Origin of the sequence: Gluconobacter potus, from assembly GCF_015244705.1 — a bacterium.
Lineage (GTDB): Bacteria > Pseudomonadota > Alphaproteobacteria > Acetobacterales > Acetobacteraceae > Gluconobacter > Gluconobacter potus.
Map to the genome: position 1 here is coordinate 1 of NZ_JABCQF010000004.1, position 56951 is coordinate 56951.

Below are 56951 nucleotides of genomic sequence, written 5' to 3' on the forward strand. Positions count from 1 at the left end.
CAGATGCGCCGTATTGCAACCCGATACGACAAAACCGCCTTATCATTCATAAGCTTCCTCAATCTCGCCGCCGCGAGGCTTTGGATTGAATCTTTTGTCAACGCGACCTAGATCTTCAATCAGATAGCCCTTACGGCGTTGCGTTAATCTAATGACGCGAATGTGGGGTTGAACGACTGTTCGGAACGAAGAGACAGACAAAGCCAAATAGGTAGCAGCATCCTGTTCGCTTAGTATGCGCGGGCGGACTTGAATGACTGCCTCTCGCGTTCCTGGCTTGTTTTCAGACGGTCTCGGCTCATGGCATTTCATGGCGCGTGATGCTCCACTGTGGTCTTGCTTCTTTCATAGATAATTAAGGGACAGATACGGGAGGATTTTTAATCTGCAACTATTGATGCAAGGTCGGCAGATTTTCGAGCTTCCATCTCAATAAAACGTTGAATTTCAGTATCAGTTTCAGCCTTCGGGCAAAACTGAATAATTTTCCCCTTCAAATCATCAATTTCAATGATATATTTAGGTTCTTTAATTTCTTTTCTAGCGTAAGGAAACAAATATTCTACTCTCTGATATAGAGAAATATTGTCAATTATAATATTTAATAAATCAAAATATGAATATTCTATATTTTTATTTGTTTTTATATTTTTACTCCTGACCTCGTAAATTTGCAATTGTCGTATTAGAATTTCCACAGCCTTTAGGGGAGCATCATCTGCATATCTAGAAAACTCTCGCAAATTATCAAAAATACTACGGTCGAATTTAATATTCCCTTGAAAGAAACCAGCAGAGAAGTGCCGCTCAAATGGGGCAGGAGAGCTATAAAAATGTAATTCATTATAAATTTTATAATAGTAATTTAAGTCAGCCTGCAAAGACAAGGAGACATCAGATAAAAATGAAACCATATAAATACGTGAACTATTTAACATTCTATTTCTTTGTTTCATTTCCTTTTCTTTTTCTGACCAAATTTGCCATAGGATGCCAGAACTCCCCGCAAGGGCAATAAGTACCTCTATCCAAGCTTGATATACTGTTTGCCAACGGAAAAGAGATTTCCAAATATAATTATCATCGACGGTCTTATGCCATTCGACTAAAAACTTCCCTCCTGGCAAGACCAAAGAAACCCCGATTAGAATGCCCGTCACCCACAAAATAAAAAAAGCCCACTTTCTCTCATACATATTTTTTTAACCTAACCCCCGCCCCGCCGCCATTCTCCGGCACAAACTCAACGCCAGCAGTTTCTAGGGCCGTTCGGATTGCTTCAAGAGTGGCGGTGCGTGGCGTGCCTTCTCCCATCTCAAAGCGCACTATCGTTCGTTTCGGGATACCGCTTTCTGCGGCAAGCCGATCTTGGGACCATCCGATAAACGCCCGTGCGGCACGACCCTGCCCAGCCGTTATGGCAACTTTAGTGCCGTTTTCTCTTGTGCTCATGATATTAAAGTGGCACTAAATTTGCCGCACGGCAATGATTGTGCAGCCGGGTGCAGAGGATTGCGCCCTCCAAACCCGGCCTAACCACAAACCGAAAAGGGATTTCGGCAATGGCTAACCTCGACTTTATCACAAAAGCACTCCACCGGCTTCTACCTGTCCGAGAGGTCGAAGTGCCGACGCTTGGCGAAGACTTAGACTGCGTGATTGAAGTAGCATTGCGTGACCTTGGCGCGATCACATTTGCGCTTGAACGCGTAGCAGAGACCCCAGAAGATCGCCGGGCGGTCGCCGCTTATGCCTCTCACTGCGTGGAAGAAATTTCCATCAGGCTAAAACGCGCTTGGCGTGACGAGCGCGGGCGATGCGGCATGGACACTGACGTAGACATAGGATGGCTAGGCGACTTTTGAGGCCAGCAGCACCAGTTTTCGGAATTGGTGTTTTTTTGCTGTTGCCACCTCTGCCACCGTTGCCACTTGGCAGGAATAGCTGAAAACAGCCATTTTTTATATCAGAAAATGAGCCTCTCACCATTGCCCGCGGCAATAGCGGCAATGGTGCCTACAGAACAACGCCCCAAAAACGCCGGGCCACACCCACAAATGCTCATGTGGCTGTGGAGCGTAGATTTTTTGCCTCCTAGATAAATGACCCGTAGCGGTCAGGACCGTTCCTGACCCACCCAACACGAAGCCAGCATGAAATTTCCCGCCCGGCGAAAGCCCGCATTAGAAAAAAACGCCCGGCCCATGAATTATTCCACGGATGAAGTGGAACCGAAGGCCAGACCGGCGCACGGTTGCCAATATCGAGCATGGAACTTCCAGAACCGATACGGGCAGTGACGAAACTATCCCGAAATCCAGTGGAGAAGTCACAAGCTGCCTGCCAAAAAACCGTGGCGCGATCACCGCGTCTTTAATCAGACCATAAGAGTATTCTACCTTGAACAACCATAACCGCTACGCTTCCATCAAGAAGATCGGGGAAGACTTTGGCATGAGCCGGAGCACGATTTACCGCGCCCTTCACGCCGGGCGCTTCAAAGCCGTCAAATGCGGCAGACTGACCCGCATCTGTGTGGCAAGCGTGGAACAGTATTTTGCCAGCCTTCCTGCGGTGGGTGCGGCCTGATGCTTCTGTCTCAACGCGACCTCACAGCCATGCGCCGATATGTCCAGCAACGTATGAGCAGCATGACGCTCGACCAGCACGCCGCAGACCTGTCGTTTATCGAGCACGCCACCGACTGGAACCACCGACCGGAACGGCACCTGTTCCCGGAACTGTCCATCGCTCTCGATGCCTTCCACAACATTGCCGCGATCTTTGGCCGGGAAACAGCCGACAAGCTGGCGGCACTCATGCCGCAGCTTACAGCCGAATATCTGAACGCACAGGAGATTGTGCGATGAAACTCCATCTGGACCGTGAATACGAAACGGAAAATTACGATCCGTCAGTAAGGGCCGCGTTCGAACCACTGCTTTATGAAGGTAATGCAGAGCGTACTCAAAAACGGGACCGTTACGCCCGGCAGTGTTTCGCCTTTCTCCTATCCGGGAGACATGACGCAAAAGCCATGTTCAAGCGTATGGCAGGAGATTGGAGCCCCCCCATGCAGGCGGTGCTGATTGGTTTTGCCATGGCATTGGATAGCGTGGACCGACTAACCGGGAGTGATGACCTCGCACTTGCGGAACGGTTCCTCTCCATCCTCACAAATAAAGTTGCGGACCATCAAGAGGGAAGATCATGCTCTTCCCCCGCATAAACGACACCGCACGCGCCGCGTTGCCGTCGATCCTCTCCCGCTGGCTCCCTGATGGTGTGAGAGAAGGCCCCGAATGGGTGGCACTGAACCCCACACGAGCCGACAGCAAGCGCGGGTCATTTAAGGTGAATGTAAGGACAGGCCGTTGGTCTGATTTCGCAACCGGCGACCGGGGCGGCGACCCCGTATCGCTGGCGGCGTATCTCTTCAATCTCAAACAGCATGAGGCGGCAAAGCAGATGGCCGTCATGCTCGGAATTTCCGATACCTGATGAACAAACTTAATAAAGCATTTGCCCCATTAGGGGAAGAGGTGACGCTTGCCCCCATGCCTTCCGAGTTATCGGACGGTGTGGAAATCCTGCCCGCTCCTACGGAACCGGCGCGCCCTGCACATGCCACCGCCATGTGGGTTTACAGAACGCCAGAAGGCCAGCCCTTCCATGCCAAATACCGGAGCGAGAAGCCCGGCGGTGGCAAGACATACTCGCAGAAAACCTATGGAATGCTGGACGGCTTAAAGCAGTGGCACCCCAAGGCCACCGCCGGGCGTCCTCCGCTCTACAATCTCGACAGGTTGGCCGCTTCTCCTGATGCGCCTGTTCTGTTGGTCGAAGGTGAAAAGGCCGCAGACGCTGCCGGGCTCCTGTTCCACGGTCAGGTCGCCACCACCGCAGGAAGCGCGGTTAGCATGGGAAGGGCAGACTATGCGCCGCTGGCTGGTCGAGACGTGGTGATTTGGCCCGACCATGACGAACCGGGACAGAAAGCTGCACAGCAAGCGACGAAGCGACTCCACGAAGCGGGAGTAGCATCCCTCCGCATCGTCAGCGTGCCTGGGACATTTCCGAAAGCGTGGGACCTTGCCGATGATGCGCCAGACGGAACCGATCTTCGGGCGTTACTGGATGAAGCGCCGACCGTTGCCCGCGTGCAGATGCCCGGCGGTTTCGCCATGAAGGCAGACGGCCTGTTCTATACGCCGCCCGGTGACAGCGACAAGCCGCCCGTACGCGTTTCGGCACCTTTTGAGATTGTGGCCCAGACACGGGACACCAATGGCGAGAACTGGGGGTTGCTCCTGCAATGGAAGGACCATGACGGCAAGCCGCATGAATGGGCTATCCCCTATAGCAAGATGCACGGAGATGCCCGCGAGATCAGCGGCGTTCTGCACGAACAGGGGTTGCGTTGTCTCCCGAACGCCGCCCGCTTGCTGCAAACCTTCCTTGCGACCGTCGAGACAGACGCGCGGCTTGCGTGCGTGCGTCAGCCGGGCTGGCACGCGACAGATCGCGGGCCTGTGTTCGTTCTGGCAAACGGCGCGAAGATCGGACCCGGAGCCGGATCAGTGACACTCCAAGCAGGGCGCGCCTCATCAGGCGACAAGTTTGCGGTGTCCGGCACACTGGACGGCTGGAAAGACGACGTGGCGCGATATGCCATCGGGAACAGCCGCCTTGCTTTCTATATCTCCGCAGCCTTGGCCGGGCCATTGCTCGACATTGCTACGGAACAGAGCGGCGGCTTTCATCTGGTAGGCGGCGCGCGTTCCGGCAAAAGCACGGCGGCCTATGCGGCGGGAAGCGTATGGGGGCCGACAGGTCAGGTTCGTGCATGGCGTGCGACAGCCAACGGGCTTGAGGGCATCGCGGCGGAAATCTCCGATACCGTGCTGATCCTCGACGAGATCGGACAGGCCAGCGATTTTGAAGTTGGCAACATCGTCTATTCCCTTAGCAATGAAGCCGGGAAGCAGCGGGCCAACCAGCGCGGCGGCGCACGAAGCGCGTTCACATGGCGCACCCTGTTCCTCTCCACGGGCGAGTGCACGCTTGAAGACAAGCAGAATGAGGCGGGCAAGAAAACGATGGCCGGGCAGAAGACACGGCTTGCGAACATTCCTGCAGCACCGGAAGGCGGGCACGGACTGTTTGAGACGCTGCATGGTTTCTCCGATGGCGCGGCACTTTCAAACCATCTCCGCCGGGCGGTCCATCGGCAACACGGCACGGCATCGCGTGCGTTCCTTGCGAGACTGACCAGCGCACGGGCACTCGATGAAGCCGAGGTGCGGCAGTGGATCGACGGCAGGCGCAAGGCGTTTGTGGCAGAGCACGCCAAAGATGCCGGAAGTCAGGCGCAGAGCGTGGCGGGCCGGTTCGCACTCGTGGCCTGTGCCGGAGAACTCGCCGCACGCTTTAATGTGGTGCCGTGGCCCGAAGACGAAGCGACGAACGCGGCGGCGGTATGCTTCAAAGCGTGGCTTGCCGAGAATGGCAGCGGTGATGCGTTCGAGGAACAGGCCGCAATAGAGCAGGTGCGGGCGTTCATCGCCGCGCATGGAGATAGCCGATTTCAGGCGATTGGCTCTGACGGCGGTGTCGATATGAACGCCGACAGCCGCGTTGCAGTAGCGAACCGGGCGGGTTTCCGTTGGCTCTGTGGCGGCAGCGTAGAATGTTTCGGCATCCTTCCCACGGCGTTCGTCAATGAGGTGTGCAGGGGGATTAACGCCCGGCGGGCGGCTGATATTCTCGCCAAGGCAGGCCATCTCATTTTATCGCGGAGCGGAAAAACGAAGTCATTCCGCCGCGTGCCGGGATACAGTAGCGGCATGCCCTTTTATCTGATACGCCCTTCTATTCTCGCCTGATATTCTTCCGGCATTGCCCGGCAGAGGTGGCGGCAACGGGTAATGCCGCCGCTGGAAGGCGGATAAAGCGGCGGTTTTGAGCCGTTTTCTATGAAGCGGCAATGGTGGCAACAGCGGCAACGGCAACGGCAACGGCAACGGCACTTTTGACCCCTTTCCGAAAAAGCCGAGAAGAAAACAAAAAGTGTCCAAATTTTAGGCACGCACAACACGCAAGCCGGGGTGTCGGGGCAGCCGCAAGCGGAAAGGTCTAGGAAGGACCCAAAGCATCAGGCCAACGTCAGCAAAGAGAGCGACGCCCGCATCCAGTGACGGGCCCGTCGGCAAAACCATCTCCCTTAGAGACCATTCGCTAGATAGGCATCACACTGTCGCATAGCATGTCAGGCAAGCGCATGTTTTAAGGGGGATTTTAAGAGGGGTACGGCTAGACTGGAAACGACTAACCTTTTGATTTTATTGAGTTTTTTAGAGCGCGCTGGCGGAGGGGATGGGATTCGAACCCACGATACGACTTGAAATCGTATAACGGATTAGCAATCCGCCGCCTTCAGCCTCTCGGCCACCCCTCCGCTTTTTTACGCGGTTCGCACGGCGTATGCAGGAGTGTTCTTAGGGGGTAACCGCGTCGTGGTCAAACCCCCCGAGAACATTTTTTTCGCCTTACTCTGAAAGAAGTTTCTTCAGGGTTTCATTGACGAGGGCAGGGTTGCCCTTGCCCTTCATGGCCTTCATCGTCTGACCGACAAAGAAGCCGAAAAGCTTGTCCTTGCCACCCTTGTATTCCTCGACCTTGTCGCTGTTTGCGGCCAGGATTTCACGGATGGCGCTCTCGATTGCTCCGGTGTCAGTCACCTGACGCAGGCCCTTGCGCTCGACGATGGCAGAAGCGGAATCACCCGTCTCGACCATGTCTTCGAGAACTTCCTTGGCGATCTTTCCATTGATTGTTGAGTCGGAAATCAGACCCAGCAGTTCCCGCAGACCTTCCGCACTGACCGGGCTGTCCTCAATCGAACGCCCCGTGCGGTTCAGTGCCGCGAAAAAATCGCCCAGCATCCAGTTGGCTGCCAGACGGGCATCCGCACCATGCGCCACGGTCTCGTAGAAATCCGCGATCGCCTGCTCTACGCAGAGCACGGACGACTCATAACGGCTGACACCGTATTCCTGTTCCAGACGAGTCCGCTTGGCTTCCGGCAGTTCCGGCAGAGCTGCCTTGAGTTCATCAACCCAGGACTGCTCGATCACCAGCGGCAGCAGGTCCGGATCGGGGAAATAGCGATAATCATGCGCATCTTCCTTGCTCCGCAGGGAGCGGGTTTCGCCACGCACATGGTCGAACAGGCGCGTTTCCTGATCGACGGTTCCACCAGCTTCCCAGACCTCGATCTGACGCTGCGCTTCGACCTCGATCGCCATCATCACGAAACGGATGGAATTGACGTTCTTGATCTCGCAACGCGTGCGATACTCGGTCTCACCCGGCTTGCGAACCGACACGTTCACGTCGGCACGCATGGAACCTTCTTCCATGTTGCCATCACAGGTGCCGATATAACGCAGAATCTGGCGCAGCTTGCGCAGATAGGCTCCTGCTTCCTCAGGCGAACGGATATCCGGCTCACTGACGATTTCCATCAGCGCCACACCGGCACGGTTCAGGTCGATGAAGGAGCGCGTCGGGTCCTGATCATGGATCGACTTTCCCGCATCCTGCTCCAGATGCAGACGCGTCACACCGATTTCGCGCGTGCTGCCATCCGCCAGATCAACCAGGACCTTGCCCTGGCCGATGATCGGATGGGCAAACTGGCTGATCTGATACCCGGTGGGCAGATCCGCGTAGAAATAGTTCTTACGATCAAAGCGGCTGAACAGGTTGATCTCGGCCTCAAGCCCCAGACCCGTCCTCACAGCCTGCGCCACGCATTCCCGGTTCAGAACCGGAAGCATGCCCGGAAAACCGGCATCGACGAGACTGACATGCGTGTTCGGTTCGCCGCCATATTCCGCCGAAGCGCCGGAAAAGAGCTTGGCCTCGCTGACGACCTGGGCATGAACTTCAAGACCGACAACGATTTCCCATTCGCCGGTGCTGCCGGTGATACGATAGCTCATGCCGACACTCCTGCATGAATGGTGGGTCTGTGATGGAATGCCGCAGCCTGCTCAATGGCATGACCGGCCGCAATCAGCGTCTCTTCATCGAAGAACTTGCCGATAAGCTGTAATCCAAGCGGCACGCCACGCGCATCCAGACCAGCCGGGACGGACAGGGCAGGGACACCCGCCATGCTGGCCGGAACCGTAAAGACGTCATTGAGATACATCTGCACCGGATCACTCGGCTTTTCGTCCTGTGCAAAAGCGCCGGAAGGAGCGGTCGGCGTCAGAAGCACGTCAACGTTCTCGAATGCCTTGAGGAAGTCCTGCTGGATCAGCGTCCGGACCTTTTGTGCGCGCAGGTAATAGGCATCGTAATAGCCTGACGACAGCACATGCGTCCCGATCAGGATGCGGCGCTTGACCTCATCACCGAAACCAGCGGCACGGCTGGCCTCGTACAGACCATCCAGCGACGGCGCGCTCACGCGTTCACCGAACCGGACGCCGTCATAACGGGCGAGGTTGGACGAAGCTTCCGCCAAAGCAGCAATATAGTAGGTCGGAAGACCATACTTCGTGTGGGGCAGGGAGACCTCGACGATCTCAGCCCCGGCGTCACGCAGCCAGTTCATGCCCTGCTGCCAGAGCGCTTCGATTTCCGCAGGCATACCATCGACGTGATATTCCTTGGGAATACCAACGCGCAGACCTTTAACGCCACGCTTCAGGGAAGCTTCGTAGTTCGGAACAGGGGTATCAACGCTTGTGGAATCACGCGGATCGAAACCCGCCATCGATTCGAGCAGAATGGCGCAATCCTGAAGATTACGGGCCATCGGGCCAGCCTGATCGAGCGAGCTTGCGAAAGCGATCGTCCCGAAACGTGAGCAGCGACCATAGGTCGGCTTGATGCCAGCAATGCCCGTAAAGGCCGCTGGCTGACGGATGGAGCCGCCCGTATCCGTGCCAGTGGCGCCCAGAACAAGACCGGCCGCCACAGCCGCCGCGGAACCGCCCGAAGAGCCGCCCGGAACCAGCTTTGCGTCAGAGTCCTTACGCTTCCAGGGATTGACGGCCGGACCGAATGCCGAGTTCAGGTTGGCCGAGCCCATGGCGAATTCATCAAGGTTCAGCTTGCCAAGGAAAACCGCGCCATCCTTGAGCAGATTGGCCGTCACCGTGCTCTCGTAAGGCGGCACGAAATTGCCGAGGATCTTGCTGGCAGCCGTGGTGCGGACACCATTCGTGCAGAACAGATCCTTGATGCCCAACGGAATACCGCAAAGGCTACCGCCTTCATCCTTGGCCAAAGCCTCGTCGGAAGCCTTCGCAGCCTCGCGGGCCTGATCGGGGGTGCGGGTAATGAAGCTGTTGAGCTGACCGTCCAGACGCTCGATCGCGTCAATATGGGCGTTCGTCAGCTCGACCGCAGAAATCTTGCGGGCCTTGAGCGCGTCCCGGGCCGAAGCCAGCGTAAAATCGTGAATGCCGGACATTATTCGACCACCTTCGGAACCGTATAGAACGGGCCTTCCCGCTCGGGAGCGTTGGAAAGAACCTTGTCACGGCAGTTGCCATCCGTAACGCGGTCTTCGCGCAGACGGGGCTTTGCGAGACCCGTGCCGATCATGGGGTCGACGCCCGTGACGTCCACTTCCTTGAGCTGCTCCACCCAGTCGATGATGGAGCCCATGTCTTTGCCGAGAGTTTCGACCTCTTCGGGCTGAAGACCAATCCTCGCCAGTCTGGCGATGCGCGTAACCGTTTTCGCGTCGAGCGACATGAATATTCCTGAACAAGAGGAAATTTTATGGTGGCTTTTCAGCCGTCAGGGGGATCATAACGCCGTGCTATGCCCCTGTTCAATCCACATGATCTCCGTAATCTTCTTCAGTCCGGTCAGCGCGTCCTCGGTCTCGACCCCGGATCGAAGACTATCGGCGTCGCCCTGACAGATGTCTCACTCATGCTCGCATCTCCCCTGATCGCCCTCAAACGCCGGAAACTGGGCGAAAATGCGCAGGAACTGGCCAAAATCGTCCGCGCCCAAGACGTAGGAGCGCTGGTCGTCGGATTACCGTTATCGCTGGATGGATCTTTTGGTCCGGCAGCACGCGCCGCATCGGACTGGACACAGGCCCTGTCGGAAAAACTCGCGATTCCCGCAGGACTGTGGGACGAGCGCCTGTCCTCAAGCGCCATCAACCGTTTCCTGATCAAGGATGCCGACATGACGCGAGGACGAAGGGCCGAGGTCGTGGACAAGATGGCCGCAGCTTATATGCTGCAGGGCTGGCTCGATGCATCCCGTCCGGAAACACCAGAAATTTTCTGACCCAGCAAAAATATTTCCCCAAATCAGACGCTTCTGTTTCCAATCAGGGCGGAGCGTGACGATGTATTGGCCAGGACGCGGAACCATATTCGGGCCGTCATGGCGCCCATAAGCAGACAGAACAGGAACTTCATGATCTTTCTCCAGTCATGAAGTCAAAACGAACCATATTAGTCCGGGTTTTTCGACGGACAATTTCAAATTGTAAAGAGGACTGTACCGTGATGTTTCGCGTGTTGATCGTGACGCTTTTTCTGGGATTGTCGGCCTGCGTCCACGAGCCTGAGGACGGGAGCGCCACCCTCAGCCGACATCATCCGCCATCTCACGGTGCTTATACGGGTGCTGGTGGGGGCTGGTCCGGATACTGATCAGCGCTGTCGCCAGGCCAGCCGCACCGGCATGGCGCGATAGGACGCAAGATCCCGCCCACCCCGTGCAGGCAAAGCACTCCCCGCCTGACCGACTGCATGGTGAATGATACGGGGCGGAGGCGCATAGGACACCATGTGAACGGATGGCATCGTTTCCATACGCGGTGCGGGACGCTCGGAAAATCCGGACTGTCTGTTCAGAGCGAAATAAGGTGCGGACCTGGTACTTGGAAGCATGGCCTGCAGACCTGACGCGGTCATGACCACCTGTGGAAGAAAATCAGGCGGCCGGTAGCTGTCAGGCTGCCCGTTCCAGATGGCCAGAACATGACGGGCATAATCGGCGCCAAGAGCCGGGGTGAGGGAATGATAGGCGGCCGTCGCGGCTGGCCAGCCCTGAAGCTGGTTGTGCAGTCCGGACAGGAAACGGGCCCCATATCGGGCATTGCTGTAGGGATCGAAAGCGTCTTCGAGCGAGAAAAATGCATCGGGGTGATGGTGCAGATTGATCTGCATGCAGCCCACATCGATCGAGACGATCCCGTGCGCCTGAAAATCCCGGACCGCCGCGACGGCTTCATCCCTGCTTTCGTAGAAATAGCCTTTTCCGGCCGCATTGACGGTCCAGGGCCATGCCACGGTCGCCGTACCATTCGGATCCCGCCGTCCGCTCTCCACACGGCTGATGGCATCCAGAAGGCGGGGTGGAATCCCGGCCTGCTGCTCGGCAGCCTGCACCGCCACCTTACAGACAGAAGACGCATCATAAGCACGCGCAACCGGTACGCCAGAGAGCGTCAGGGCAGCGGCAAGGCGAAGGACTTTCCCGATCATTGTCCTGTATATGATCGGGAAAGGTAAAAAAACGGTTATGCCTGCAACTTTACCGAACGAGCGGTTTGCAGACCTCCGACAGCCACGCGGCTACATCCGGCTCGACATGTGGTGAGACGCGTGTCTGAACTTCGGCATGATAGGCATTCAGCCAGTTCAGCTCCGCATCATTGAAAAGGGCGACATCGATCAGTCTGTAATCGATGGGCGTATAGCTCAGGATCTCGAACTCCAGGAACGTGCCCTTGCTCCCCTTGAAAGAAGAGGGTCGCACCAGCATCAGGTTCTCGATCCGGATTCCATACTGTCCCGGTTCATAATAGCCAGGCTCGTTGGATACGATCATGCCGGCTTCGAGTGCCACGGGACGTGGGGCAGGGGAAATGTTCTGCGGGCCTTCATGGACCGACAGATAGCTTCCGATGCCATGTCCGGTACCATGATCGTAGTCCATGCCGACCTGCCACAACGCCGCACGCGCCAGCACGTCCAGCCGATGACCGGTCGTCCCGGGCGGGAAGCGGATGCGGGAGAGGGCAATATTGCCCTTCAGAACCCGCGTGAACGCTTCACGAATATGAGCTGGCGGTTCCTGATCGCCTACCCAGAGCGTGCGGGTAATGTCGGTCGTACCGAACGGATACTGGCCGCCGCTGTCGATCAGATACACACTTCCGGCTTCAAGAACCCGATCATGACCAACCTGTGCCCGGTAATGCGGAAAGGCACCGTTCGGGCCGATGGCGGAAATGGCGTCGAAGCTCTGTTCCCGGTAATCGGCGGACCGGGCACGCAGACCATCCAGCCGGGTGACGAGATCCGTCTCGTGCTGACCGATCCCCGACACCGTCAGGGAATGCAGGAAACGGGCCATCGCCACGCCATCAAGGGCATGAGCTTTCCGTGCCCCGTCCTGCTCTGTGGTGTTCTTGATGGCTTTGGGCAGCGTGCAGGGATCGGTTCCATCCACAACCGTCGCACCGGCAGCGGCAAGCGTGGTGTCGAACCATACAGCCGTCGTAACCGGATCCACCCGCACGGCCCTGCCCTTGAGGGCCTCAAGCCGCTTCGCCATATCCGCAGGCGAACAGACTGTCACCCCAGGACCGCAGACCTCCAGCACACCCTCCGACAGACGATCGGATGAGACGAACCATTCTGCAGACCCGTCCGCGTGCAGGATCGCATAACCATGCGCGACGGGGGTGAGGGGGACGTCACTGCCACGGATGTTCAGCAACCAGGCCAGGGAGGTGCAATCCGCAATAACAGCCGCATCCTGTCCCGCCTTGCGCAGAGCATCGCCAAGACGCCTGCGCTTGTCCGCGCTGCTTTCTCCCGAAAATTCCAGCTTCTGCGGCACTACCGGACCGGCTGGTGCCGCAGGACGATCCGTCCAGGCCTGATCAATGGGATTGCGCGGCAGCGGGACAAGCTCCACCCCAGCCGCCTGCCATGATGCCAGCATGGAGCGGCTGACCAGACGCGGATCATAACCGATTTTCAGCCCCTTCGCGTGTTCCGCCAGCCAGTCGGAAAGCGGTTCCAGTGCGACATGGCGACGCTCCCACAGATCATGGGGAACCTGCTCTTCCATTTGCACCGTATAACGCCCGTCGGAGAACACAGCGGCTGCTTCCGGCAGGATCGCCGCCAGACCCGCACTTCCCGTAAAGCCCGTCAGCCAGGCCAGACGCTCGGCGCAGGGGGCAACATATTCGCCGAGATATTCGTCACCACGCGGGATGATGAAACCGTCAACGCCCAGCGCCTTGCAGGCTTTGCGGACGAGGGCAGGGCGCTCGTTGAGCGGGATGGAGGACAGGGTCATGAAAAGTCCTTTTCCACAGTTGGAAGATCGTCGAGACGAAGTGTCATGAATAGCAGATCCAGCCAGCGGCCACGCTTGCGACCGACCTGCGGAAGCGTGCCACAGTTCCGGAAACCAAACTCACGGTGCATCGCAACGGAAGCGGCATTGTCAGCCGTAATCCCGGCCACCATGACATGAAAGCCCGCGTCCTTGGCATGGTTGATCAGGGCATGCAGGAGGCTACGCCCGACGCCCCGACGCTGGTGTGAGGGGGCGACATAAACCGAATGCTCAACAGTCCGTGCATAGCCTTCATAGGCTCGGAAAGAGCCATAGGAGCCATACCCCGCAACCTCACCAGCCATATCAACAGCGACAAGCACCGGGTAGTCCTTTGCCAGCCTGTCCTCGAACCACTGACGCCGCTGGTCCAGCGTAAAAGGCGTCGTAATCCAGAGCGCATCAGTGTTTTCGATGGCATCATTGGTGATCCGCAGGATAGCCGGCAGATCGTCAGGACCGGCGTCCCGGATCAATGGCAATGATCCCGGCACACCCATCAGCCGCGACGGCGCAGAATCAGCGTGGCCCAGTCGCCTTCACGCAGGATACGCTCCAGCACGAGGCCCTGACGCTGATGCGCTGCCAGCACCATCCGCGCTTGACTGTAAAGCAGACCAGCGAGAATGGCCGTCCCGTTCGGCGCAAGGTTCAGCGCCAGAGACTGCGCCATCCGGCACAGCGGGCGGGCGAGAATGTTGGCGAAGACCAGATCATACGGCGCCTTGGCGCGCACGGCCTCGGTCTGCCAGCCATTGCCGAAACGGCAGTCCAGCAGATTGCCTTGACCATTCAGCCGCGCATTGAGCTTGGCCGTCCGCACAGACCAGGGTTCGATATCAACGGCCAGAACCGGACGGTGCAGCAGCTTCGCCGCCGCCATCGCCAGAATACCGGACCCGCACCCCATATCCAGAATACGCTGCGGCTTGCGATACGCGACCATTTCCAGCGCCCGCAGACAACCACGCGTCGAGCCATGCTCGCCGGAGCCGAAGGCAATTCCCGCATCCAGCGTGATCGTCAGACGGGACTGATCCGGCGCGCCATGCAGATGGGTGCCGCGGATGGCAAAGCGCTTGCCCACATTCTGCTGCGGGAAGGATTCATACGTCCGAGCCAGCCAGCCCTCGGACTCGGTCGGAGTCCGCTCGAGTTCCGCCTCACAACCAGTCAGCATCCGAGCCACGGCCAGAGCGTTTTCGAGCTCGTCTTCCTTAAAGCCCGTATCTTTCACGCCTTCCACGCGCCAGTATTTCTGCGCGTCGTCGGCCTCGAAAATGCCAACCGTCTCGCAGGCGCACATCAGGGCCTGTTCAAACAGGGGAACAAAGGGCTCTTCCACCGTGATGGACAGGGTTTCGAGCGCACTGGCATGGCGACGGCCAATGCTGCGGGGTGCCATCACGATCTGATCTCCACGAAATTTGCCATGACGCGTTTAACGCCACCGTTTTCAAAATTGATGTGCAACTGCGGCCCGTCAGCGCCGATGACGGTGCCTTCGCCGAACCTGTGATGAAAGACCGTCGCCCCGATTGCGACGGTCGGCTCCGGTTTTACATCATGGATTTTCGGACGCGGAGCGCGGAAACCTGACGGGCGCGTACTCGTCAGCGGACCAGACGCGAACATGGACGGCGCCGCCGCAGCCTGCCGGCGCGTCTCGAACGCCTGTCCCGTCAGCTGCACATATTCGGACGGGATTTCCTCGATAAAGCGGCTGGGCATCGAGAACTGCCAGTTGGCATAGATCCGCCGGCTTGCTGCATGCAGCACGATTGCCCGACGCCGCGCGCGCGTCAGCCCCACATAGGCCAGCCGCCGCTCTTCCTCGAGTGCCCGGTTCCCGCCTTCGTCAAGCGAGCGCTGGGACGGGAACACACCTTCCTCCCAGCCCGGCAGGAACACGGTGTCGAACTCCAGTCCCTTGGCGCCATGCAGCGTCATCAGACTGACCTTGTCATCGGACGTCTCGCTCTCGGTATCCATGACGAGTGCCACATGCTCCAGAAAGCCCTGAAGTGTGCCGAACTCTCCGAGCGCCCGCAAAAGCTCACGGATATTGTCCAGACGGCCGGGCGCCTCGACGGAACGGTCATCCCGCCACATTTGAAGATAGCCACTGTCCTCGAGAAGCTGCTCGGCGGCCACCACATGACCTTCCGTCTCAAGCGTCACCTTGGCCCGCTGGAACGCCGCCATCAGCCCGTCCAGAGCGTCCTTCGACTTGCCCTTGAGCAGCCCTTCCTGAAGCTGCCAGATCACCGCCGCTGTCAGCGGGCCGGGCAGGGCGCGCGCCTGGGCATGCAGCTTCTGCACCGCCACGGCACCCACGCCACGCTTGGGAACATTGATGATCCGCTCAAACGCCAGATCATCCGCAGGCTGTGACAGCACCCGCAGATATGCCAGACAGTCCCGGATTTCAGAGCGCTCGTAGAACCGTAGACCACCAACAACCCGATACGGGATGCCGATCATCATCAGCCGTTCTTCAAACGGCCGCGTCTGGAAGCCCGCGCGCATCAGGATGGCGATTTCCGACAGCGGATGCCCGTCACCGCGCAGACGCTCGATGGCGCCGCCCACAATCCGCGCTTCCTCATCCGAATCGCGTACCCCGATGATCTGAACCTTCTCGCCCTGCGCATCATCACGGCCGGGCCGCAGCGTCTTGCCAAGCCGCCCCTCGTTATGCGCGATCAGCCCGGCAGCAGCGGCCAAGATCTGTGCCGTCGAGCGGTAATTCCGCTCCAGACGCACGACTTCCGCCCCTGGAAAATCCTTCTCGAAGCGCAAAATGTTCTCAACTTCCGCCCCGCGCCAGGAATAGATGGACTGATCGTCATCACCCACGCAGGCAATATTGGATGGTCCGTGCTCGCGCTTAGCCAGCAGACGCAGCCACAGATACTGAACCGTATTCGTGTCCTGATACTCGTCCACGAGAATGTAGCGGAAAATCCGGTGATACTGTGCCAGTACATTGGGCTGGTTGCGTAGGATCTCCGTCATGTGCAGCATCAGATCGCCGAAATCGCACGTATTAAGCGCGATCAGACGCTCCTGATACGCCCGGTAAATCGCCAGCGCATGACCGTTCGCAAAATCGGAATCTTCGGCCGGTGTCACCCGGTCAGGCGTCAGTCCGCGATCTTTCCAGCGCTGGATGATCCCCATGAGCTGGTTCGGCGGCCAGCGTTTGGTGTCGATCTTCCACGGTTCCATAACCTGCTTGAGAAGCCGGATCTGGTCATCCGTGTCGAGGATGTTGAAGCTGCTCGTCAACCCGACATATTCCGCATGGCGGCGCAGCATCCGCGCGCAGATCGCGTGGAACGTCCCGAGCCACAGACCTTCGGCCGGCTCGCCCAGAATCGCACTGACACGCTCGCGCATCTCGCGCGCGGCCTTGTTCGTGAAAGTCACGGCAAGGATCTGGCTTGGATAGGCGCGGCCGGTGAGGAGAATATGCGCAAACCGCGTCGTCAGGACGCGCGTCTTGCCCGTTCCCGCACCTGCCAGAATGAGGAGCGGGCCTTCGGTTGTCTCGATGGCACGTCTCTGCTCCGGATTGAGGCGGGAGAGATACTCGGGGGTAGGGGAAGGTAGGTCTTGCGGCACCCTCCCGATATAGAGTGAGATACCGTCATGGCCAACACCTATCCCCGGATCGATCTGACACGCGGCACAGGACCTCAGGGACACCGCGCCAGAATGCGCGCACGCGTGCTGGCAAATGGCGCCCACACACTCGCCGATTATGAAATCCTCGAAATGCTGCTCTTCGCAGGTGTGCCACGCAAGGACACGAAACCGCTCGCCAAGGGACTGATCGCCCATTTTGGCAGTCTGGTGGATGTTTTCCGCGCTCCTACACACGCCCTGCGCGCTGCGGGACTGAAAGATGATGCCATCAGAGTCCTGCGCCTTCCAGGAGTAGCCGCTGAACGTCTGGCCTCTTCGGAACAGCGTGAACGTCCGACACTGAGCAACTGGGAACAGCTCATGGCCTATCTCGAACAGGCGCTTGAAGGCGGCATCCCGGGACAGTTCCGGCTGCTCTATCTCGACAATCGCAACCGCCTTCTGGCGGACGAAGCCGCGCCCGAGGCCAACAGCCTTACCGAACGTAACCGCGCCATCGCCATCCGGGCCCTCGCACTGCATGCCACGGCCCTGATCGGTTTCCATATCACCCCCACACAGCGCCCGGCAGATCTGTCGCAATCGGCCCGGCAACTAGACTTTGCGATGCGCCCCCTATCCATCACGCTTCACGACGTACTTGTCACAGGTGAGGGACGCCCTTCCAGCCTACGTCAGGAAGGGCTGCTGTAAGATGAACGACAGGGATGCCGGAACACCCGGATTTTCGGATGGCATGACAGGCCTCTCGTCAGTTGATCTGCGACAGATCACTGCGCTGACGGATGCTCTTCCCGAAATGGAGCCGCCGCTTGCCCTGCTCACAGGACGGGGACGGCATCTGGACGACGCGACCCTGCTGCATCTCCTGACAGTCCTGTTTACCGGGCGGGAAACGGGCAGTGCCGCACTGTCGAATAATCTTTTCGCGCGTTTCGGATCCCTGGCCGCCGTCCTGTCCGCCACAGATCGGGAACTCAAAAGCATCACGGATATGGGCACGCACATGTTGCCCATGATCCGTGTGCTTCAGGAAGCAGCGCTCCGCTATAACCGTGCGCGCCTGCCGCCGGAAGACGTGCTCGACAACGAACAGAAACTGCTCGACTACCTCACGGCCCGTCTGGCACGGGAAAATATCGAGCAGTTCCGCATCCTGTTTCTCAATGAAAAGAACAGTTTAATCGCCGATGAGGCCCAGGCCAGAGGCACGGTCAATCACACGCCTGTTTATCCGCGGGAAGTCGCCAGACGTGCGGTGGAAATTGGCGCCACTGCACTCGTTCTGGTTCACAACCACCCAAGCGGCGATCCCACGCCTTCGGAAGCCGATCTTCAGATGACCATGCGGGTTCAGGCGGCGCTCGAAGTGGTCGGTGTCACGATCGCAGACCACTTCATCATCGGCAATGGCCGACACACCAGCTTTCGCCGCAGCAACCTGCTCTGAAACCTCAGCCGCGTGGCGGAAGAAGCCCTTCAAGCGCCAGTTCGCCCGGCAAAGCGCCGCGCGGGAAGATAGTGTTCACATGCCCCATCTTGCGTGCCGGACGCGCTTCCGCCTTGCCGTACAGATGCAGCGAAGCCCCATCCGTTGCAAGAATGGCCGGAACACGCGCCATATCCTCGGGGCCAATCAGATTGTGCATGACTGCATCGGAATGCCGACGTGCAGGCGGCAACGGCAGGCCTGCGACCGCACGCACATGCATCTCGAACTGATCCACCAGACACGCATCCATGGTCCAGTGCCCGGAATTATGCGGGCGAGGGGCGATCTCGTTCACCATGAGGCTACCATCGGCGGCGTGGAACATCTCCACGCCCATGATCCCGACCAGACCCAGCGCCTCGGCAATGCAGGCCGCCATATCCTGAGCCTGAAGAGCCAGATCCGGCATGATGCGGGCAGGTGCCAACGTCACGTCCAGAATGCCGTTGCGATGCCGGTTTTCGACCGTATCAAAACACCGCACGGTCCCATCCAGACCACGGACCACCATCACGCTGAGCTCACGCTCGAAATCGATCATCTTCTCCGCAACGAGCGGGTAGGGAAGATCCTGCAGGGCTGCGAGGGCCTCGGCATCGGTCACCCGGAACTGTCCCTTGCCGTCGTAACCAAAGCGCGTCGTCTTGAGAATAAGCGGAAAACCGAGCGTCTCAAGCCCTGCCAGATCCTCGGGTCCATTGATCGCCCGCCAGGGGGCCAGACTGACGCCGATTTCAGACAGGCGTGTCTTTTCCGCAATCCGGTCCTGACTGATCCGCAGGATCTCACCCGCAGGTCGCACCGGCCGATGCTTCTCAAGCAGGGCCAGTCCTTCGGCGCTGATATTCTCGAACTCGAACGTCACGACATCACAGCGCGAGGCAAAATCCTCAAGCGCCGCCGGATCATCATAGGCACCGACCGTCACCGACGCCGCAACTTCCGTAGCCGGGCTCGGCGCCTCAGTGCTCAGCACATGGACATGAAAGCCCAGCTTCGAGGCTGCCACGGCTGACATGCGGCCAAGCTGTCCGCCACCAATGATCCCGATCGTGCTGCCGGGAGCAAAAACCTGCGCCTTCATTCGACCGGAACATCCGCAACAGCCGCCGTCTGCGTCGCCCGCCAGGCATCCAGACGTGCCATAACCTGTTTGTCGGAAACCGACAGGATCGACGCAGCGAGCAGACCGGCATTGATCGCACCGGCCTTGCCGATCGCCAGGGTCCCGACCGGCACGCCACCCGGCATCTGCACGATGGAAAGCAGGCTGTCCTGCCCGTTCAGGGCACGGCTCTGCACGGGAACGCCGAGGACGGGAATGCTTGTCCAGGCGGAACACATACCCGGAAGATGCGCTGCACCACCCGCACCGGCGATAATCACATGAAGGCCACGCTGACGGGCCGTCTTTGCGTATTCCACAAGACGGTCGGGCGTGCGGTGAGCCGAGACGATCCGCTTCTCATGGGCAATTCCCAGATCATCGAGGATCTCGCAGGCGTGACGCATGGTATCCCAGTCGGACTGGCTTCCCATGATCACACCGACACGGATCGGCATGTCGTCCTGAAGGGTTTCGTCGGCGGAGAGGATCTGGCTCATTCAGGCAATATTATCCGGGATGAGACGCGTCTCGATCCACGAAATCTCATCTTTGAGCTGAAGCTTGCGCTTTTTGAGGCGCTGAAGCTGGAGCTGGTTGAGGGGATGATGGACGAGACGCTCGATGACGGTATCAAGGTCGCGATGCTCGCTGCGCAGTTCGTGCAGACGTTTCAGCATGGCATTGTCGTCAGTCATCATGGCATCCGGTCCCGGAGAACGTTCAGGCGTCGTGGAGAGACTGATTCTTTCCACTCTTTTCATTGCAGTATCATGCCTGACGGGTCCTGGACCAGTACCCGTCAGGCATTCATCCGCACCACCCCGTCAGAGGCGGCTCCGGATGCTGCAATCAGGCATGACTGTCGCTGTCGGGAACATAGGCTTCCACGACCGGAAGCGCATGACCTTCACGGGCCAGACGATCATTGGCGGCCGTGACGGCGGCATTCAGATCGGTCTGGGTGCACAGGCCAAGAATAACGGGGTCACGCGGCTTGATGTTTGCACTGTTCCAGTGCTGGCGGTCACGGACCTTGGTGATGGTGTCCTTGGTCGTGCCGAGCAGCTTGACAATCTGCGCTTCGGAAAGCTGCGGGAACTGACGCAGGACGAATGCGATGGCATCCGGGCGGTCATTGCGCTTGGCGACAGGGGTGTAACGCGCACCCTTGGCGCGGCGCTTCACCGGGCTGGACGTCGGCATGATCTTCAGGCGGGCATTGGTGTCTGCTTCGCAGCGCGTGATTTCAGCCTGTGCAAGCTGATGGTTCTTGACCGGGTCATAGCCGTTGATACCGGCCGCGACTTCACCATCCGCAATCGCCTGAACCTCAAGCGGGTGCATACCACAGAATTCTGCGATCTGGGTGAAGGTAAGACCGGTTTTTTCGATCAGCCAGACGGCCGTGGCCTTGGGCATCAAAGGCAGGGTCATGTCGGTGCGTTCCTTGCTGGGACACGGATGGAGCCAGCTTCCGCAGGCACCGATCGGGCGTATCCGGCGAGGAACCAATCCCGCCCGGGATATGATCGCGGCACCTGCTGGATGCTCTGCGATAATGGAAACGGGTATGCGGCACCAAAGCCGCGATGGTCAAGCACCAAAACGGAATGGGAGTGCTTTTAGGACACTCCCGCTCCAAATGCTCAGGCCGCCTGAACGGTTTCAGCCGGGGCTGCGGGCATGGCTTCAGTCCGGACAGGAATACGGCGCGGCCTAGCCGCTTCCGGGACGAGTTGACGGATGGCGATGGACAGCAGGCCGTTTACCAGGTCCGCACGGTCGATTTCCGTATGATCGGCCAGAACGAAGCGGCGCTCGAACGCCCGCGTGGCAATACCGCGATGCAGCCACTCCCGGTCACGGGTGTTTTCGGGGACGCTACCGCGCACAACAAGCGTGTTGTCTTCCTGAACAACGTCCACGTCTTCAGGCCGGAAACCCGCAAGGGCCATCGTCAGGACGTAGTTCGTCTCGCCGGTTTTTTCGATATTGTAGGGAGGATAGCTTGGAAGGGCCTGGGCGTTGGCAACATTGCCAGCCATCGTGGCCAGTCGGTCGAAACCGATCGCGCTGCGGAACAGCGGTGTAAAATCGTAGGTCACTGAAACCTCCTTCAGGCAGGAATCATCTGGCGCATTTCCCGATATGGCAAAATGCTATGGTCAAACCAGCCACGACCCGAACGGCATCGCGGCTGGTTTTCCAGATAGGTTCCGACCCGACCGTCTTCAAGAGGAGACGGCAGGGAGGTGCGCCGGATTACTTCGTGCGCGTACCGATGCCAGCAAAGCGCTTGTTGAACTTTGCAACCTGGCCTCCGGTATCCATCATGCGCTGGACACCCGTCCAGGCCGGATGGGACTTCGGATCAACGTCAAGACGCAGCGTCGCGCCCGGTTCGCCATAGCACGAACGGGTCTTGTATTCGGTTCCGTCGGTCATGATGACGGTGATCTCGTGGTAGTCGGGATGGATGCCGGATTTCATGAATTTCTACTCCATAAAGAAAGCCCCGATGCCGACCGGGGCGAATCATCAGGCGCATATAACGGAAAGCGCTTCCGGATGAAAGTGGCCTTTACTGGATCGTATGAGTCCGTTTATCCCTTGCAATGAATGCGGGCTCGACTGTCAGGCCTGCGACCGTGCCTGCACGGATACCAAGAAAAGGTTTGATATGAGCGAAACCAAACACACCCTGCACACTCCGGGCTGGGTCAGCGATTTCCAGAAGTTCATCATGCGCGGCAACGTGCTCGACCTCGCGGTCGGTGTCGTGATCGGTGCTGCATTCAGCGCGATCGTCGGCAGCGCCGTCAAGGACATCCTGACGCCGTTCATCGGTCTGATCACGGGCGGTGTCGATTTCTCGAACCTGTTCATTACCCTCAAAGGTCCGGTGAAAGACACGCTCGCCGAAGCCCAGAAGGCCGGCGCAGTAACCGTGAATATCGGCCTGTTCCTCAATGCCGTGATCCAGTTCCTGATCGTTGCGTTCTTCATTTTCTGGCTGACCCGCATCCTCAGCAAGCTGAGCCGCAAGCACGACGAAGCACCTGCCGCTCCGCCGGCTCCGACCAAGGAAGAGGTTCTCCTCACGGAAATCCGCGACCTTCTGGCGCAGAAAAACTCCTGATGACAGAGACGAAAGCCTTCCGTCGCGCAGTCTGGCGCCCTGCCGTCACCCTGTTTGTGATGGGAAGCTTTCTGGCCGGATGCGCGGCACGCCCTGCAATGACAGGGCTGCCGCCATCTCCAAATTCGCGGCTTTATGCCTATCTGATCGCCCATGGCATGGCCCGGGGCGCGGTCATGACCGGACAGATCGGCCCTGAAGGACTGTCACAGCTGGTGGCTCTGGACAGGGCCGCCCAGCAGGCAACAGTAAATGCCCTGAAGCTGCAAAGCTCTTCAGCCAATCGACAGGCTGACCAGGCACTTTCCAGCCTTCTGGCGGACCTTCCCCAGAAAACGCCACCAAACCCCGCCAATCCATCAGAGCAGACACAAAAAAACCGGCTCCCCTGAGGGACGCCGGTTTTTTTGTGTCTTAGGCCAGACCTGATCAGTCTGCCGCCACTTCCTTCCGCAGCCGCTTCTCGCCCATCAGGAGCAGAAGAGGGGCCGCGATGAAGATGGACGAGGACGTTCCCACCACGATCCCGAACAGCATGACCGTCGCAAATCCGGTCAGTGTGCTACCCCCGAACAGGGCGAGGGGCAGAGCCGCCAGAAAGACTGTCATGGACGTACCGAGCGTCCGGTTCAGGGTCTCGTTAATGGACAGATCCAGAAGCTCCCGCAGCGGCATCGTGCGGTACTTGCGCAGGTTCTCACGGATCCGGTCATAGACCACCACTTTGTCGTTGGTGGAATAGCCGAGGATCGTGAGAAGAGCGGCAACCATCACGAGATCGAATTCGAAGCGCGTAATAGCCAGGAAGCCGACCGTCTTGGTCAGATCGAGAATGAGCGTCACCACCGCACTGATGGCGAACTCACGCTCAAAGCGAACCCAGATATAGATCAGGATCATCGCAAGGCTGAAGCCAAGCGCCAGCAGACCATCGCGAAACAGTTCGGACGAGACCGACGCACCTACGGCATCGGCACGAAGAACCTGCGTCCCGGGCTCGGCAGCCGAAATGGCGCTCTTGACGCCATCGACCAGCTTCTGGGTCTGCGCCTCACGATCCGCACCTTCGGGGGCATTGATGGAGATACGCACATCACGCGGCGATCCGAACGCCTGCACGGCATCCGGATGAATGCCAGCATGATCGAGAGCGGCGCGCAGCTTGCCAAAATCGGCAGGGCCGGGGGTCTGAGCTTCAACGATGATGCCACCCCGGAAATCCAGTCCGAGCTTCAGCCCGGGCTGGAAGAACAGGATAACGGAAGCAATGGAGAGGACCGCCGAAACGATCAGCCCCATGTGACGGCCGCGCATGAAATTGATGCGCCGATCGTCACGGACAAAACGGAAAAGGGGACGTGACAGCATGACGATCAGACCGGAAGTTCTTTGGGACGGGCGAGGGCGTACCACCGCACGACCAGAAGGCGTGACAGCAGGAGGGTCGTGAAGAGTGTCGTGACGATACCGATGGTGATCGTCAGGGCGAAGTTGCGGACAGGACCCGTTCCGAACACGAACAGCATGACATGCGCCAGGAATGCCGTGGCGTTACTGTCGATGATCGTACCAGTCGCGCGGTCGAAACCGGCCTGCAGGGCCTGAAGCGGACCACGGCCACGCTTCACTTCCTCACGGATACGCTCGTTGATCAGGATGTTGGCATCCACGGCCATGCCAAGGGTCAGCAGCATACCCGCCATGCCCGGCAGGGTCAGCGTTGCCTGGAACAGCGAGAGGATCGCCACCATCAGGATCAGGTTGGCAAACAAGGCGATATCCGCATACAGGCCGAAACGCCCGTAGAACAGCACCATGAATGCAATGACCAGCAGAAGGCCGGTCAGCAAGCTGATGATACCGGCATGGATAGACGCAGCACCGAGGCTCGGGCCGATCGTCCGCTGTTCAACAACTGAAAGTGGGGCAGGAAGAGCGCCAGCACGTAGCAGAAGCGCAAGATCAGACGCACTGCGAGCATCGAAACCACCCGTGATCTGACCGTTTCCAGCCGTGATCGGGCTGATGATGTTCGGGGCCTCGATGACCTTGTTGTCCAATACGATCGCAAAGCGCTTGCCGACATTGGCCCGCGTGACGTTCGCAAAAGCCGTTGCACCAGCGCTGTTGAGCTGGAACGTCACAGCCCAGCCACCGCTCTGCTGATCAATCACCGCGCCTGCATTGGTCAGGTCCGTGCCGTCGACATCAACATGATCCTGCACCGCGACCTGCGTATGCACGCTCTCGTCTTCAAGCATCGTCGAGCCGGGGCTTGCAACGCTCGGGTTCGGGGCCAGCAGACGGAAGGTCAGACGGGCCGTCGTTCCCAGCAGGCTCTTGATCCGCTCCGGATCGCTAACGCCCGGAAGCTCCACGACAATCCGGTCGTCACCTTCACGCGCGATGCTCGGATCAATCGCACCCGTTGCGTCGATACGGCGACGGACGATCTCAATCGACTGCGCCACAGCTTCACGGGCACGGGCCAGCATCGCGTCGTGCTGAAGCGTCAGGACGATGCGTCCGTCCTTTTCAGACGTCGTGAACTCGTTCGGTACCACCGGGGGCAGGGACTGCATGGCCTTGAGCGCGGCGTCGCGTTCGGCATCCGAACGGGGCATGAAGCTCAGGCTGGCGCTTGCATCGTCGCGGGCAAAATCGCGATAGCCCAGAGACCGGTCCAGAAGCGTCTGGCGCGCCTGATCCTGGAGGGACTGAAGGCGGTCATGCTCAAGGGATTTCAGATCGAGCTGAAGGAGAAGGTAGGACCCGCCCCGCAGATCGAGCCCCAGATGGATCTGCCGCCAGGGCAGGGACGGTGAGGGAGAACGCAGAAAATTGGGCAGACACAGGAGCACGCCAATCAGGCAGATGCCCGCGACGCCCAGCAGTCTGAGCCGGCTGTAATACATCATATCAGGTCGAGACGTCCTCGGCGGATTTGGACAGATCGTTTTTCAGATCATTTTCAGGGCGGGACCATGCCGTTTCCGCCATGCCGATGCAACCTTTTGCCTCTTTGAGGGCATGCTGTCTTTGCGAGGATCGCCGTGGCTGATAAGCCTGTCAGCATGAATATAGCGCAACAGCTTCGGGTCGGCATCGTCGGGGCCGGCCATTTCGGACGGTTTCATGCCCTCAAGTCCGCCGCAAACCCGGCCGAACAGCTTGTCGCGCTTTACGATCCCGATCCGGCCCGCGCGGCGGTCGTGGCACGGGAAGTTCGTTGCGGAATTGCCACAAGCTATGAAAATCTTCTGGAGCAGGTGGATGCCGTCATCATCGCCGCACCAGCGGAGTATCACTTTGCCCTGACAAGCCACGCCCTCAGAGCGGGCCGACATGCTCTGGTCGAAAAGCCCATCGCGGCCACGCTGGACGAAGCCCACGCCCTTGCCGATCTTGCCTGGAAGACCGGCAAGGTCCTTCAGGTCGGCCATCTGCTGCGTTACTCAGCAGAACATCAGGCCATTACCGAACGAATCAAGGCGCCGCTTTACATCGAAGCCACCCGCATTGCGCCTTACAAACCGCGAGGAACGGACGTGTCGGTCATTCTGGATCTCATGATCCATGATCTCGATCTCGTTCTGGCGATTGTAGACAGCCCCATTGCAGAAATCGATGCCCTGGGAGCCGCTGTTTCAAGCGCACATGAAGACATCGCCAACGCCCGGGTACGGTTTGAAAACGGCTGCGTAGCCACCATCACCGCCAGTCGGATTTCCCTGAAAACTGAACGACGTATGCGTCTTTTCTCACAGGACGGATATCTTTCCGCCGATTTCATGGAGCGCAAATTGAGCTTCATTGGGCGTGAGCGCGGCATGCCTCTTCCGGGCACGGGCGGCTTCCGGCGTGAGGCCATAAGCTGGAAAGACCACGACAATCTGGCCGTAGAACATGAAGCCTTTGCCGCTTCGTGCCTTCACGGCGCACCGGTGCTGGTCGATGCGCAGGCCGGGATCAGAGCGCTGGATGCCGCCATCCGGGTGACGGACAGCATCCGGAAATCGCGACAGATCATGGAACTTTCCGGCCTGATCCCCGCCTCAGATCAGAACTGAAAGAATTCCTTCAACTCACTGGTTTTCAAGAAGTTCTTTCTTCATTTCCAGCTCAAGCCATTGCTCTTCCGACTGGGTCAGATCCCGCTCTGCGGTTTCCAGAAGCTGGGTCGTCTTCTCGAACCTGACAGCATCCCGACCATACAGACCCGGATCCGCCAGAACGTCCCGATAGCTCTGGATCTTCTTTTCCAGATCGGCCATTTTCTTCGGAAGAAGATCTAGCGCCCGCTTATCATTATAACTGAGTTTTTTCGGCTTCCTATCTGTTTTTAAAGCAGATTTTGGTGCGATCTCTTCAGTTTCCGAAGATGCAGTTTCACGACCTGCCGGAACATCCCCCCGCTGGATCAGCATATCCGAGTAGCCCCCGGCATATTCGATCCAGTCCCCGCCGCCATCCGACACCAGCACCGAACTCGCGACCCGATCAAGGAAGTCACGGTCATGGCTGACCAGCAGGACCGTGCCCGCATAGTCGGCCAGCATGTCCTGAAGGAGATCCAGCGTTTCGAGATCGAGATCGTTGGTCGGCTCGTCCAGCACCATGAGGCTGGATGGCTTGGCCAGAGCACAGGCCAGCGCCAGCCGGCCCCGTTCACCGCCGGACAGTTTTCCCACCGGCGTACGGGCCTGTTCCGGGCGGAACAGGAAGTCTTTCATATAGCCGATCACGTGACGTTTCTCGTCCCCGACCTGCACCATATCCCCACTGCCACCGGCAAGGGTTTCGGCAAGGGTCTTGGCCGGATCGAGACTTTCGCGCTGCTGATCCAGTGTGACCATGGATACGGACGGCCCCATTTTCACGGTCCCGGACTGCGGCTCCATTTTGCCGGTCAGCAGACGCAGAAGTGTGGTCTTACCAGCACCATTGGCACCCACCAGGCCGAGCCGGTCGCCGCGCAGGATCCGCAGATCGAGGTCCCGGACGATGGCGCGATCGTCATAGGCCCAGTTCACACCTTCCGCAGCGATCGTGATCTTGCCCGCACTTTCGGCGTCTGTAGCTGCCATGCGGAGCGTACCCTTGCCCCGTGAAGCAAGTTCCTTGCGTTGTGCCCGCAGCGCCGCCAGTTCCCCCACACGCCGCACGTTGCGCTTACGCCGCGCCGTGACGCCGTAAATCATCCAGTCTTCTTCGCGCGCAATCTGGCGGTCCAGCTTGTGCGCGTCACGCTCCTGCTGTTCCAGAACCTCATCCCGCCAGCTCTCGTAACGTGCAAATCCCTGATCCAGCCGACGCGTCACGCCATTTTCCAGCCAGACAACGCTTCGGGACAGGGTCTCAAGCAAGCGTCGGTCATGGCTGATGACGATCATCGCACAGCGACAGGCAGAGAGCTCTTTCTCCAGCCATGTGATGGACGGCAGATCCAGATGGTTGGTCGGTTCATCCAGCAGCAGAAGATCTGGCTCCGCCGCAAGAGCGCGGGCGAGGGCACAGCGGCGCACTTCGCCTCCCGAAAGGTTCTGGCAGCTTTCCTCACCCGTCATCCCGAGTTCGGCCAGCATGGAGCGCGCCCGGTAGGTCTCGGTCTCATCAAGCCCTTCGGACGCATAATCGAAGGTGGTGGCGTAACGGGAAAGATCGGGCTCCTGGGCCAGATAATGAACCTTGATTCCCGGCTGAACGAAACGCGTTCCGGAATCCGCCACGATATCGCCTGAGGCGATCTTCAGCAGCGTGGATTTTCCGGAACCGTTGCGTCCGACCAGACAGATCCGCTCACCGGGCAAAACGCCCAGTTCCGCGCCATCCAGCAGGGGACGTCCGCCGAGAGTGTAGGTAATGTTCTGCAGGGAGAGAATGGGTGCCGACATGGCTCCCTATGTGTCGCAGCAGGACGGCCGCCGCAAGTCACCCCTGCACCGAATCATACTCTCAGACGGGCGTGACGCCACCTGTAACAGCCTGATAGGTGGCCACAGCCAAGGTCATCGGCTCGAAGGGCTTCGTGATGACGAAGGATGGCTCCTGCGTCTCACCCGTCAGCAGACGCTCCGGATAGGCGGTTACGAAAATGACCGGCGCTTCATGGGTCCGAAGGATGCGCCCGACGGCCTGCATCCCGTCACCGCCGCCGCCGAGATTGATGTCCGCGAGAATGAGACCGGGCTTGGTTTTCGCAGCCAGGGCGACAGCATCGGCCTCTGTATGGGCAACCCCGGCGATCCTGTGGCCACAGCGCTCGACCAGATCCTGAATATCCATGGCGATGATCGGCTCATCTTCGATGATCAGCACACTTGTCTGCGCAATGCCCTGAAGGCCTTCGCGCGCCTTGCTCAGCTCGGCCGCCGCCTCTTCGTCCGTAATGCCCAGCGCCTGCGCACTGGACGCAAGGGACTGTTCTTCAAGAGAAGTCAGCAGCAGAAGCGCGCGTTGCCGCAGCGGCATGCCCACGGTGGCATCCTTGCCATGGCGCTGCATGAAAGCGCTCACAAGCAGACCATAGAGAGCCTGCCGTGCGGACAAATCGTTCCTGGAGGGACTTTCCATCAGCTTCTTCAGGGCCACGGCCACAAGCTGATCACCCGTTTTCTGGTCACCAACCAGGGCGCGGGCAAAGCGGCGGGCATAGGGAAGCGCCTTGACGAGTTCCTGACGTGCCAGATCAGTCATGTGTCCATGGCCTCCTGAAAAGATATCTGCCAACGCATCCCCACGGAATGCGTCTCGTTATGAAGGTTGAATAGTCATGACACGATGCCCAATCTCCGTATAGTCTTCGTGGCCGCCCCGGTCGCATGCGATGTCGCGTGAAGGATCTTCTTCTGAGCACACGATTGCCCGCGGGCCAGCAGCGCGACCCGTCTTCCCAGAAAGGCAGCTTTCACCGCGGCCTGCTCCAGACCCTTCCGGATCTGCGGGGTTTCGCGCGTTTTCTGACTCGCGATCCTGCGGCAGCGGATGATCTTGTGCAGGACACGATTGTCCGCGCACTGGCCTCCCAGGAGCAGTTCCAGCAGGGAACAGTCCTCAAAGCCTGGCTGTTCACAATCCAGAGAAATGCCTTCTACGAGCAGACGCGCCGCCGCAGCCGCGAGCAGGAGATCATGCTCGACATCGAGCAGGATATGCAGCCCTCCACGGCTGCACCGTCACGCCAGAATGCCCGCGATGCCGTTCAGGATCTGGGCGAACTGCTGTGGAAACTGCCAGATCTGCTGCGGGAAGCCCTGATTCTCGTGGGAGCACAGGAACTGTCCTATGAAGATGCCGCCCGCGTCTGCGATGTGCCAGCCGGAACAATGAGGGCCCGTGTTTCCCGTGCCAGAGCCCAGCTTGCCGAGCTTGCGACGGAAAATACCGAACCTCCGGAAACGGATTCCGAAAAAAATATCGCCTGATTTTTGCCTGTTTTCTGCGCCGCACAGGCTGTCTTTTCCTTTTTTGAGGAATTTTCCTGAGCCCCGATGCAACATTTTCACCTGACCGTTCATTGATCCCATGAAAACAGAACGAAATCAGGAGTCAGTTCCATGACGTTCCACGATCAGGTCATTGCCATTCTTCCGAAGCTGCGCGTTCAGGCTCTTTCGCTGACCCGCAACCGCGCCGCCGCCGAAGACCTCGTACAGGACGCCGTGTGCAACGCTCTGGCAGCCCAGAACAGCTTCATCCCGGGAACGAATTTTTCGGCCTGGATGCATCGTATCCTGCGTAACCGCTTCATCTCCGATCTTCGCAAGCGTCGCGAGACCACTGATATCGATGATGTACCCGCATCCTCCTTCGCCAGCCCGGCAACCCATGAGGACAGTCTGGCCCTTAAAGATCTGTCGATGGCCCTGTCCCGTCTTCCGGCCGATCAGCGCGAAGCCCTCGTCATGGTCGTAATTCAGGGCATGAGCTACGAAGCACTGGCAGAAGCTACGGATTGTGCGGTCGGAACGGCCAAGAGTCGCGTCTTCCGCGCCCGTCGTCAGCTCGAAGCCTGGATGAGTGGAGACCTGCCAGCCAACGACAAGCTGCGCATCAAGGTCAAGGCCCTGCGCGATGCCATGGATGCCCGTCGCCGTGCCGGTCAGTCCTCTGACGATCTCATGCTTTCATGATCTCGGGATCCGCAATGGGAAGAATTTGTATCCATTGCGGATTGGCAGCGATTGCAGAAAACATGTTGTTTTCGTAAGACTGGATCGGCAGTTCATCCCGCAGCGGCTTCTCAGGAGAGACCCGGAGTTCGCGCCACAGTCAGTATCAGGGGTGCAGGATCTGCATCTTCTGACGTCACAGGAAGGTTCAGGACCAGCCAATGACCGCAGGAGACAAGCGGAAGTCCTCAGCCAGGGAAACCACTGGCGAGGATCAAGATTCGCCTTTCGGAATCTGGCTGAGCCGGGGCCTGCATCAGCTTTTTGATGATGTTGCAAATGAGCCGATCCCCGATGAACTTCTCCGACTGATCGAGGAAGACCGAAACAAGTGACTGTTACCCGGTCTGGTTCTCCAGACCTGAATCCGCGGCGCTGGCGTCGTCTGTGGTACAGGCGTGACGCCCTGCGCAGCATCCGGATGTTTGACACCGTCGGCGCGCGGGTAATGACCCTGATTGCCGCGACGACTCTGCCTCTCGCGATCATCGCTTCTCTGCTGGCCTGGCACAGCTACCAGCAGAATGTCGGCAACAGCGCCATGCGCACTGAACGCGACACGCAGCTTGCCATTTCGGAAATCACGACGGATCTCGACCAGACCCACACGCTGCTGGGCATGCTTGCCGATGGAGACATTTCTTCAGGAAATGCCCTGAGGGAGTTTGCGCTGGTCCAGACCGTCTCACAGCATCACTACTGTATGCTGATGCTGACAGACGTGTCCGGCAGGCCATCGGTCGTTCTGCCACCACCTTCAACACAGGATGCGGCAATCTGCTCTTCCCCGGAACTCGCCGCGCCTGCGATGAGTTCTCAGACAGTCAGAACTCCGGTTGTTGGCGTCGATGTGCTGAAAGGCGACCGTGGCCCGCTCCTGAAGTTCGTCGTTCCCATTCTCAGCAACAATTCCGTTTCCGGCTACATCATTGCGGTCCGAACCCTTGGCTGGCAGCGCAGCCATCTTCCGAAAGGGGACGGCCGCCTCCTGCTCGGCACGGATAACAATTCACGGCATTTTCTGGCGATGCCAGACGGAACCCTCTATTCGCTTTTCCCGGATCGTCCGGTAACCGCGGAATTGCCGAGAAGGGCATTTGCGCGTCTGAAGAGGGACATTGCGTCCCTCAGCCTGCATGACGTCTTTACGAGCCAGGGCATCACCTACGCTTTCCAGAATGCCTATGGTCCGGTCAGCCTGATTGTCGCAACGGAGCGCACGGCCGAAGAGAGCCACGCCCTCAATATCTTCCTGATCCGGGTCAGCCTGATTGTGGGTCTGCTGGTGCTTGAACTGATGGCCGTCGCCCTGGGGGCACGCCTGTTTCTGGTCGATCCGCTTGAGAAACTGGCCCTGGCAGTCGCAGACTGGCGCAAGGGGGCTGCATTTGCTCCACGGATCAGCCATTCGATTCCGCTTGAAATCAGGCATCTGGAAAAGGCGTTTCTCCGCGCGACACGCCGGCTCAGCAAGCATGAGCAGGATCTGGAACAGTCGGCCCGCAATCAGGACATGCTGATCCGGGAAATTCACCATCGGGTAAAGAACAACCTGCAAGTCGTAGCCTCACTGCTCAACCTGCAGGCAAGCCGCATCCGCTCCCATGAGGCCCGCGAGGAATTTCGTCTCGTGCGGGACCGGGTGAGGGCACTCGCGACCCTGCACCGTTACCTGTATTCTGAAAGTGGTCTTTCGGCGCTGGATGTCCAGAGTTTTCTGGAAGAACTCTGCAGTATCCTGCTGTCCGCGAACGGCATGAACGCCCAGACCCGCATCCGGCTGCAACTCGATATCGAGCATGTCCTGATCTCTCCCGATCAGGCCGTTCCGATCGCGCTGATCGTGACCGAAGTCGTCAGCAATGCCCTGCGATATGCGTTCCCGGAGAACAGGGCGGGTCATATCGTGATCAACCTGCACAAGGTTGTTCCGACAGATCCGGAAAAGGAAGGTTTGGTAGAACTCAAGCTGGGTGACGATGGAATCGGCATCAATGCGGGTCAGGCCACCGAGTCCCGCACGCGTCGGGAAGGAATCGGGATGCAGCTCATCCGCGGGTTCGCGCGTCAGATCAATGCCGATATGACGGTCAGCAATGAAAACGGAACCTGGTATACCCTGCGTTTCATTCCCGAACGCCCCTCTCTGACGGCGCTGGCGATGGCGCGCAAGGCCATCAGTCACGGAGAAGACTCGGGTCTGTAACGGCAAAGCGGCGTCAGGTTCCGCCAGCAAATCCACAAAAAAACCTAAATAAGCGGCAAGAATTGCCTGAAGCACTGTCTTGTCGAGCTTTTGCGACCTATATGCAGGGGTCATGAAGGCCGACAAGACAATCGCAAAAGCGTGGGTAAAGGCACAGGGACGCGCCAGTCGCTCCCGGACCTCTGTCGTAGTAGTTTTAGGGTTACTCTCCACCCTGCTGGGGCTCCTGCAGGCCTGGGCGCTGGCTCGAACGCTCGCTTCCGTCCTGACCCGCGATACGGACAGCACCGGACCAGCCATCGGCGTCTTTCTTCTGGCCTGCGTCCTCAGAGTGATCCTGTCCACCATACAGGACGTGACCGCCGCTTCAGCCGGCATCCACGCCCGACGCCGCCTGCGCCGCGAAGTGCTGAACCGCATCATCGGCGAGGGGCCAGCCCTCCTGCGCCGCCATCACAGCGCCGCCATTGCAGCCACACTGGTTGACCGCATCGAAGCGCTGGACGGCTACTTCGCGCGCTGGCTGCCGGCCGCATCGCTCTGGCTGGTGTCACAGTGGCTGGTCGTGATCGCGCTGTATGTGGAGAACCATCAGGCGGGTCTGATTCTTGCGGCCTGCTGTGCCATGCTTCCCATCTTTCAGGCCGTCTTCGGCATTGCCACGGCCGTCGCGTCCCGCAAGCAGTTCCTGGCCATGAACCGCCTTCAGACGCGCTTTTTGGACCGTGTGAAGGGCATTGCGACCATCGTCCTATCCGGTGGAACCGATCGCGAGACGCAGGCTCTGGCACAGAGCGCCGATGACCTGCGCCAGCGTACCATGAAGGTCCTGCGGATCGCTTTTCTGGCCTCGGCGACCACGGATGTCGCCATGGTTGCAGCCCTTGTGCTGATCGTCGTGACACAGGCCCACACCCTGATGGGCCATCCTTCTGATGCCGTCCTGACACGCGCGCTTTATGCCGTCCTGCTGGTGCCCGAGGCATTTGCATCCTTCCGCGCCCTGTCGGCGGCCTATCAGGACCGCGCCCATGCCACCGCGGCAGCAGAAGCCATGCATGAACTGGCACCGCTGACCGAGCGGACGGCAGCGGGTCCTGACGTCGTGCAGGCCAGAGGCGGCATCTCAGTAACAGCGGAACACGTCTCGTTTGCATGGGATGAACAGCGCGGCACGGTCATTCACGACGTGAGCTTCGTTCTGCCTGCTGGTGCGACACTGATTCTCGAAGGTGCATCGGGAGCTGGCAAATCCACGCTTCTGGAACTGCTGCTTGGCTTCGTTTCTCCTTCACAGGGACGCATCCTGTTCGACGGACAGGACATGCAGAGCCTCTCTCCACGCCAGATTTCCTCGCGGATCAGCTGGATCGGGCAGAAGCCCGTCCTGTTCGCCGGAACCATCCGTGAGAACATCCTTTTCGCGCGGCCCGATGCTTCGGCTGAAGATCTGGATCGTGCCGTCTCCGCAGCGGCTGTCGATCAGTACCTGTCGTCACTCCGGGACGGACTGGAAACGCGGATCGGCGAGGGCGGGTTTGGCCTGTCCGGTGGTCAGGCGCAGCGTATCGCCATTGCCCGCGCCTATCTCAAGGACGCGCCGCTTCTGCTGCTGGATGAGCCCACATCCCATCTGGACCCGAAGACCGAGGCTGAAATCCTTGTCAGCCTGAAAGACCTCGCCAAAGGCCGGACCGTCATCCTGTGCAGTCATTCCGCGCAGGCCCGCCAGTTTCAGGGACGGCACCTCGTGCTTGATGCCGGTCGCGCCATTGCCTTTACGGGAGAAGCCGCATGAGCGCCCCGCTGCCTACAAATCCGGTTGCAGAAACCGGCAACGAGACAGCCCTGTCCCGCATCCTTCAGGTCTGGCGTCCGCAGTATACACGCCTGATAACCGGTATGGTCATCGCCGAACTGGCCGTCTGCGCGGGGCTGGCCCTGATGGGACAGGCCGGTGGGCGCATTGCCGGTGCGGCCGTCGGAGCAGGGGCCGCCTATCTTCTTCTGCGACTATCGGGCGTGGCGCAGATCGTCCTGCGTTATTTCGAACGTCTTTATACGCATGACGCTATGTTCCGCGCGCTGGCCGATCTGCGGGTCTGGTTCTATCGCAAGCTGGCTGGCGGAGCCGCGGCGGGGCTGGGTTTCCAGCGTTCGGGAGACCTGCTGACCCGTTTGGTGTCAGACGTGCAGACGCTGGACAATCTGTATCTGCGCATCCTTGTCCCGCTGGTATCCGCTCTCCTGACACTCCCGATCGCAACGCTTGTCTGGCTGCGCGCAGGAACGGAAGCAGGCCTGCTGACCGGCGTGCTGTTTGCCGTCCTTGCGTTCATTCTGCCCCTGATGGGCGCGCGCCTGTCCCGTCGCTTTGGTCCAGATATCCTGCGTGCGGAATCGGAACTGCGGATCGCGGCACTCGATCTCACATCCGGTCTGCGCGAGGCCCGGGCCTTTGGCGCTGAAGACGTTCTTGCCGCAGCCGTCACTGACCGTCAGGAAACCCTTTTCAAGGCCCAGCGCCGCCAGCAGACGCGCATGACCCTCATGCAGGGCTTTGCAGGCCTGATCGCCAAGGCCGGGATCGCAGTCATCCTGTGCGCCGTTGCGGGTCTTCTTTTCCCGCAGGCTCCGGCCATCGCCGGCATTACTGCACTGTTCGTCGCCATCACAGCGCTTGAAGGCGTCACTGGTCTGGCGCGTGCGGGTCTGCTGAGCGGGCAGGTCAGCCACGCGGCACAACGGATTGTCGAAATTGCCGATCGGGCTCCCCCGGCGCCCGAAGGCAACGCACCGCTTCCGGCAGGTCGCGATCTGCGTCTTGAGAACGTGACGTTTCGCTGGACACCGAACCGGGCTCCCATTTTCCGTGACCTGAACCTGACTCTCCGTCAGGGAGCGCGCGCGGCCCTGATCGGACCGTCCGGTGCTGGCAAATCCAGCCTGGCCGCCCTGATCCTCAAGGCCGCATCTCCCGAACAGGGCCGGATCCTGCTGGGTGGCACCGACATCACCACACTGCGCGACAGCGACCTGCGCTCGCAGATCGCCTGGCTGTCGCAGGCCAGCCATCTGTTTGATGATACCGTGCGCGGAAACCTGCTTCTGGGCCGGACGGACATTCCGGATACGGCGCTGTGGGCTGCGCTCGACCAGGCCAGGATTGCAGACGTCGTGCGCAACCTGCCTGACGGACTGGACACCTGGATCGGGGAAGGCGGCTCGAAACTTTCGGGCGGGCAAGGACGCCGTATCGCTCTGGCGCGCGTTCTGCTGTCCGATGCTCCCATTCTTGTTCTCGACGAACCGGCAACCGGACTGGACGCCGATACCGAGCGGGCCTTCCTCGAAACGCTGAACAATGCGACCGAGGGACGGAGCGTCCTGCTGATCGCGCATCGACTGACCGGTGTGGAAAAACTTGACTGCATCTGGCGCCTTGAGGACGGACGGGTTATTTCCAGTGCGTGCTGACCGGCCCGCGCCGATCCAGCTTCACACCTCTTTATCCTGACAGGACGCTACGCCATGGCACGTTTCCTTTCCTTCGTCCGCATCGCGGCCCCGGTTTTCGTTCTGTCAGCTGCGCTGGCAGGCTGCGCCGAACAGCCGTCGCGCGACAGCTACGTCGTTTTCTTCGACCGCGAATCCGTAACGCTCAGCCCCGTCGCACAGGCTGTCGTGACCAAGGCTGCTACGGCTGCCCGCGCTGAACATGCTTCCGTCGTGCGCGTCTCTGGCTCCGCTGGCACAAACGGTGATGCCGCAGTCCTGAAGGAACTGGCGACGAGCCGGGCCCAGACCGTAGCGACGCAGCTCAGCAATGACGGGCTGAACGGTGCACGGATCGAAATGACGCCGTACAAGCCCAGCGAGCTTGAAGACTCCCACGTCGCCCTGCGTCGCGTTTCCATCACCATCGTTCCGGGTCACTGATCCGGCGCCCGGGATGCCGCAGGCGCAGAACAGCCCTCCCGTCGCCCCGGGATCGAATGAGCCTCCGACACCTGAAGGCGTGCTGGCGGAAGTTTTTGGCTTTCCTGGCTTCCGCGGCCTTCAGCAGGACGCCGTCGAAACGGTCATGCGGGGGGAGGACGTGCTCGTCCTTATGCCGACCGGCGGTGGCAAGAGCCTGTGCTATCAGGTTCCCGCACTCTGCCGGGACGGCATGGGTCTGGTCATCTCTCCCCTGATCGCCCTGATGGACGATCAGGTTGCGGGCCTGAGACAGCTCGGCGTCCGCGCGGCCGCGCTGCATTCCGGGCTGGAGCCGGATGAGCGCGACGAACTTCAGAGCGATCTCCGCAATGGCCGGATCGATATTCTCTATATTTCGCCAGAGCGCCTGCTTCAGCCTGCAACAGCGAATTTCCTGTCAAAACGCCAGATCTCGCTGATCGCGATTGACGAAGCACACTGCATTTCGGCCTGGGGCCATGAATTCCGCCCTGAATACCGGGCACTCGCCAGCCTGCCGGAAATGTTCCCGGGCGTCCCGCGCATTGCCCTGACGGCTACGGCCGATCCCCGGACGCGGGATGATATCCTGAACGCGCTCGGTATGCCCGATGCGCGGGTCCTGATGGCGAGCTTCCATCGCCCCAACCTGATCGTGGAAGCCCGCGCCAAGGCCAGCGAAAGCCGACAGCTCCTCGAAACGCTTCAGAGCCATCGCGAAGGCGCCTCCATCGTTTATTGCGGCAGTCGCAACAAGACGGAACGCGTCGCCACCATGCTGCGGGACAAGGGCCTGACCGCACTGCCATTCCATGCCGGCCTCTCTTCGGTCGAGAAGCGGGCCACGCTGATGCGTTTCCGCTCGGGGGAGGAAATGGTGATCGTCGCGACGATTGCATTCGGCATGGGGATCGACCGCCCGGACGTCCGCTGCGTCGTCCATCTGGACATGCCGTCCTCGCCGGAAGCGTATTACCAGCAGATCGGACGGGCAGGGCGCGATGGCGAGCCCTCGGACACGCTGCTGCTCTATGGCGGCGAGGACATGGCCCGGGCACGGTACTGGCTGGAACAATCCAGCGCCCCCGACCACGAAAAACGCGTCATGCAGGCCCGTCTGGAAAGCATGATCGCCCTCACGGAGACCACAGGCTGCCGCACGCAGGCGCTGCTTGCATGTTTCGGAGAAAACCTCGCACAGCCCTGCGGTCACTGCGACAACTGCATCAGCCCGGTCTCGACATTCGATGGCACCCAGGCTGCCCAGAAAGTCCTCTCGGCCATTTATCGCACCGGTCAGCGACTTGGTGCGGTCCAGCTTTCCAATGTGCTTCGTGGAAAGCTCAACGAAACCATCGAACGCAATGCCTATCAGCATCTTTCGGTTTTCGGGATCGGCAAGGAACACAGCGAGCAGTGGTGGCGGGCCGTCATCCGTCAGCTGATCGCGCGCGGGGCCATCCGGATGCATGGCGAGTATGGAAGTCTCGCGCTCCAGAGCGAAATCGCGCGCCCGATCCTGCGCGGCGAGGAACGCGTGGCGCTCCGATTGGAAGCCAAGGCCGCCCTGACCGCCAGCGCGGGCTCGGACGGCAATACGGAAAACGATCGCCTGTCTGCAGATGAGAAACCGTATTTCGACGCCCTGCGCCAGTGGCGCCTGTCCGAAGCGCGGGAACAGGAAATCCCGCCCTACGTCATTTTCCACGATTCGGTACTGCGGGACATCGCCCGCGAACAGCCTGCCAGCCGCGCTGAACTGGGAAGCATCAAGGGCGTCGGCGCCTCAAAACTGGACCGCTACGGTGCCGCGGTCCTGACCGTCCTGCGCGAAATCCGCGAACCCGCCTCAGCCCAGTAAAGAACGTCAGTCGTGCGTCAGTTCGTCAGGCGCCGTGACGATGAAACTGATGGTAATGCTGCCGCCATTGAGGATCTCGAACGTGAACGGCACCTTGCTGCCAGCGGCAGGCATCTGACGAATTCCCATGCACATCATGTGGTAACCCGAACGCGGGAAAATCATCGTGGAGTCGTGCGGCAGCGCCAGATGCGTGAAGAGATCGTTCGCCCCGTCCGTCTGCTGCTGGTTCGTGTGATGCGCGACAACGTTCTGACACAGCGGGGATGAGATCCCCTTCAGCAGGTGGTCAACGCTGTCGTCGTTGCGAATCGTGAAATAACCGGCCCCACGGTTGGGAAAATAGGCTGACGGTCGGAATGTCCCGTCCATGACCACGACCCGCTGCGCATCATGATCGGCATCCGGCGCCACCACTGTTCCCGGAAGAGCCTGCTGGGCCATGGCCTGGGCAGTGGAAAGGGCAAAGAGGGCGGTCAGGACAGATACCCGTTTCAACGACAGTCTCCCGGTGTTGTGCGCGAACTCACGAAGCCCGTTTGGGCCGGAACGCATCATCCGGTAAAGTGCTCCCATTTCCCCGGCCACGACAAGGCCCGAACACTTCAGGATCGCGAATGCGTTGCCCTTTTTGCGGACATGACGACACCCAGGTCAAGGACAGCCGCTCCACGGAAGACGGCGTTGCGATCCGTCGCCGGCGCGTCTGCTCGGCCTGTACGCAGCGTTTCACGACCGTCGAGCGGGTCCAGTTGCGTGAACTGTCCGTGACCAAGGCGGACGGGCGTCGCGTGCCTTTTGACCGGGACAAGCTCGCACGCTCCATCCGCGTCGCCCTCCGCAAGCGCCCGGTTCCCGAGGAACGTCAGGAGCGTCTGGTCAACGGGCTGGTCCGACAGCTTGAGGCTTCCGGGGAACACGAGATTTCTTCCCATCGCATCGGCCAGCTGGCGATGGATGCATTGCGCGAAGTGGACGGTGTGGCCTATGTCCGCTTCACCAGCGTCTACCGCGACTTCCGCGAGGTCGAGGCGTTCTCGAAAATCCTCGCCGACATGAAACCCATTCCCGGGGAAACGGACACACCGTCCCCCGACGACTCCCAGGAGACACCATGACCGTCACCGACGCCCCCGCCGCAAATCCGACGCGCCGCAGCCGGACCATTGCCCGCGTTGCAGCCGTTCAGGCGCTGTTCCAGTGCGAACAGTCCGGCGACACGGCGGAAACCGTCATCAGCCAGTTCATCCGTCACCGCCGCATCAGCTCCACGGCGTCCTTCGACGATGGCCACATTCCCGACGCCGACCTGAAGCTATTTCAGGAAATCGTCCTTGGTGTCACGCGACGTCAGGACGATATCGATGTGAAGCTGAGCGATGTCCTGCCCGAACAGTGGCCGCTGCCGCGTCTGGACCCGGTCCTGCGTGCCCTGCTGCGCGCTGCCGTGTTCGAGATCGGGACCGATACCCCGGACCGCATCATCATCAACGAATATCTGGATGTGGCTCACGGCTTCTTCTCGGGTGACGAACCCAAGATGGTCAACGGGATCCTCGATACCCTCAGCCGCCGCGCCAACGACGGCAACGTCTGATCCATGACGGGCGCGTCAGGGGCCGAAGCAGCTGGGGCAGGCGAGTTCGGCTTTATCGCCCGTCACTTCCGGCCTCTCGCAGGGGCGGAAAGCCTCGACCTGCGGGATGACTGTGCTCTCATGCGCTGCCCCGAAGGCGAGGAATTCGCAATTTCGACCGACACGATGGTCGAAAGTGTCCATTTCCTTCCGAGTGACCCTCCGGAAACCCTCGGCCGTAAGCTGCTGCGCTGCAACCTGTCCGATCTGGCGGCCATGGGTGCAAGGCCCCATGCCTATACGCTGAACGTGACCGTTCCGCGCGGCGGACGGCACGACGAAAACTGGTTTGCCGCATTTTCCCGCGGACTGGCGGAAGACCAGGAACGCTATGGCGTGCATCTGATCGGCGGCGATACCACGTCCATTTCAGGCCCCCTGGTCCTCTCCGCCACCGTATTCGGACTACTCCGGCACAATACGGCGCTCCGCCGCAGCACAGCCAGACCGGGGGATGAGATCTGGGTCACTGGCACAATCGGCGATGCCGCTCTGGGCCTGCTTGTCCTGCAGGGCAGCTTGCAAGACCCGTCGGGCTTTCTGGCAGAACGATATCATCTGCCACGCCCCCGGACAGGACTTCACCTGCACGGCATCGTCAGCGCTGCGATGGATATTTCAGACGGGCTGATTCAGGACTGCGGCCATATCGCCGAGGAATCCGGTGTCCAGCTTGTCGTGGATACAGAGGCCGTACCGGTCTCGTCTGCGGCGGCCTCACTGGGGCATGAGTGGCTGATGCGACGCCTGTGCGGCGGCGACGATTACGAACTGCTGCTCACCTGCGCGCCTGAACGCTCAGCTGCGCTGCAGGCCGCCTGTCAAGCTGCCGCAGTCCCGGTCCATCGCATCGGAACGGTCCGCACCGGTTCGGGAGTCCGGCTTCTGGATGGGGAGGGACATGAAATCGTCCCGGAACAGGGCGGCTGGCAGCATTTCTGACAGATGCCCTGTGAAGGTGCGGCTTCAGGCCGGATCGTCGATCGGGCGTTCGTAAAGCCGATACCGCTTGTACGGTTCGGGCACGATGCTCTCGGCCAGATTGCGCATGTTGGAATCGGACGCCTGGATCCAGCCCAGTTCCACCCAGGAATAGGGCAGGGACTTCCGCCGACGCATCAGCTCGGCAATCGCCAGCGAAGGCAGCAGAGCGCCCAGAACCGTTCCGCGCAGGCGCTGTGTCACCCCCAGAAGGATGACACGGGCCGAATGGAAGCGATGCGTCGTCAGGCGTGCAACCAGCTTCACCCACCCCAGAGGCGAGGGTGCCCCACCGAGATCGCCGGCAATATCGTAAATATTGGGCACAACCAGCGCCATGGCGACAGGCTCGCCATTCTGGTCGATCTGGACATAGTGTTCAGGACGAAGGACCGGGCCAAGCTGCTTGATCATGGCCTTCATTTCGTAGTCCTGGAGCGGCACGAAGTTGAACTTGTCGCTCCAGGCATCATTGTAAAGCTGACGCAGGATCTCGCCCTGCTGGGCAATCTGCTTCTTTGACAGGCGCCTGATGGCGATAGCCCCAAGACGCCCTTCGCCGATCTTCAGATCACCCGGAACCTTGAAACGCGACTCCGTCTGATCATCCAGATCGAGCTTGTAGCTGAGAAGATCCTCGACAGGCTTGTAACCCGCATCCTCGACCAGCTTGCCCAGCAGGCGTGGATGCCAGGGCATCGCAACCATCAGGGGCTGGTCCTGTCCTTCGACCATCAGACCGGATTCGCCATTGCCACTCAGGGTGACAGGGCCGCGCATCGTCTGCATCCCCTGCAGACGCAGCCAGTTCCGTGCCGTTTCCAGAAGAGCACTGACAACGCTCCCTTCCGGAACGGCATCCAGCGCACCGAAACAGCCGATCTTCATGCCCCAGTGCTCGATGGCACGATGATCCACGATCGCGGCAATGCGCCCTACGGCCGTGTTGCCGCGCCAAGCCAGAAAGTACCGGATGCTCGCATGGCGGAAAATCGGTGCTTTCTTCGGATTGAGCAGATCATCCTGTTCCATGTCGAAAGCCGGGACGAAACCCGCCATTCCGGCATAGATGCGACGCGGGAGCGTCATGAACAGTTTGAGGTCAGCCCGCGTCGTCACTGGCCGAACCACAAGATCATCATGCGGCGCAGGGATGTCAGTCCTGTCGGGCAGTGTCATAATGGCAGGTGTACCTCTGATCGAAAAAAACATCCCGTCCGACGGGGTGATGTGCCAGTACGGCACGGGGTCGCATCTTGTTGCATGGGAGGGCTATACCCTTCCAGCCCCGATCCGACCACGAATAAAGCGGTTTTCCATGCCAGATGCTTCTGTTTCCCCTTCGAGTGCCCCATTTCACGTCCTTATTACCGGAGGATCAAGCGGCATTGGCGCCGCGCTGGCCCTTCAGTATGCGCGCCCTGGAACGCATCTGACGCTGTGGGGACGCAACGCCGCACGCCTTGAGGATGTTGCCGCACAGGTCATTCGCAGAGGCGCTTCGGCCGAGATCCTGTCGCTCGATCTGTGCCGGACCGATGACGCCCTGGCGGCACTGCGCAAGGCGGATGACGCGCGCCAGATCGATATCCTGATCCTGGGAGCCGGGCTGGGAGACATCCGCCCGGAAGGCGCGTTGACCGAAACAGCCGAACAGGTCCGCGATATTTCCCTCGTCAATTTCACGACCCCCGCAACCCTTGCAACCGAAATGGCCTCGCGCATGGCAGCCCGCAAAGCAGGCCGGATCGCGCTCATAGGCTCGGTAGCGGCCTTTCACGATCTTCCGGTCGCCACGGCCTATAGCGGCTCAAAAGCAGGTCTGGCCCGCTTCAGCACGGCACTTCATGCTGCCATGACGCCGCATCATGTCTCCGTAACCCTCATTTCTCCAGGCTATGTCGACACCCCCATGAGCCAGCGCCTCGAAGGGGCACGGCCGTTCCTCGTCTCGACGCGCCGCGCCGCCCGCATGATCACGCGCGCGATCGGGCAGGGAAGGGCGCATCTTCTCTTTCCCTGGCCTTTCGTCGTCGCCCGCTTCCTTGAAATGGTCGTGCCACGCGCCATCGTTCACCGGCTGCTGAGAACGGCCGAAGTAAAGCAGCGTCCGGTCCGCTGAAGGACGCTGTCAGACCGATGCGGAACTTGACGCGGCGGAACCGGTAGGCAACTGCTGCGCATTGGAAAAAGCGCGGGCCACCGGCCAGCATCGCCAGAGGATTTGAGGTGCCATGAGGGAAATCGTAGCCGTCGATATCGGTGGAACGCACGCACGGTTTGCAATCGCGACCATCGAGGATGGCAAGGTTGTCACGCTGGGTGAAGACACGACGCTGAAATGTGCGGAACATGGCAGTCTGGCGCTGGCCTGGGAGACGTTCGGTCGGTCGCTGAACCGGGCGCTTCCGCGCGAAGCCGGCATCGCTGTGGCCTGCCCGGTGAACGGCGAAATCCTCAAACTGACCAACAATCCCTGGATCATCCAGCCCAGTCAGTTGGCTTCGCGCCTGCATCTCGACAATTTCGTGCTCGTCAACGATTTCGGAGCCGTGGCTCACGCGGTAGCCCAGGTCGATTCTTCGCACATGAAGCATCTCTGCGGGCCGGACATCGACCTTCCGACAGAAGGCGCCATCACGATCGTCGGCCCCGGTACGGGGTTGGGCGCAGCCTGCCTGCTCCGCCGCAGCGACCGCTATTTTGTCATGGAAACCGAAGGCGGCCATCTGGATTACCCGCCGCTCGACGAGCTCGAAGACAAGATCCTCAGCGCCCTGCGCCTGCGCTTCCGACGCGTCTCGGCAGAGCGGATCGTCTCAGGTCCCGGCCTGACCAATCTTTACGAAGTCATTGCCGAAATGCAGGGCTGGCCCATCACCCTGCGTGACAACCGTACCTTGTGGAAAAACGCTCTCGACGGCTCCGACACGGTCGCCGTTGCCGCACTGGAGCGCTTCTGCCTCAGCCTGGGCGCCATTTCCGGCGATCTGGCGCTGGCACATGGCGCACGCGGCGTCGTCATTGGCGGCGGTCTGGGACTGCGTCTCGCCGACAGCCTCGGCCATTCCGGATTCGCCGAACGCTTCGTCGCAAAGGGCCGTTTCGAGGCGATGATGACCGAAATGCCGGTGAAGATCATCACGCACCCACAACCCGGCCTGTTCGGCGCTGCGGCAGCATACGCGGAAGCACATCCGTAAAAACGAAAAACAAATCTGGATTTCCGGGGAGAAATCTCTGGAGGTCCGGGCGGGAATCGAACCCACATACGCGGATTTGCAGTCCGCTACATCACCATTCTGCCACCGGACCTCGGCGGAGACAGGCGCTATATCTCTCTTAGCGCCCGAAGGGTCAAGACCGATAATTGATCTGCGGAAGGATTTTTCTTCTTCCTTCCAACAGGCTATTAAGGACTGATTCACATAATGCTGTGATATGATGCATACTTAAAGAGCAGGAAATCTCATGACTTCAGGATGCAACGGCGCGATGAAACTGAAAGCCCCCCTCGGGCTTGGTCTTCTGTCGCTTCTCCTGAGCGGAACTGCTCTTGCCCAGAAATATGACGGTAGCGGTTCACCGAATTTCATCCCGCACACGCTGCAAGAAGCGCTTTCAACGGCATACCTGACCAATCCGACACTACGCGAGGAACGGGCTCATCTGCGTGCCACGGATGAACAGCTTCCCACGGCTCTTGCAGGATGGCGCCCTACTGTCCAGACCGGACTGAACCTCACTTACTATGATGGCAGTACCAATTATGCCTCGAAAGGTGGCTATCTCGGCAGCTCACGCCGCTATCAGACGCCCGGATACATGGGCAGCGTTGCCATCACCCAGCCGCTCTATCAGGGAGGCAAGACGGTCGCCAACGTGCATGCTGCCACAAACCAGATTATGGCCGAACGCGCCCATCTGATCGAGACGGAACAGGAAGTCTTCACCAATGTCGTAAGTGCCTATGTAGGCATCATTGAAGACGAGCAGCTCCTGCAAATCGCCATAAACAACGAACACGTCCTGCAGCAGCAGGTCGAGGCGACCCAGGAGCGTTTTCACGTTGGTGAGATCACCCGGACGGACGTTGCGCAGGCACAAGCGGCCCTTGCCAGCGCTACCGCCGAACGGCAGCAGGCTGAAGGCACGCTCCAGAGCGCACAGGCGACCTACCTCCAGATGGTCGGTATCGCAGCGGCCCCCAATCTGGTCCCCCCCCAGCCTCTCAACCTTCCCGTTCACAGTGAACAGGAAGCAGTGGCTATTGCTGTCCAGAACAATCCTCAGGTCGTTAACGCACTGTTCACCGAAGCCCAGAGCAAGGACAATATTTCTGTCCAGATTTCCCAGATCATGCCCAAGGTTTCGGCGAGCCTGAACTATCAGCATTCCGTCAATCAGGCTTATGGCGACTCACTTCAGGACAACAAGTTCGGTGAGATCGCAATCACTGTCCCTCTTTATCAGGGTGGCTCAGAATACGCCACGATCCGTGGGGCCCGTCAGGACGCACAGGCTGCTCACCGTGAAGTCGATGTCCAGCGCAGGACGGCCCTTCAGAAGGCCGCTTCAAGCTGGCAGCAGATGGTTTCCTTCAAGCAGTCGATTTCCAGCGATCGTATGGCCATTTCGGCAAATGTGATCGCGCTGGACGGCGTTGAGCGGCAGGCCCTCGTTGGAACGAGCACGACGCTCGCGGTGCTTCAGCAGCAGCAGACCCTGCTGCAGTCCCAGCGGACCCTCGTGCAGCATCTTTCAAACCTCGTGACCTCCTCCTATGCCGTCGCAGCCGCGATCGGGCGCCTCACAGCCGTCGATCTCAAACTGGGCGTCCCGCTTTATGACGAAAAAGCCTATTACAATGCGGTCAAGAACAGGCTGTGGGGCCTAAGCGACTATGCGATCAACCAGCCTGGTCGATAAAATTTTTCAATCAAACGGAATATTAACAATCCATGACTTCTTCTGACTCGATCCAGCAAGACCACCATGCCGACGACGCAATGACAGACGTCCTGAGTTCGATCCGGCGTGCTCTTCATGAAGATCCCAAATCGCCTGAATCGACCGAGGAGAAGCCCAGCATGCCGTCCCAGAAAGAAGAACTGACCCTCGATAACTCCATGATGGTCGCACCGCCCGTGACAGCGGCTCCGACCGAGGCCGCCGCTGCTTCCGCATCTGAAGTTCCTCCGGCATCTCAGCCTGCCCAGAGCGAACCGGCCAAGGATGAGCTCATGAATGCCCAGACAGTAGCTGCCGCGGAGCGTTCTCTGGATGAGCTTCACGCTGCATTCAGCGGAACTACTCCCCTTGCATCAGACACTGTCATCAGCCGGAGCAGCGGCCTGACGATCGAGGACATGGTGCGAGGCGAAGTCCGGAGCATGGTGCGTACATGGCTGGATGCCCATCTTCCGTCGCTGGTTGAAATTCTTGTCCGTGCGGAAATTGCCCGTCTGCGTCCACGAGAGTAAGAAGGGCGGTGGAAGCACGTTCTTCCACCTGCTGTACTGACTGTCCTGGATAACCATGCTCGAAAAAAGCTTCGTCCCCGCCGATCATGAAAATGCCCTCTACGACGCGTGGGAGAAAAGCGGCGCTTTCCGAGCTCATCCCGACCAGCCGGGTGAGCCTTTTTCGATCATGTTCCCGCCGCCGAACGTCACGGGCACGCTGCATCTCGGCCATTCCCTGAATTTTGTCCTTCAGGACATGCTGATTCGCTGGAAACGTCAGGAAGGATTCAATGTCCTCTGGCAGCCAGGGACGGACCACGCGGGCATTGCAACTCAGATGGTTGTCGAGCGTGCTCTCGATAAGGAAGGCACCAGCAGAACCGCTCTGGGGCGCGAAGGTTTTCTCGAACGCGTCTGGGACTGGAAGCAGGAATATGGCGGCACGATCGTCAAGCAGCTCCGCAAGCTCGGCGCCTCGGCAGACTGGGAGCGTGAGCGCTTTACGATGGACGACGGATTGTCCCGTGCTGTCCGGAAAGTTTTCGTCACCCTTTATAATGAAGGCCTGATTTATCGCGACCGGCGCCTGGTGAACTGGGATCCGAAGTTCCGTTCGGCCATTTCGGACCTGGAAGTGGAAAACCACGAGACCAAGGGGTCCATGTGGTATATCCGCTATCCGCTGGAAGACGGCCGGACCATCACGGTGGCCACAACACGTCCGGAAACCATGCTGGGCGATGTTGCGGTGGCTGTTCATCCTGAGGATGAGCGCTATGCCGATATGATCGGCAAGACCGTAATCCTCCCGCTTACGGGGCGTCGCATTCCTGTTGTCGCCGATCTGCATTCCGATCCGGAAAAGGGCACAGGCGCCGTCAAGATCACGCCGGCACATGACTTCAATGACTTTGAAGTCGGCAAGCGTCACAATCTGCCGGCTCCGACTGTTCTTGATGAGACAGCCTGTCTGTGGATCGAGGAAATCCGCCCTGAACTGCGCGACGTTGAGGGGCTGGCTTCGGTTGCATTTGTCGAATCCCTGAATGGGCTGAGCCGCGAAGAAGGCCGCAAGCAGGTTGTTGCCGAGCTTGAGCGTCTGGAATGGCTGGAGAAGATCGAGCCGCACAAGCTTCAGGTGCCACATGCGGAGCGTGGTGGTGCGATTGTTGAGCCACGCCTGACGCTTCAGTGGTACTGCGATGCCAAAACCCTGTCCGGCCCCGCCGTAGAGGCGGTCGAAAGCGGAAAGATCGCTTTTGAGCCGCGGCAGTGGGAAAATACGTTCCATGCCTGGATGCGCGATATCCAGCCCTGGTGCATCAGCCGGCAGCTCTGGTGGGGACACCGGATCCCGGCCTGGTATGGCGCGGGCGGCAAGGTCTATGTCGCTGAAAATGAACAGGATGCGCAGGCCCAGGCTGGCGAGGGCGTAAGCCTTACGCAGGATGAGGACGTTCTGGACACATGGTTCAGCTCCGCCCTGTGGCCCTTCACGACGCTTGGCTGGCCTGACAGGACGGAGGAGCTGGCCCGTTACTATCCGACCAGCGTGCTGGTTACGGGCTTTGACATCATTTTCTTCTGGGTTGCCCGGATGATGATGATGGGCCTGCACTTCATGGATGATGTCCCGTTCCGGACTGTCCTGATTCACGGGCTGGTCCGGGACGAGAAGGGCCAGAAGATGTCCAAGTCCAAGGGCAACGGTCTTGATCCGCTGGATCTTGTGGCCGAGTTCGGGGCGGATGCGACGCGTCTGGCAATCTGTGCGGGCACGGGGCCGGGACGGGATATCAAGCTCGGGCGCAAGCGCGTTGAAGAACACCGCGCCTTTGTCACGAAGCTGTGGAATGCCGCGCGTTTCCTTGAAATGAACGGTGCCAAGCCGACGGAAGGCTTCGATCCGGCAAGCGTCAAGAGCGCGCTTGGGCGGTGGATCCTGACGGAAGCGAACGATGCCATTACCGAAGCGGGACGGGCCCTGTCGGTCTATCGTTTCGATGAATATGCCAATTGCTGCTACCGGTTTGTCTGGAGCCGTTTCTGTGACTGGTTCGTGGAGTTCTCGAAGCCCGTCTTTGCAGCGGAAAACGAGGAAACCGCGGAGTTGCGGGCTGTCAGCGCGCATGTTCTGGGACTGATCCTGCGTCTGATGCAGCCGGTCATTCCGTTCGTGACGGCGACGTTGTGGAAGGAACTCGGTTATCCGGGGGCATTCGAGGAGATCCGCTGGCCGGAGATCATGACCGTTCCCCAGGCAGATGAAGCCCGGGCGGAACTGGACTGGGTCATCCGTCTGATCGGGGATGTGCGGACGGTGCGTTCGGAAATGAACATTCCGCCGTCGCAGAAGGCACCGCTACTGCTGCGTGATGCCGCGCCGGAAAATCTGGAGCGTGCAAAGACCTGGGCTGAGGCCATTGGCCGTATGGCCCGCGTTTCGGATGTTGGTGTTGTTGGCGAAGATGCGCCGCGCAATGCGGCCCAGCTCGTTCTGGATGAGGCGACTGTCTTCATTCCGCTGGAAGGTCTGATCGACCTTGATGCGGAACGGGCGCGACTTGCCAAGGAAATAACCCGCATTGAAGGCGAGATCCTCAAAGTGACGCGCAAGCTGGACAACGCGGACTTCGTGGCCCGCGCCAAGCTGGAAGTCGTGGAAGAAAACCGCGAACGTCTGGCGACTTTCCAGAGCGATCTGGAGCGGCTGAAGGCGGCTCTGGGGCGTCTTGCCTGAGTTGAAAACGGCCGCCTGCCTTGCAGGAGCCATTCTTGCCATCATGGCAGGCGTGGCTGAGGCCCGGTCGTTACCGGAGGGGCGAAGCCTTGAGACTGCGACCCTCGCGGGGGAGCGTTTCGAGGTTTCGGTCTTCCGGCCGGCGGCGTGTCAGATCCGGGCCATCCTGTTCGTGCTTGCAGGAAAGAACCGCAACAGCGCCACATATCGCGACGACACGATCCCGCTCGCCAGACATGAATGCAGTCTGGTGTTCGCGCCCGACTTTCCGGTGGCGCGGTTTTCCGTTCAGCAATATCAGCGCGGTGGTTTTCCGGCGTTACAGCAGACGCCTCCTGCGGCGACCTACATGAAGCTGCTGGAGCAGTGGGCCCGGGCGGTTTCCGGCGAGCCGCGCGTGCCGATCATTCTGGTGGGGCACTCCGCCGGAGCGCAGTATCTGGAACGGGTTGAAGCCTATGCTCCGGGCGAAGAGGTCATGACGGTCATCATGAACCCCGCGACCTATGTGGAGCCTGAAACGGAGACAGCGGTCCCTTACGGGTTCCGCAACTGGCCGGAATCCGGCAGTCTTCCGGACCTCAAGCGCTATCTTTCACGAAATATCGCCGTCATTCTGGGAGCTGAGGACACCGAAACGTCCTCAGCCACAGAACATATTCCCGCAGCGACGGAACAGGGCCGCAACCGCCTTGAACGTGGGCAGTGGGCCTATGCCCAGGGCCGGGAACAGGCTGAAAAGCTCAATGTTCCCTTTGGCTGGACGATTACGCTCGTCCCGGCGACCGGCCATGTCGCCTCGAAGATGCTGGCGTCCGCCGAATTGCAGGACGCCGTGGAAACTGCGATCAGATCCGCGTCTTCACGATGATCTGCGACAGATCGCGAACGGCGCCATGGGCCGCACTCGTGGTCATTGCGGCGTAGGCCTGAAGGGCTTTCGAGACCACGCGCTCACGGTTCGGCTTCCAGGCGCTGGCGCCACGCGCATTCATGCGCTCGCGGCGGTCGGCAATGTCGGAATCTGAAACGGCGAGGTGCAGGGTGCGGTTCGGAATGTCGATCTCGATGCGATCGCCGTCCTCGACCAGACCGATCAGGCCGCCTTCGGCTGCTTCGGGAGACATGTGGCCGATGGACAGGCCCGAGCTTCCGCCTGAGAAGCGGCCATCCGTGACCAGGGCGCAGACCTTGCCCAGACCCTTCGATTTCAGATAGCTCGTCGGGTACAGCATTTCCTGCATGCCGGGGCCGCCCTTGGGGCCTTCGTAACGGATGACCACGACGTCACCGGCCACGATGCGATTGCCAAGGATGGCGGCCACGGCATCGTCCTGGCTCTCGAAGACCCGCGCCGTTCCCGTAAAGGTCAGGATGCTGGCTTCGACGCCGGCCGTTTTGACGATGGCGCCGTCTTCGGCGAGGTTGCCGTACAGCACGGCCAGACCGCCATCCTGCGAGAAGGCATGCGCCTTGTCACGCAGGACGCCGGCTTCGCGGTCCTGATCCAGTTCGTGGTAGCGGCTGGACTGCGAGAAAGCATGAACGGTCCGCACATTGCCAGGCGCGGCCTTGAAGAGATGAGCGGCCTCTTCGTCGCCGTTCAGGATGTCCCACTTCTTCAGCGCATCCCCGAGTGTCGGTGCGTGGACGGTCGGAACATCCTTGTGGATCAGGCCCGCGCGGTCCAGTTCACCCAGAATGGCGGGGATGCCACCGGCGCGATGGACGTCTTCCATGTGCACGTCGTTCTTGGCCGGTGCGACCTTGCACAGATTGGGGACACGTCGCGACAGGCGGTCGATGTCGTGCATGTGGAAATCGACTTCGCCTTCGCGGGCGGCCGCCAGAAGATGCAGGACCGTGTTGGTGGAGCCGCCCATGGCGATATCGAGCGTCATGGCGTTCTCGAAGGCCGCGCGCGTGGCGATACTGCGGGGCAGGACAGACGCATCATCCTGTTCGTACCAGCGGCGTGCGAGTTCCACGATCCGGCGACCTGCACTCAGGAACAGTTCGCGACGATCGCTATGGGTGGCGAGCAGGGAGCCGTTTCCGGGCAGGGACAGGCCCAGTGCCTCGGTCAGGCAGTTCATGGAATTGGCGGTGAACATACCCGAGCAGGAGCCGCAGGTCGGGCAGGCGGAGCGTTCGATCTGTTCGGACTCGCTGTCGGACACGTCCGGATTGGCGGCCGCGACCATGGAATCAATCAGGTCCAGCTTGCGCGTCACACCCGGGCCGTTGATCTTGCCAGCTTCCATCGGGCCACCGGAGACGAACACGACCGGGATGTTCAGGCGCATCGACGCCATCAGCATGCCCGGCGTGATCTTGTCGCAGTTGCTGATGCAGACGATCGCATCCGCGCAGTGCGCATTGACCATGTATTCCACGGAATCCGCGATCAGCTCACGCGAGGGCAGGGAATACAGCATTCCGCCATGCCCCATCGCGATGCCGTCATCCACTGCGATCGTGTTGAATTCCTTGGCAATTCCGCCGACTTCCTCGATCGCGGAGGCTACCAGACTGCCCATGTCCTTCAGATGGACATGGCCAGGCACGAACTGCGTGAAGGAATTGGCAATGGCGATAATGGGCTTGCCGAAATCGCCATCCTTCATACCCGTCGCCCGCCAGAGCGCACGTGCGCCAGCCATGTTGCGGCCATGTGTGGTGGTGCGGGAACGGTAGGCAGGCATGGAAGATACTTTCATGACGGAAGAAGGCCCTGATCCATAGCGAATCAGGCGCGAGGAAGCCAGTGCAGGAAAGATATGAAAAGCCGCGCTGGCTCCTCTTGCCCGAAAGACTCCGTCCGGTCCAAACTCGCAACAAAAATCAGGAGCCTTTCGTGAGACGTCATTTTCTGAGCCTCGGCACCGCTCTGGCCGCGACATTCCTGTGTGCGGCACAGGCCGCCGAACCCGCCACATCCATCCCTGCAGTCACGCCTGACATGATCCAGACGGGCAGCGACATTCCAGCCCATGTCAGCATGCCGATCGACCAGCGCGATTACATCAAGCGCGACGTGATGATCCCCATGCGCGATGGCATCAAGCTGCATACGGTCATCGTGATCCCTAAAGGGGCCAGGAGCGCCCCGATCCTGCTGACCCGCACGCCCTATCATGCCAGCGAACGCGCCAACCGCGTTCCCGATGCCTCGACCATGCGCGCCATCCTGCCGCAGGGTGACGGGGTGTTCGTGGATGAAGGCTATATCCGCGTCTTTCAGGACGTCCGTGGCAAGTATGGGTCACAGGGCGACTATGTCATGACACGGCCGCCGATCGGTCCGCTGAACCCGACCAAGACGGACGATACGACCGACGCCTGGGATACGATCGACTGGCTGGTGAAGAACCTGCCCGAGAGCAACGGCAAGGTCGGCATGACCGGATCGTCCTATGAGGGCTGGACCGTCGTCATGGCGCTGCTCGATCCGCATCCGGCCCTGAAGGTTGCGGCTCCGGAGAGCCCGATGGTCGATGGCTGGATGGGCGATGACTGGTTCCATTACGGTGCGTTCCGCCAGCCGGGACTGGACTATTTCACGGCGCAGATGACGGAAGCCGGATCCGGTCCGTCCATTCCCCGCCCGGATGCGGACGACTACACGACGTTCCTCGCCGATGTCTCGACCGGCAATTTCGCGACGAAGGCCGGGCTGGACCAGTTCCCCTGGTGGCGCCGCATGAAAGCCCATCCGGCCTATGACGCCTTCTGGCAGGATCAGGCGCTGGACCAGTTGATCGTGAAGAAGCCGCTCAAGGTTCCGACGATCTGGGAGCAGGGTCTGTGGGATCAGGAGGACATGTGGGGTGCGATCCATTCGTGGATGAACCTCAAGGCGCATCATACGCAGGTTCCGAACATCCTCGTCATGGGGCCGTGGCGTCATAGCGGCGTGAACTATGATGGCTCCACGCTTGGTCCGCTGCATTTCAACGGTGACACCGCTCTTTGGTATCGCGCCAATGTCATGCGCCCGTTCTTCGACCATTATCTGAAGGACGCGCCCGATCCGCATCTGGATGAAGCCATCATCTACAATACCGGTGAGAACCACTGGGATCATTTCCGCAACTGGCTGAGCGACTGCGGTACGACGTGCATGCAGAAGGGCGAGCGACTGTATCTTCAGCCGGATCATGGTCTGGCCTTCAAACGCACGCTGCCTGGCACGGACAGTTATATCTCCGACCCGGCCCATCCAGTGCCTTTCGTTCAGCGTCCGTACATGATGGGCGAGGATCCGCGCTGGAAGGCCTGGCTTGTGACCGACCAGCGGTTCGCCGAAAGCCGCCCGGACGTTCTGACTTACGAAACGCCCGTGCTTGATGCTCCGGTCACGGTATCGGGTGTGCCGACAGCCGATATTTTCGCCAGCACCACGGGAACGGATGCGGATTTTGTGGTGAAGATCATTGATGTCCAGCCCGGTCTGACGCCGGATAATCCGCAGATGGGTGGCTATGAGTTGCCGATGTCGATGGATATTTTCCGTGGACGTTACCGACAGAGCTTTACGCATCCGTCCGCCATTCCGGCGGGGCAGGTGCAGGAATACCGCTTTACGCTTCCGGCCATGAACCATGTGTTCCAGAAGGGGCACCGGATCATGATCCAGATCCAGTCGAGCTGGTTCCCGCTCTATGACCGCAACCCGCAGACCTTCGTGCCGAACATTTTCGACGCCAAGGCCTCGGACTATCACGTCGCGACCCAGACCATCCACCGCGGTGGCGATCATGCCAGCGCCATCTGGCTCCCGACCGTCGCACCGGCGCAGTAATCCCGCGCATCACGCCATCCAGTAACTCGTCAGACAGGATCAGCCTTCCCATATAGGAAGGCTGATCCTTTTAGCGGAGCATCATCATGACGACCCAACAGTCTTCCATCCTTCTTGGCGCAGGCTGCTTCTGGTGCGTCGAGGCCGTCTTTACCGGTCTGCGCGGCATCATTTCGGCCGAACCGGGCTATGCCGGCGGCTCCGTCGACAATCCAAGCTATGAAGACGTCTGCACCGGACGGACGGGCCATGCCGAAGTCGTGAAGGTCGTCTTCGATCCGGCAGAGATCGGCCTGGAAGATGTCCTGCGCGTGTTTTTCACGACGCATGATCCCACACAGCTCAACCGGCAGGGCAACGATGTCGGCACGCAGTACCGCTCCGTCATTTTCGGGGATGCCGCCCAGCAGGAAACAGCTCGCAGGGTGCGTGACGAAATTGCGTCCGAAGGCATCTGGCCTGATCCGATCGTGACCTCCATCGAAGGACCCGCCCATTTCTGGCCCGCCGAGGAAAAGCATCACGATTATTTCGCCCGCAACCCGCAGACGGCGTATTGTGCGGCCGTGGTGGCTCCCAAGGTTGCCAAGGCCCGCAAGCTTTACCGCGATCGCCTCAAGCAGCCTGACTGAGACGGAGGATGGGTGCTTTGTCGCGGAGCGTTTTTCGGATACCGTGACAAACCATGACAAAGACACCTTCTTTCCCGCCGCTCCGTACCCGTCAGGCCCGCTATGAAGCCGGCGAGGCCCTGCGCAAGACCGTCAAGCGCAGCAGCCACGCCCTGTGGGTTCCGCCCGCCAAGCGCCCTGATCCGATCGGGATCCTGCTGGAGCAGGGGAAGAGCCGGATCGCGGATCTGCTGCCGATCCGCCATCAGCGCATGAAGGCCTCGCCCTTCGCTTTCCTACGCGGAGCAGCGGCTGTCATGGCGTCTGACCTGTCCTTCACGCCGAAAACCGGGCTGCGGGTGCAGTCCTGCGGGGACTGCCATCTGGACAATTTCGGATGCTATCCGTCTCCGGAAGGGCTTCCGGTTTTCGATATCAACGATTTCGACGAAACCGCTCCCGCGACGTTCGAGTGGGACCTCAAGCGCCTGGCGACGAGCCTTGTTCTGGCAGGGCGCGAGGCCTCACTGTCTGAAAAGCACTGCCGTCGTCTGGCTGTCTCGGCCGTTCAGCATTACGTCGATGAAATTGCCCGTCTGTCGAAGCTTCCACCGCTTCAGGCCTGGAACGAACGGATCGATCTGCGGGCGGTCATTGACGGGATCGTGGACGACAGGATCCGCACGGGCATGATGGAGAAGATCCAGTCCGAACTGGGGGCCATTTCCGGTCATTTCGGCATGATCGACCCCAAATCCGCGGGACGCCTGAAGGAACATCCACCTTTCGTCACGCGTCTGCCACAGCACAATGACATCGTTCGCGGCGCTTTCGCGCGCTATGTCAGCGACCTCCCGCCCGAGCGCAGGATCGTTCTGGAGCGCTATGCCCTGCAGGACGTGCTGTTCAAGGTCGTCGGCATTGGCAGTGTCGGGACGTTCTGTGCGCTCGGACTGTTCACGACCGCCGATAACGAGCCCCTGATCCTTCAGATCAAGGAAGCCCAGACCTCCGTTCTCGAACCTTTCCAGGGCGCTGTGGACCTGCCCAACCACGGGGAACGGGTGGTCACCGGGCAGCGCATCATGCAGGCCAGTTCAGATACGTTTCTGGGCTGGACGCACACCACCGGCAAACGCACGACCGACCAGACCGGACGCAAGGCCGGTGGCGGCCGGGATTTCTATGTGCGTCAGACAAAGGATGTCCGTCTGGCCATGATCGGCGAGAAGATCGAGGACGGTCTTCTGCCGGAATATGCCGCTCTTTGCGGACGGACCCTGGGCCGTTCGCATGGCCGTTCCGCCGATCTGCCCCTGCTGGCCGGCTATCTGGGGAAGGGATTTTCCTTTGCCCGCGCCATCGCCGATTTTGCAGTGCTCTATGCCGATCAGAGCGAGAAGGACTGGAAAGCCTTCACACAGGCCATTGCGGACAAGCGCGTCTGCTGCGCCTGAGGCTTATTCCTCGTTTTCCAGATGGAAGCGGTCGGATTCCTCGTCATAGTCGAACAGCTCGGCATAGCGGGCCCAGCCGATGGCCGTGGTGAGGGTCTGCCGCGCATAATCGGGTGACATGCTCTCTTCCATGGCCTTGCGGAACCGGGCCGCATCCACGGTGTGGCTCGAACGCTCGTCCAGCGTACTGCGGATGGAGCGAAGAAGGGGCAGGTGATGCAGAAGCGCTTTGCGCATCAGGTCCTTGCGGGTGTCTGAA

56 protein-coding genes and 2 tRNA genes (1 of these 58 running past the window's edge) are annotated in these 56951 nt (G+C 60.0%); 32 read left to right on the forward strand and 26 right to left on the reverse strand.

Translation table 11 applies throughout. The features are described 5' to 3' along the window. Positions 1-380: 380 nt before the first annotated feature. Together HKD31_RS07800 and HKD31_RS07805 are read right to left on the reverse strand one after the other, a co-directional pair. Positions 381-1196 carry a hypothetical protein gene (locus HKD31_RS07800; RefSeq protein WP_194264668.1) on the reverse strand — a complete coding sequence of 272 codons (816 nt, stop codon included), beginning with the start codon at positions 1194-1196 and terminating at the stop codon, positions 381-383. After that, the gene (locus HKD31_RS07805) at positions 1189-1452 is read right to left on the reverse strand and encodes a helix-turn-helix domain-containing protein (protein ID WP_194264667.1); all 264 of its coding nucleotides are present in this window, start codon (positions 1450-1452) and stop codon (positions 1189-1191) included. Before HKD31_RS07805 ends, HKD31_RS07800 begins: the two co-directional genes overlap by 8 nt. Positions 1453-1562: 110 nt before the next feature. Between HKD31_RS07805 and HKD31_RS07810 the strand changes: the two genes are divergently transcribed. From HKD31_RS07810 to HKD31_RS07835, 6 genes are all read left to right on the forward strand, one after another. After that, entirely contained in the window at positions 1563-1865 is a 303-nt protein-coding gene (locus tag HKD31_RS07810) for a hypothetical protein (RefSeq protein ID WP_194264666.1), read from the forward strand. Between the two features lie 535 nt (positions 1866-2400). Beyond that, entirely contained in the window at positions 2401-2589 is a 189-nt protein-coding gene (locus HKD31_RS07815; RefSeq protein WP_194264665.1) for a helix-turn-helix transcriptional regulator, read from the forward strand. Between the two features lie 62 nt (positions 2590-2651). After that, positions 2652-2870, forward strand: a complete 219-nt coding sequence (locus tag HKD31_RS07820) for a hypothetical protein (RefSeq protein WP_194264664.1) — start codon at positions 2652-2654, stop codon at positions 2868-2870. After that, positions 2867-3229 carry a hypothetical protein gene (locus HKD31_RS07825; RefSeq protein ID WP_062449836.1) on the forward strand — a complete coding sequence of 121 codons (363 nt, stop codon included), beginning with the start codon at positions 2867-2869 and terminating at the stop codon, positions 3227-3229. The genes HKD31_RS07820 and HKD31_RS07825 overlap by 4 nt, the downstream gene beginning before the upstream one ends. Further along, a complete protein-coding gene (locus HKD31_RS07830; protein ID WP_194264663.1) occupies positions 3211-3501 on the forward strand; it encodes a hypothetical protein in 291 nt (96 codons plus the stop codon). Before HKD31_RS07825 ends, HKD31_RS07830 begins: the two co-directional genes overlap by 19 nt. 56 nt (positions 3502-3557) lie before the next feature. Next, positions 3558-5885 (forward strand): DUF927 domain-containing protein, encoded by a 2328-nt coding sequence (locus HKD31_RS07835; RefSeq protein ID WP_194264662.1) that lies wholly within the window; start codon positions 3558-3560, stop codon positions 5883-5885. 479 nt (positions 5886-6364) lie between these two features. Here the strand turns inward: HKD31_RS07835 and HKD31_RS07840 are convergent. From HKD31_RS07840 to gatC, 4 genes are all read right to left on the reverse strand, one after another. After that, a tRNA-Ser gene (locus HKD31_RS07840) sits at positions 6365-6457 on the reverse strand. Between the two features lie 91 nt (positions 6458-6548). Further along, complete coding sequence (gene gatB, locus HKD31_RS07845) at positions 6549-8006, reverse strand: Asp-tRNA(Asn)/Glu-tRNA(Gln) amidotransferase subunit GatB (RefSeq protein WP_194264661.1); 1458 nt, start codon at positions 8004-8006, stop codon at positions 6549-6551. Beyond that, on the reverse strand, positions 8003-9490 hold the full coding sequence (gene gatA / locus HKD31_RS07850; RefSeq protein WP_194264660.1) for an Asp-tRNA(Asn)/Glu-tRNA(Gln) amidotransferase subunit GatA: 1488 nt from the start codon (positions 9488-9490) through the stop codon (positions 8003-8005). Before gatA ends, gatB begins: the two co-directional genes overlap by 4 nt. Then, positions 9490-9777 carry an Asp-tRNA(Asn)/Glu-tRNA(Gln) amidotransferase subunit GatC gene (gene gatC, locus HKD31_RS07855; RefSeq protein WP_041112482.1) on the reverse strand — a complete coding sequence of 96 codons (288 nt, stop codon included), beginning with the start codon at positions 9775-9777 and terminating at the stop codon, positions 9490-9492. Before gatC ends, gatA begins: the two co-directional genes overlap by 1 nt. A 69-nt stretch (positions 9778-9846) precedes the next feature. On the opposite strand from gatC, the gene ruvX reads away from it, so the two are divergent. After that, complete coding sequence (gene ruvX, locus HKD31_RS07860) at positions 9847-10329, forward strand: Holliday junction resolvase RuvX (protein WP_194264659.1); 483 nt, start codon at positions 9847-9849, stop codon at positions 10327-10329. Between the two features lie 371 nt (positions 10330-10700). Here the strand turns inward: ruvX and HKD31_RS07865 are convergent, their stop codons facing one another. From HKD31_RS07865 to HKD31_RS07885, 5 genes are read right to left on the reverse strand one after another with little or no spacing between them, the layout of a single operon-like run. Then, positions 10701-11537, reverse strand: coding sequence for a lytic transglycosylase domain-containing protein (locus tag HKD31_RS07865; RefSeq protein ID WP_194264658.1), 837 nt, complete (start codon positions 11535-11537; stop codon positions 10701-10703). Positions 11538-11586: 49 nt separating this feature from the next. Beyond that, positions 11587-13368, reverse strand: a complete 1782-nt coding sequence (locus HKD31_RS07870; protein ID WP_194264657.1) for an aminopeptidase P family protein — start codon at positions 13366-13368, stop codon at positions 11587-11589. Then, positions 13365-13910, reverse strand: a complete 546-nt coding sequence (locus HKD31_RS07875; RefSeq protein ID WP_194264656.1) for a GNAT family N-acetyltransferase — start codon at positions 13908-13910, stop codon at positions 13365-13367. Before HKD31_RS07875 ends, HKD31_RS07870 begins: the two co-directional genes overlap by 4 nt. Next, positions 13910-14815, reverse strand: coding sequence for a 50S ribosomal protein L11 methyltransferase (locus HKD31_RS07880; RefSeq protein WP_062497967.1), 906 nt, complete (start codon positions 14813-14815; stop codon positions 13910-13912). Before HKD31_RS07880 ends, HKD31_RS07875 begins: the two co-directional genes overlap by 1 nt. After that, positions 14815-17037: a UvrD-helicase domain-containing protein gene (locus tag HKD31_RS07885; RefSeq protein WP_194264655.1), complete on the reverse strand. Its 2223-nt coding sequence runs from the start codon at positions 17035-17037 to the stop codon at positions 14815-14817. Before HKD31_RS07885 ends, HKD31_RS07880 begins: the two co-directional genes overlap by 1 nt. Positions 17038-17064: 27 nt before the next feature. On the opposite strand from HKD31_RS07885, the gene HKD31_RS07890 reads away from it, so the two are divergent. Both HKD31_RS07890 and radC read left to right on the forward strand, forming a co-directional pair. Next, the gene (locus HKD31_RS07890) at positions 17065-17754 is read left to right on the forward strand and encodes a JAB domain-containing protein (RefSeq protein ID WP_194264654.1); all 690 of its coding nucleotides are present in this window, start codon (positions 17065-17067) and stop codon (positions 17752-17754) included. A gap of 1 nt (position 17755) precedes the next feature. Continuing rightward, positions 17756-18511, forward strand: a complete 756-nt coding sequence (gene radC / locus HKD31_RS07895; RefSeq protein WP_415542219.1) for a RadC family protein — start codon at positions 17756-17758, stop codon at positions 18509-18511. Between the two features lie 4 nt (positions 18512-18515). Here the strand turns inward: radC and HKD31_RS07900 are convergent, their stop codons facing one another. The 6 genes from HKD31_RS07900 to rpmE form a co-directional block, all read right to left on the reverse strand. Then, a complete protein-coding gene (locus HKD31_RS07900) occupies positions 18516-19637 on the reverse strand; it encodes a 5-(carboxyamino)imidazole ribonucleotide synthase (RefSeq protein ID WP_194264653.1) in 1122 nt (373 codons plus the stop codon). Further along, positions 19634-20158 carry a 5-(carboxyamino)imidazole ribonucleotide mutase gene (purE, locus tag HKD31_RS07905; RefSeq protein WP_194264652.1) on the reverse strand — a complete coding sequence of 175 codons (525 nt, stop codon included), beginning with the start codon at positions 20156-20158 and terminating at the stop codon, positions 19634-19636. Before purE ends, HKD31_RS07900 begins: the two co-directional genes overlap by 4 nt. After that, entirely contained in the window at positions 20159-20359 is a 201-nt protein-coding gene (locus HKD31_RS07910; protein WP_011253895.1) for a YdcH family protein, read from the reverse strand. Positions 20360-20510: 151 nt separating this feature from the next. Further along, complete coding sequence (locus tag HKD31_RS07915; protein ID WP_194264651.1) at positions 20511-21095, reverse strand: DUF1013 domain-containing protein; 585 nt, start codon at positions 21093-21095, stop codon at positions 20511-20513. 212 nt (positions 21096-21307) lie between these two features. Next, a complete protein-coding gene (locus HKD31_RS07920) occupies positions 21308-21766 on the reverse strand; it encodes an Hsp20 family protein (RefSeq protein ID WP_338085554.1) in 459 nt (152 codons plus the stop codon). Between the two features lie 157 nt (positions 21767-21923). Next, positions 21924-22151 (reverse strand): 50S ribosomal protein L31, encoded by a 228-nt coding sequence (gene rpmE, locus HKD31_RS07925; protein ID WP_041112492.1) that lies wholly within the window; start codon positions 22149-22151, stop codon positions 21924-21926. Positions 22152-22341: 190 nt separating this feature from the next. Between rpmE and mscL the strand changes: the two genes are divergently transcribed. Both mscL and HKD31_RS07935 read left to right on the forward strand, forming a co-directional pair. Then, entirely contained in the window at positions 22342-22800 is a 459-nt protein-coding gene (gene mscL, locus HKD31_RS07930; RefSeq protein ID WP_062498203.1) for a large-conductance mechanosensitive channel protein MscL, read from the forward strand. Further along, positions 22800-23192: a hypothetical protein gene (locus HKD31_RS07935; protein ID WP_194264650.1), complete on the forward strand. Its 393-nt coding sequence runs from the start codon at positions 22800-22802 to the stop codon at positions 23190-23192. The genes mscL and HKD31_RS07935 overlap by 1 nt, the downstream gene beginning before the upstream one ends. 37 nt (positions 23193-23229) lie before the next feature. On the opposite strand, the gene secF is transcribed toward HKD31_RS07935, so the two are convergent. Next, a complete protein-coding gene (gene secF / locus HKD31_RS07940; protein ID WP_062497973.1) occupies positions 23230-24168 on the reverse strand; it encodes a protein translocase subunit SecF in 939 nt (312 codons plus the stop codon). A 5-nt stretch (positions 24169-24173) separates the two neighbouring features. After that, complete coding sequence (gene secD / locus HKD31_RS07945; protein ID WP_194264689.1) at positions 24174-25715, reverse strand: protein translocase subunit SecD; 1542 nt, start codon at positions 25713-25715, stop codon at positions 24174-24176. Between the two features lie 159 nt (positions 25716-25874). Between secD and HKD31_RS07950 the strand changes: the two genes are divergently transcribed. Then, positions 25875-26870 (forward strand): Gfo/Idh/MocA family protein, encoded by a 996-nt coding sequence (locus HKD31_RS07950; protein WP_194264688.1) that lies wholly within the window; start codon positions 25875-25877, stop codon positions 26868-26870. 15 nt (positions 26871-26885) lie between these two features. Here HKD31_RS07950 and HKD31_RS07955 read toward each other — a convergent pair whose 3' ends face one another. Next, positions 26886-28694 (reverse strand): ABC-F family ATP-binding cassette domain-containing protein, encoded by a 1809-nt coding sequence (locus HKD31_RS07955; RefSeq protein WP_194264649.1) that lies wholly within the window; start codon positions 28692-28694, stop codon positions 26886-26888. A 61-nt stretch (positions 28695-28755) separates the two neighbouring features. Continuing rightward, positions 28756-29496 carry a response regulator gene (locus HKD31_RS07960; protein WP_194264648.1) on the reverse strand — a complete coding sequence of 247 codons (741 nt, stop codon included), beginning with the start codon at positions 29494-29496 and terminating at the stop codon, positions 28756-28758. Between the two features lie 221 nt (positions 29497-29717). Between HKD31_RS07960 and HKD31_RS07965 the strand changes: the two genes are divergently transcribed. The 8 genes from HKD31_RS07965 (at position 29718) to recQ (ending at position 38998) form a co-directional block, all read left to right on the forward strand. Beyond that, entirely contained in the window at positions 29718-30224 is a 507-nt protein-coding gene (locus HKD31_RS07965) for a sigma-70 family RNA polymerase sigma factor (RefSeq protein ID WP_194264687.1), read from the forward strand. 132 nt (positions 30225-30356) lie between these two features. Beyond that, complete coding sequence (locus HKD31_RS07970; protein WP_062497977.1) at positions 30357-30932, forward strand: sigma-70 family RNA polymerase sigma factor; 576 nt, start codon at positions 30357-30359, stop codon at positions 30930-30932. 200 nt (positions 30933-31132) lie between these two features. Beyond that, complete coding sequence (locus tag HKD31_RS07975; protein ID WP_194264647.1) at positions 31133-31306, forward strand: NepR family anti-sigma factor; 174 nt, start codon at positions 31133-31135, stop codon at positions 31304-31306. Further along, entirely contained in the window at positions 31303-33177 is a 1875-nt protein-coding gene (locus HKD31_RS07980; RefSeq protein ID WP_338085555.1) for a sensor histidine kinase, read from the forward strand. The genes HKD31_RS07975 and HKD31_RS07980 overlap by 4 nt, the downstream gene beginning before the upstream one ends. Before the next feature lie 112 nt (positions 33178-33289). Beyond that, entirely contained in the window at positions 33290-34975 is a 1686-nt protein-coding gene (gene cydD / locus HKD31_RS07985) for a thiol reductant ABC exporter subunit CydD (RefSeq protein ID WP_194264646.1), read from the forward strand. Then, a complete protein-coding gene (gene cydC / locus HKD31_RS07990) occupies positions 34972-36654 on the forward strand; it encodes a thiol reductant ABC exporter subunit CydC (RefSeq protein WP_194264645.1) in 1683 nt (560 codons plus the stop codon). Before cydD ends, cydC begins: the two co-directional genes overlap by 4 nt. Positions 36655-36708: 54 nt before the next feature. Next, entirely contained in the window at positions 36709-37116 is a 408-nt protein-coding gene (locus HKD31_RS07995; protein ID WP_194264644.1) for an OmpA family protein, read from the forward strand. Between the two features lie 13 nt (positions 37117-37129). Further along, positions 37130-38998, forward strand: coding sequence for a DNA helicase RecQ (recQ, locus tag HKD31_RS08000; RefSeq protein ID WP_041112502.1), 1869 nt, complete (start codon positions 37130-37132; stop codon positions 38996-38998). Positions 38999-39004: 6 nt separating this feature from the next. Here recQ and HKD31_RS08005 read toward each other — a convergent pair whose 3' ends face one another. After that, positions 39005-39496, reverse strand: a complete 492-nt coding sequence (locus HKD31_RS08005; RefSeq protein ID WP_062498210.1) for a copper chaperone PCu(A)C — start codon at positions 39494-39496, stop codon at positions 39005-39007. A 119-nt stretch (positions 39497-39615) separates the two neighbouring features. On the opposite strand from HKD31_RS08005, the gene nrdR reads away from it, so the two are divergent. From nrdR to thiL, 3 genes are read left to right on the forward strand one after another with little or no spacing between them, the layout of a single operon-like run. Continuing rightward, positions 39616-40116 carry a transcriptional regulator NrdR gene (gene nrdR, locus HKD31_RS08010; RefSeq protein ID WP_011253914.1) on the forward strand — a complete coding sequence of 167 codons (501 nt, stop codon included), beginning with the start codon at positions 39616-39618 and terminating at the stop codon, positions 40114-40116. Beyond that, positions 40113-40595 carry a transcription antitermination factor NusB gene (gene nusB / locus HKD31_RS08015; protein WP_194264643.1) on the forward strand — a complete coding sequence of 161 codons (483 nt, stop codon included), beginning with the start codon at positions 40113-40115 and terminating at the stop codon, positions 40593-40595. The genes nrdR and nusB overlap by 4 nt, the downstream gene beginning before the upstream one ends. Before the next feature lie 3 nt (positions 40596-40598). Next, positions 40599-41576, forward strand: a complete 978-nt coding sequence (gene thiL / locus HKD31_RS08020; protein ID WP_194264642.1) for a thiamine-phosphate kinase — start codon at positions 40599-40601, stop codon at positions 41574-41576. A 24-nt stretch (positions 41577-41600) separates the two neighbouring features. Here the strand turns inward: thiL and HKD31_RS08025 are convergent, their stop codons facing one another. Continuing rightward, the gene (locus HKD31_RS08025) at positions 41601-42794 is read right to left on the reverse strand and encodes a hypothetical protein (protein WP_062457182.1); all 1194 of its coding nucleotides are present in this window, start codon (positions 42792-42794) and stop codon (positions 41601-41603) included. Between the two features lie 139 nt (positions 42795-42933). On the opposite strand from HKD31_RS08025, the gene HKD31_RS08030 reads away from it, so the two are divergent. Beyond that, positions 42934-43737, forward strand: a complete 804-nt coding sequence (locus HKD31_RS08030) for an SDR family NAD(P)-dependent oxidoreductase (RefSeq protein ID WP_194264641.1) — start codon at positions 42934-42936, stop codon at positions 43735-43737. 112 nt (positions 43738-43849) lie between these two features. Then, the gene (glk, locus tag HKD31_RS08035; RefSeq protein WP_062497986.1) at positions 43850-44818 is read left to right on the forward strand and encodes a glucokinase; all 969 of its coding nucleotides are present in this window, start codon (positions 43850-43852) and stop codon (positions 44816-44818) included. Positions 44819-44856: 38 nt separating this feature from the next. Here glk and HKD31_RS08040 read toward each other — a convergent pair. Continuing rightward, positions 44857-44930 (reverse strand) — tRNA-Cys (locus tag HKD31_RS08040). Between the two features lie 156 nt (positions 44931-45086). On the opposite strand from HKD31_RS08040, the gene HKD31_RS08045 reads away from it, so the two are divergent. The 4 genes from HKD31_RS08045 to HKD31_RS08060 are packed head-to-tail and all read left to right on the forward strand — an operon-like array spanning position 45087 to position 50691. Further along, positions 45087-46544, forward strand: coding sequence for a TolC family outer membrane protein (locus HKD31_RS08045; protein WP_228120371.1), 1458 nt, complete (start codon positions 45087-45089; stop codon positions 46542-46544). Positions 46545-46576: 32 nt separating this feature from the next. Continuing rightward, a complete protein-coding gene (locus tag HKD31_RS08050) occupies positions 46577-47098 on the forward strand; it encodes a DUF2497 domain-containing protein (protein WP_194264640.1) in 522 nt (173 codons plus the stop codon). A 55-nt stretch (positions 47099-47153) separates the two neighbouring features. Further along, entirely contained in the window at positions 47154-49820 is a 2667-nt protein-coding gene (locus tag HKD31_RS08055) for a valine--tRNA ligase (protein ID WP_194264639.1), read from the forward strand. Further along, positions 49813-50691 (forward strand): alpha/beta hydrolase family protein, encoded by an 879-nt coding sequence (locus HKD31_RS08060; protein WP_194264638.1) that lies wholly within the window; start codon positions 49813-49815, stop codon positions 50689-50691. The genes HKD31_RS08055 and HKD31_RS08060 overlap by 8 nt, the downstream gene beginning before the upstream one ends. On the opposite strand, the gene ilvD is transcribed toward HKD31_RS08060, so the two are convergent. Then, positions 50669-52525 carry a dihydroxy-acid dehydratase gene (ilvD, locus tag HKD31_RS08065; protein WP_194264637.1) on the reverse strand — a complete coding sequence of 619 codons (1857 nt, stop codon included), beginning with the start codon at positions 52523-52525 and terminating at the stop codon, positions 50669-50671. The two genes, HKD31_RS08060 and ilvD, sit on opposite strands and share 23 nt — an antisense overlap. A gap of 152 nt (positions 52526-52677) precedes the next feature. On the opposite strand from ilvD, the gene HKD31_RS08070 reads away from it, so the two are divergent. From HKD31_RS08070 to HKD31_RS08080, 3 genes are all read left to right on the forward strand, one after another. Continuing rightward, positions 52678-54624, forward strand: a complete 1947-nt coding sequence (locus tag HKD31_RS08070; protein WP_194264636.1) for a CocE/NonD family hydrolase — start codon at positions 52678-52680, stop codon at positions 54622-54624. An 86-nt stretch (positions 54625-54710) separates the two neighbouring features. After that, positions 54711-55256, forward strand: a complete 546-nt coding sequence (msrA, locus tag HKD31_RS08075) for a peptide-methionine (S)-S-oxide reductase MsrA (protein ID WP_194264635.1) — start codon at positions 54711-54713, stop codon at positions 55254-55256. 53 nt (positions 55257-55309) lie between these two features. Continuing rightward, complete coding sequence (locus HKD31_RS08080) at positions 55310-56692, forward strand: DUF2252 domain-containing protein (RefSeq protein WP_194264634.1); 1383 nt, start codon at positions 55310-55312, stop codon at positions 56690-56692. Between the two features lie 3 nt (positions 56693-56695). Here HKD31_RS08080 and HKD31_RS08085 read toward each other — a convergent pair whose 3' ends face one another. Beyond that, positions 56696-56951 carry the 3' end of an ABC transporter ATP-binding protein gene (locus HKD31_RS08085; protein WP_194264633.1) on the reverse strand. 1058 nt of this gene lie beyond the right edge of the window, so only the last 256 of its 1314 coding nucleotides appear in the window; its start codon lies beyond the right edge, outside the window; the stop codon is at positions 56696-56698.

Bases quoted from the DNA above. Each gene is read 5' to 3' on its own strand.
- recQ (WP_041112502.1), top strand. From the start codon at position 37,130: ATGCCGCAGGCGCAGAACAGCCCTCCCGTCGCCCCGGGATCGAATGAG.
- secF (WP_062497973.1), bottom strand. From the start codon at position 24,168: ATGCTGTCACGTCCCCTTTTCCGTTTTGTCCGTGACGATCGGCGCATC.
- HKD31_RS07970 (WP_062497977.1), top strand. From the start codon at position 30,357: ATGACGTTCCACGATCAGGTCATTGCCATTCTTCCGAAGCTGCGCGTT.
- HKD31_RS07870 (WP_194264657.1), bottom strand. From the start codon at position 13,368: ATGACCCTGTCCTCCATCCCGCTCAACGAGCGCCCTGCCCTCGTCCGC.
- cydD (WP_194264646.1), top strand. From the start codon at position 33,290: ATGAAGGCCGACAAGACAATCGCAAAAGCGTGGGTAAAGGCACAGGGA.
- HKD31_RS07820 (WP_194264664.1), top strand. From the start codon at position 2,652: ATGACGCTCGACCAGCACGCCGCAGACCTGTCGTTTATCGAGCACGCC.
- radC (WP_415542219.1), top strand. From the start codon at position 17,756: ATGAACGACAGGGATGCCGGAACACCCGGATTTTCGGATGGCATGACA.
- HKD31_RS08045 (WP_228120371.1), top strand. From the start codon at position 45,087: ATGACTTCAGGATGCAACGGCGCGATGAAACTGAAAGCCCCCCTCGGG.
- HKD31_RS08080 (WP_194264634.1), top strand. From the start codon at position 55,310: ATGACAAAGACACCTTCTTTCCCGCCGCTCCGTACCCGTCAGGCCCGC.
- gatC (WP_041112482.1), bottom strand. From the start codon at position 9,777: ATGTCGCTCGACGCGAAAACGGTTACGCGCATCGCCAGACTGGCGAGG.
- HKD31_RS07955 (WP_194264649.1), bottom strand. From the start codon at position 28,694: ATGTCGGCACCCATTCTCTCCCTGCAGAACATTACCTACACTCTCGGC.
- ruvX (WP_194264659.1), top strand. From the start codon at position 9,847: ATGCCCCTGTTCAATCCACATGATCTCCGTAATCTTCTTCAGTCCGGT.
- nrdR (WP_011253914.1), top strand. From the start codon at position 39,616: ATGCGTTGCCCTTTTTGCGGACATGACGACACCCAGGTCAAGGACAGC.
- thiL (WP_194264642.1), top strand. From the start codon at position 40,599: ATGACGGGCGCGTCAGGGGCCGAAGCAGCTGGGGCAGGCGAGTTCGGC.
- rpmE (WP_041112492.1), bottom strand. From the start codon at position 22,151: ATGAAATCCGGCATCCATCCCGACTACCACGAGATCACCGTCATCATG.
- HKD31_RS08025 (WP_062457182.1), bottom strand. From the start codon at position 42,794: ATGACACTGCCCGACAGGACTGACATCCCTGCGCCGCATGATGATCTT.
- HKD31_RS07865 (WP_194264658.1), bottom strand. From the start codon at position 11,537: ATGATCGGGAAAGTCCTTCGCCTTGCCGCTGCCCTGACGCTCTCTGGC.
- mscL (WP_062498203.1), top strand. From the start codon at position 22,342: ATGAGCGAAACCAAACACACCCTGCACACTCCGGGCTGGGTCAGCGAT.
- HKD31_RS07960 (WP_194264648.1), bottom strand. From the start codon at position 29,496: ATGACTGATCTGGCACGTCAGGAACTCGTCAAGGCGCTTCCCTATGCC.
- HKD31_RS08030 (WP_194264641.1), top strand. From the start codon at position 42,934: ATGCCAGATGCTTCTGTTTCCCCTTCGAGTGCCCCATTTCACGTCCTT.
- HKD31_RS07875 (WP_194264656.1), bottom strand. From the start codon at position 13,910: ATGGGTGTGCCGGGATCATTGCCATTGATCCGGGACGCCGGTCCTGAC.
- HKD31_RS07915 (WP_194264651.1), bottom strand. From the start codon at position 21,095: ATGACCCTGCCTTTGATGCCCAAGGCCACGGCCGTCTGGCTGATCGAA.
- glk (WP_062497986.1), top strand. From the start codon at position 43,850: ATGAGGGAAATCGTAGCCGTCGATATCGGTGGAACGCACGCACGGTTT.
- msrA (WP_194264635.1), top strand. From the start codon at position 54,711: ATGACGACCCAACAGTCTTCCATCCTTCTTGGCGCAGGCTGCTTCTGG.
- ilvD (WP_194264637.1), bottom strand. From the start codon at position 52,525: ATGCCTGCCTACCGTTCCCGCACCACCACACATGGCCGCAACATGGCT.
- nusB (WP_194264643.1), top strand. From the start codon at position 40,113: ATGACCGTCACCGACGCCCCCGCCGCAAATCCGACGCGCCGCAGCCGG.
- HKD31_RS07900 (WP_194264653.1), bottom strand. From the start codon at position 19,637: ATGAAGGCGCAGGTTTTTGCTCCCGGCAGCACGATCGGGATCATTGGT.
- HKD31_RS07800 (WP_194264668.1), bottom strand. From the start codon at position 1,196: ATGTATGAGAGAAAGTGGGCTTTTTTTATTTTGTGGGTGACGGGCATT.
- HKD31_RS08050 (WP_194264640.1), top strand. From the start codon at position 46,577: ATGACTTCTTCTGACTCGATCCAGCAAGACCACCATGCCGACGACGCA.
- HKD31_RS07810 (WP_194264666.1), top strand. From the start codon at position 1,563: ATGGCTAACCTCGACTTTATCACAAAAGCACTCCACCGGCTTCTACCT.
- HKD31_RS07975 (WP_194264647.1), top strand. From the start codon at position 31,133: ATGACCGCAGGAGACAAGCGGAAGTCCTCAGCCAGGGAAACCACTGGC.
- purE (WP_194264652.1), bottom strand. From the start codon at position 20,158: ATGAGCCAGATCCTCTCCGCCGACGAAACCCTTCAGGACGACATGCCG.
- HKD31_RS07880 (WP_062497967.1), bottom strand. From the start codon at position 14,815: ATGGCACCCCGCAGCATTGGCCGTCGCCATGCCAGTGCGCTCGAAACC.
- HKD31_RS07890 (WP_194264654.1), top strand. From the start codon at position 17,065: ATGGCCAACACCTATCCCCGGATCGATCTGACACGCGGCACAGGACCT.
- HKD31_RS07825 (WP_062449836.1), top strand. From the start codon at position 2,867: ATGAAACTCCATCTGGACCGTGAATACGAAACGGAAAATTACGATCCG.
- secD (WP_194264689.1), bottom strand. From the start codon at position 25,715: ATGTATTACAGCCGGCTCAGACTGCTGGGCGTCGCGGGCATCTGCCTG.
- HKD31_RS07830 (WP_194264663.1), top strand. From the start codon at position 3,211: ATGCTCTTCCCCCGCATAAACGACACCGCACGCGCCGCGTTGCCGTCG.
- HKD31_RS07935 (WP_194264650.1), top strand. From the start codon at position 22,800: ATGACAGAGACGAAAGCCTTCCGTCGCGCAGTCTGGCGCCCTGCCGTC.
- HKD31_RS07805 (WP_194264667.1), bottom strand. From the start codon at position 1,452: ATGAGCACAAGAGAAAACGGCACTAAAGTTGCCATAACGGCTGGGCAG.
- HKD31_RS07995 (WP_194264644.1), top strand. From the start codon at position 36,709: ATGGCACGTTTCCTTTCCTTCGTCCGCATCGCGGCCCCGGTTTTCGTT.
- HKD31_RS08055 (WP_194264639.1), top strand. From the start codon at position 47,154: ATGCTCGAAAAAAGCTTCGTCCCCGCCGATCATGAAAATGCCCTCTAC.
- HKD31_RS07950 (WP_194264688.1), top strand. From the start codon at position 25,875: ATGAATATAGCGCAACAGCTTCGGGTCGGCATCGTCGGGGCCGGCCAT.
- gatB (WP_194264661.1), bottom strand. From the start codon at position 8,006: ATGAGCTATCGTATCACCGGCAGCACCGGCGAATGGGAAATCGTTGTC.
- HKD31_RS07835 (WP_194264662.1), top strand. From the start codon at position 3,558: ATGCCTTCCGAGTTATCGGACGGTGTGGAAATCCTGCCCGCTCCTACG.
- cydC (WP_194264645.1), top strand. From the start codon at position 34,972: ATGAGCGCCCCGCTGCCTACAAATCCGGTTGCAGAAACCGGCAACGAG.
- HKD31_RS07910 (WP_011253895.1), bottom strand. From the start codon at position 20,359: ATGATGACTGACGACAATGCCATGCTGAAACGTCTGCACGAACTGCGC.
- gatA (WP_194264660.1), bottom strand. From the start codon at position 9,490: ATGTCCGGCATTCACGATTTTACGCTGGCTTCGGCCCGGGACGCGCTC.